59 protein-coding genes (1 of these 59 running past the window's edge) are annotated in these 56,207 nt (G+C 70.4%); 21 read left to right on the top strand and 38 right to left on the bottom strand.

All coding sequences use genetic code 11. From position 1 onward, the window contains the following. From rimI to E1288_RS49125, 4 genes are all read right to left on the bottom strand, one after another. Positions 1-389 carry the 5' portion of a ribosomal protein S18-alanine N-acetyltransferase gene (gene rimI, locus E1288_RS31500; protein WP_132491708.1) on the bottom strand. The gene continues 103 nt to the left of window position 1, outside the view, so 389 of the gene's 492 nt are visible here — the first part of the coding sequence; it begins with the start codon at positions 387-389; the stop codon falls past the left edge of the window. Further along, positions 386-1,042 carry a tRNA (adenosine(37)-N6)-threonylcarbamoyltransferase complex dimerization subunit type 1 TsaB gene (gene tsaB, locus E1288_RS31495; RefSeq protein WP_132491706.1) on the bottom strand — a complete coding sequence of 219 codons (657 nt, stop codon included), beginning with the start codon at positions 1,040-1,042 and terminating at the stop codon, positions 386-388. The genes rimI and tsaB overlap by 4 nt, the downstream gene beginning before the upstream one ends. Before the next feature lie 162 nt (positions 1,043-1,204). Beyond that, positions 1,205-3,829, bottom strand: a complete 2,625-nt coding sequence (locus E1288_RS31490) for a DUF6493 family protein (protein ID WP_132491704.1) — start codon at positions 3,827-3,829, stop codon at positions 1,205-1,207. Next, a complete protein-coding gene (locus E1288_RS49125) occupies positions 3,826-4,452 on the bottom strand; it encodes a hypothetical protein (RefSeq protein WP_235883928.1) in 627 nt (208 codons plus the stop codon). The genes E1288_RS31490 and E1288_RS49125 overlap by 4 nt, the downstream gene beginning before the upstream one ends. Before the next feature lie 79 nt (positions 4,453-4,531). On the opposite strand from E1288_RS49125, the gene E1288_RS31480 reads away from it, so the two are divergent. Beyond that, the gene (locus E1288_RS31480) at positions 4,532-4,837 is read left to right on the top strand and encodes a hypothetical protein (protein WP_132491702.1); all 306 of its coding nucleotides are present in this window, start codon (positions 4,532-4,534) and stop codon (positions 4,835-4,837) included. Positions 4,838-4,894: 57 nt separating this feature from the next. Here E1288_RS31480 and allB read toward each other — a convergent pair whose 3' ends face one another. Next, a complete protein-coding gene (gene allB, locus E1288_RS31475) occupies positions 4,895-6,262 on the bottom strand; it encodes an allantoinase AllB (RefSeq protein WP_132491700.1) in 1,368 nt (455 codons plus the stop codon). A 526-nt stretch (positions 6,263-6,788) separates the two neighbouring features. Between allB and E1288_RS31470 the strand changes: the two genes are divergently transcribed. The 4 genes from E1288_RS31470 to E1288_RS31455 all read left to right on the top strand — a co-directional run bounded on the left by E1288_RS31470 (position 6,789) and on the right by E1288_RS31455 (position 11,243). Next, positions 6,789-8,093 (top strand): MFS transporter, encoded by a 1,305-nt coding sequence (locus E1288_RS31470; RefSeq protein ID WP_132491698.1) that lies wholly within the window; start codon positions 6,789-6,791, stop codon positions 8,091-8,093. Positions 8,094-8,318: 225 nt separating this feature from the next. Further along, complete coding sequence (locus E1288_RS31465) at positions 8,319-9,458, top strand: aspartate racemase/maleate isomerase family protein (protein ID WP_132491696.1); 1,140 nt, start codon at positions 8,319-8,321, stop codon at positions 9,456-9,458. Between the two features lie 85 nt (positions 9,459-9,543). Continuing rightward, entirely contained in the window at positions 9,544-10,452 is a 909-nt protein-coding gene (locus E1288_RS31460) for a polysaccharide deacetylase family protein (RefSeq protein WP_132491694.1), read from the top strand. Between the two features lie 134 nt (positions 10,453-10,586). Then, a complete protein-coding gene (locus E1288_RS31455; protein WP_235883927.1) occupies positions 10,587-11,243 on the top strand; it encodes a GntR family transcriptional regulator in 657 nt (218 codons plus the stop codon). Between the two features lie 195 nt (positions 11,244-11,438). Here the strand turns inward: E1288_RS31455 and E1288_RS31450 are convergent, their stop codons facing one another. The 4 genes from E1288_RS31450 to E1288_RS31435 all read right to left on the bottom strand — a co-directional run bounded on the left by E1288_RS31450 (position 11,439) and on the right by E1288_RS31435 (position 16,558). After that, on the bottom strand, positions 11,439-12,566 hold the full coding sequence (locus E1288_RS31450) for a glycerate kinase (RefSeq protein WP_132491692.1): 1,128 nt from the start codon (positions 12,564-12,566) through the stop codon (positions 11,439-11,441). A 265-nt stretch (positions 12,567-12,831) separates the two neighbouring features. After that, on the bottom strand, positions 12,832-14,535 hold the full coding sequence (gcl, locus tag E1288_RS31445; RefSeq protein WP_132491690.1) for a glyoxylate carboligase: 1,704 nt from the start codon (positions 14,533-14,535) through the stop codon (positions 12,832-12,834). A 266-nt stretch (positions 14,536-14,801) separates the two neighbouring features. After that, positions 14,802-15,764: a 2-hydroxy-3-oxopropionate reductase gene (locus tag E1288_RS31440; RefSeq protein ID WP_268951933.1), complete on the bottom strand. Its 963-nt coding sequence runs from the start codon at positions 15,762-15,764 to the stop codon at positions 14,802-14,804. Continuing rightward, on the bottom strand, positions 15,761-16,558 hold the full coding sequence (locus E1288_RS31435; RefSeq protein WP_132491686.1) for a hydroxypyruvate isomerase family protein: 798 nt from the start codon (positions 16,556-16,558) through the stop codon (positions 15,761-15,763). The genes E1288_RS31440 and E1288_RS31435 overlap by 4 nt, the downstream gene beginning before the upstream one ends. Before the next feature lie 207 nt (positions 16,559-16,765). Between E1288_RS31435 and E1288_RS31430 the strand changes: the two genes are divergently transcribed. The 9 genes from E1288_RS31430 to E1288_RS31390 all read left to right on the top strand — a co-directional run bounded on the left by E1288_RS31430 (position 16,766) and on the right by E1288_RS31390 (position 24,033). Continuing rightward, the gene (locus E1288_RS31430) at positions 16,766-17,023 is read left to right on the top strand and encodes a thiamine-binding protein (RefSeq protein ID WP_132491684.1); all 258 of its coding nucleotides are present in this window, start codon (positions 16,766-16,768) and stop codon (positions 17,021-17,023) included. Next, positions 17,001-17,399, top strand: a complete 399-nt coding sequence (locus E1288_RS31425) for a helix-turn-helix domain-containing protein (protein ID WP_235883926.1) — start codon at positions 17,001-17,003, stop codon at positions 17,397-17,399. Before E1288_RS31430 ends, E1288_RS31425 begins: the two co-directional genes overlap by 23 nt. Before the next feature lie 359 nt (positions 17,400-17,758). Further along, positions 17,759-18,268 carry a 2-oxo-4-hydroxy-4-carboxy-5-ureidoimidazoline decarboxylase gene (gene uraD, locus E1288_RS31420; RefSeq protein ID WP_132491682.1) on the top strand — a complete coding sequence of 170 codons (510 nt, stop codon included), beginning with the start codon at positions 17,759-17,761 and terminating at the stop codon, positions 18,266-18,268. Further along, positions 18,265-18,633, top strand: coding sequence for a hydroxyisourate hydrolase (gene uraH / locus E1288_RS31415; RefSeq protein WP_132491680.1), 369 nt, complete (start codon positions 18,265-18,267; stop codon positions 18,631-18,633). The genes uraD and uraH overlap by 4 nt, the downstream gene beginning before the upstream one ends. A gap of 7 nt (positions 18,634-18,640) precedes the next feature. Further along, entirely contained in the window at positions 18,641-19,531 is an 891-nt protein-coding gene (gene pucL / locus E1288_RS31410; protein ID WP_132491678.1) for a factor-independent urate hydroxylase, read from the top strand. A 280-nt stretch (positions 19,532-19,811) separates the two neighbouring features. After that, positions 19,812-21,317, top strand: coding sequence for a nucleobase:cation symporter-2 family protein (locus E1288_RS31405; protein WP_165968352.1), 1,506 nt, complete (start codon positions 19,812-19,814; stop codon positions 21,315-21,317). Positions 21,318-21,654: 337 nt separating this feature from the next. Beyond that, positions 21,655-22,716 carry a S8 family serine peptidase gene (locus E1288_RS31400; RefSeq protein WP_207954664.1) on the top strand — a complete coding sequence of 354 codons (1,062 nt, stop codon included), beginning with the start codon at positions 21,655-21,657 and terminating at the stop codon, positions 22,714-22,716. 181 nt (positions 22,717-22,897) lie between these two features. After that, the gene (locus tag E1288_RS31395; RefSeq protein ID WP_132491676.1) at positions 22,898-23,098 is read left to right on the top strand and encodes a hypothetical protein; all 201 of its coding nucleotides are present in this window, start codon (positions 22,898-22,900) and stop codon (positions 23,096-23,098) included. Between the two features lie 23 nt (positions 23,099-23,121). Next, positions 23,122-24,033, top strand: coding sequence for a serine/threonine-protein kinase (locus E1288_RS31390; RefSeq protein WP_132491674.1), 912 nt, complete (start codon positions 23,122-23,124; stop codon positions 24,031-24,033). 1 nt (position 24,034) lies between these two features. On the opposite strand, the gene E1288_RS31385 is transcribed toward E1288_RS31390, so the two are convergent. Beyond that, positions 24,035-25,435 carry an MFS transporter gene (locus E1288_RS31385; protein WP_207954663.1) on the bottom strand — a complete coding sequence of 467 codons (1,401 nt, stop codon included), beginning with the start codon at positions 25,433-25,435 and terminating at the stop codon, positions 24,035-24,037. A gap of 125 nt (positions 25,436-25,560) precedes the next feature. On the opposite strand from E1288_RS31385, the gene E1288_RS31380 reads away from it, so the two are divergent. After that, positions 25,561-25,875: an ArsR/SmtB family transcription factor gene (locus E1288_RS31380; protein WP_132491672.1), complete on the top strand. Its 315-nt coding sequence runs from the start codon at positions 25,561-25,563 to the stop codon at positions 25,873-25,875. 1 nt (position 25,876) lies between these two features. Here E1288_RS31380 and E1288_RS31375 read toward each other — a convergent pair whose 3' ends face one another. After that, positions 25,877-26,752 carry an SDR family NAD(P)-dependent oxidoreductase gene (locus E1288_RS31375; protein WP_132491670.1) on the bottom strand — a complete coding sequence of 292 codons (876 nt, stop codon included), beginning with the start codon at positions 26,750-26,752 and terminating at the stop codon, positions 25,877-25,879. A 74-nt stretch (positions 26,753-26,826) separates the two neighbouring features. Here E1288_RS31375 and E1288_RS31370 point away from each other — a divergent pair, with 74 nt between their 5' ends. After that, a complete protein-coding gene (locus E1288_RS31370) occupies positions 26,827-27,429 on the top strand; it encodes a TetR family transcriptional regulator (RefSeq protein ID WP_235883925.1) in 603 nt (200 codons plus the stop codon). A 7-nt stretch (positions 27,430-27,436) separates the two neighbouring features. Here E1288_RS31370 and E1288_RS31365 read toward each other — a convergent pair whose 3' ends face one another. Beyond that, positions 27,437-27,763: a hypothetical protein gene (locus E1288_RS31365; protein WP_132491668.1), complete on the bottom strand. Its 327-nt coding sequence runs from the start codon at positions 27,761-27,763 to the stop codon at positions 27,437-27,439. A gap of 150 nt (positions 27,764-27,913) precedes the next feature. Between E1288_RS31365 and E1288_RS31360 the strand changes: the two genes are divergently transcribed. Beyond that, positions 27,914-28,309 (top strand): nuclear transport factor 2 family protein, encoded by a 396-nt coding sequence (locus tag E1288_RS31360; RefSeq protein ID WP_132491666.1) that lies wholly within the window; start codon positions 27,914-27,916, stop codon positions 28,307-28,309. Positions 28,310-28,365: 56 nt separating this feature from the next. On the opposite strand, the gene E1288_RS31355 is transcribed toward E1288_RS31360, so the two are convergent. From E1288_RS31355 to aceB, 3 genes are all read right to left on the bottom strand, one after another. Continuing rightward, positions 28,366-29,469, bottom strand: coding sequence for an alcohol dehydrogenase catalytic domain-containing protein (locus E1288_RS31355; RefSeq protein ID WP_132491664.1), 1,104 nt, complete (start codon positions 29,467-29,469; stop codon positions 28,366-28,368). A gap of 344 nt (positions 29,470-29,813) precedes the next feature. Next, on the bottom strand, positions 29,814-31,067 hold the full coding sequence (locus tag E1288_RS31350; protein WP_132491662.1) for a DUF6986 family protein: 1,254 nt from the start codon (positions 31,065-31,067) through the stop codon (positions 29,814-29,816). Between the two features lie 138 nt (positions 31,068-31,205). Next, positions 31,206-32,798: a malate synthase A gene (aceB, locus tag E1288_RS31345; protein WP_132491660.1), complete on the bottom strand. Its 1,593-nt coding sequence runs from the start codon at positions 32,796-32,798 to the stop codon at positions 31,206-31,208. 240 nt (positions 32,799-33,038) lie between these two features. On the opposite strand from aceB, the gene E1288_RS31340 reads away from it, so the two are divergent. Then, on the top strand, positions 33,039-33,818 hold the full coding sequence (locus E1288_RS31340; RefSeq protein ID WP_132491658.1) for an IclR family transcriptional regulator: 780 nt from the start codon (positions 33,039-33,041) through the stop codon (positions 33,816-33,818). A gap of 110 nt (positions 33,819-33,928) precedes the next feature. On the opposite strand, the gene E1288_RS31335 is transcribed toward E1288_RS31340, so the two are convergent. The 6 genes from E1288_RS31335 to glmS all read right to left on the bottom strand — a co-directional run bounded on the left by E1288_RS31335 (position 33,929) and on the right by glmS (position 41,342). Next, positions 33,929-34,531 (bottom strand): DedA family protein, encoded by a 603-nt coding sequence (locus E1288_RS31335; RefSeq protein WP_132491656.1) that lies wholly within the window; start codon positions 34,529-34,531, stop codon positions 33,929-33,931. Next, positions 34,528-35,007 carry a tRNA (adenosine(37)-N6)-threonylcarbamoyltransferase complex ATPase subunit type 1 TsaE gene (tsaE, locus tag E1288_RS31330; protein WP_235883924.1) on the bottom strand — a complete coding sequence of 160 codons (480 nt, stop codon included), beginning with the start codon at positions 35,005-35,007 and terminating at the stop codon, positions 34,528-34,530. The genes E1288_RS31335 and tsaE overlap by 4 nt, the downstream gene beginning before the upstream one ends. Then, positions 35,004-36,098 (bottom strand): alpha/beta fold hydrolase, encoded by a 1,095-nt coding sequence (locus E1288_RS31325; protein ID WP_132491654.1) that lies wholly within the window; start codon positions 36,096-36,098, stop codon positions 35,004-35,006. The genes tsaE and E1288_RS31325 overlap by 4 nt, the downstream gene beginning before the upstream one ends. After that, entirely contained in the window at positions 36,095-37,288 is a 1,194-nt protein-coding gene (gene alr, locus E1288_RS31320) for an alanine racemase (RefSeq protein ID WP_132491652.1), read from the bottom strand. Before alr ends, E1288_RS31325 begins: the two co-directional genes overlap by 4 nt. A 326-nt stretch (positions 37,289-37,614) precedes the next feature. Further along, positions 37,615-39,132: an NAD(P)H-hydrate dehydratase gene (locus E1288_RS31315; RefSeq protein WP_132491650.1), complete on the bottom strand. Its 1,518-nt coding sequence runs from the start codon at positions 39,130-39,132 to the stop codon at positions 37,615-37,617. Positions 39,133-39,479: 347 nt separating this feature from the next. After that, positions 39,480-41,342, bottom strand: coding sequence for a glutamine--fructose-6-phosphate transaminase (isomerizing) (glmS, locus tag E1288_RS31310; protein ID WP_132491648.1), 1,863 nt, complete (start codon positions 41,340-41,342; stop codon positions 39,480-39,482). Between the two features lie 116 nt (positions 41,343-41,458). On the opposite strand from glmS, the gene E1288_RS31305 reads away from it, so the two are divergent. Then, entirely contained in the window at positions 41,459-42,295 is an 837-nt protein-coding gene (locus E1288_RS31305) for a dienelactone hydrolase family protein (protein WP_165968351.1), read from the top strand. Position 42,296: 1 nt separating this feature from the next. Here E1288_RS31305 and E1288_RS31300 read toward each other — a convergent pair whose 3' ends face one another. From E1288_RS31300 to E1288_RS31230, 17 genes are all read right to left on the bottom strand, one after another. Further along, positions 42,297-43,106 (bottom strand): hypothetical protein, encoded by an 810-nt coding sequence (locus tag E1288_RS31300; protein WP_165968350.1) that lies wholly within the window; start codon positions 43,104-43,106, stop codon positions 42,297-42,299. A gap of 220 nt (positions 43,107-43,326) precedes the next feature. Then, on the bottom strand, positions 43,327-43,749 hold the full coding sequence (locus E1288_RS31290) for a hypothetical protein (protein WP_132491642.1): 423 nt from the start codon (positions 43,747-43,749) through the stop codon (positions 43,327-43,329). Positions 43,750-43,754: 5 nt separating this feature from the next. Further along, complete coding sequence (locus E1288_RS31285) at positions 43,755-46,472, bottom strand: hypothetical protein (protein ID WP_132491640.1); 2,718 nt, start codon at positions 46,470-46,472, stop codon at positions 43,755-43,757. Then, on the bottom strand, positions 46,472-46,777 hold the full coding sequence (locus E1288_RS31280; protein ID WP_093265582.1) for a hypothetical protein: 306 nt from the start codon (positions 46,775-46,777) through the stop codon (positions 46,472-46,474). The genes E1288_RS31285 and E1288_RS31280 overlap by 1 nt, the downstream gene beginning before the upstream one ends. Positions 46,778-46,922: 145 nt before the next feature. Next, a complete protein-coding gene (locus E1288_RS31275; RefSeq protein ID WP_132491638.1) occupies positions 46,923-47,141 on the bottom strand; it encodes a hypothetical protein in 219 nt (72 codons plus the stop codon). Positions 47,142-47,169: 28 nt separating this feature from the next. Then, positions 47,170-47,397, bottom strand: a complete 228-nt coding sequence (locus E1288_RS47295) for a hypothetical protein (RefSeq protein ID WP_165968344.1) — start codon at positions 47,395-47,397, stop codon at positions 47,170-47,172. A gap of 388 nt (positions 47,398-47,785) precedes the next feature. Further along, a complete protein-coding gene (locus E1288_RS47290) occupies positions 47,786-47,929 on the bottom strand; it encodes a hypothetical protein (protein ID WP_165968349.1) in 144 nt (47 codons plus the stop codon). A gap of 9 nt (positions 47,930-47,938) precedes the next feature. Beyond that, the gene (locus E1288_RS47285) at positions 47,939-48,094 is read right to left on the bottom strand and encodes a hypothetical protein (protein ID WP_165968348.1); all 156 of its coding nucleotides are present in this window, start codon (positions 48,092-48,094) and stop codon (positions 47,939-47,941) included. Positions 48,095-48,145: 51 nt separating this feature from the next. Then, on the bottom strand, positions 48,146-49,480 hold the full coding sequence (gene glmM, locus E1288_RS31270) for a phosphoglucosamine mutase (protein ID WP_132491722.1): 1,335 nt from the start codon (positions 49,478-49,480) through the stop codon (positions 48,146-48,148). Positions 49,481-49,826: 346 nt separating this feature from the next. Further along, entirely contained in the window at positions 49,827-50,345 is a 519-nt protein-coding gene (rpsI, locus tag E1288_RS31265) for a 30S ribosomal protein S9 (protein ID WP_132491636.1), read from the bottom strand. After that, positions 50,342-50,788 (bottom strand): 50S ribosomal protein L13, encoded by a 447-nt coding sequence (rplM, locus tag E1288_RS31260; protein WP_132491634.1) that lies wholly within the window; start codon positions 50,786-50,788, stop codon positions 50,342-50,344. The genes rpsI and rplM overlap by 4 nt, the downstream gene beginning before the upstream one ends. Positions 50,789-51,155: 367 nt before the next feature. After that, positions 51,156-51,446 carry a WXG100 family type VII secretion target gene (locus E1288_RS31255; protein WP_132491632.1) on the bottom strand — a complete coding sequence of 97 codons (291 nt, stop codon included), beginning with the start codon at positions 51,444-51,446 and terminating at the stop codon, positions 51,156-51,158. Positions 51,447-51,507: 61 nt separating this feature from the next. Further along, complete coding sequence (locus E1288_RS31250; RefSeq protein ID WP_132491630.1) at positions 51,508-51,819, bottom strand: WXG100 family type VII secretion target; 312 nt, start codon at positions 51,817-51,819, stop codon at positions 51,508-51,510. Positions 51,820-51,957: 138 nt separating this feature from the next. Continuing rightward, positions 51,958-52,272, bottom strand: coding sequence for a hypothetical protein (locus tag E1288_RS31245; protein WP_165968347.1), 315 nt, complete (start codon positions 52,270-52,272; stop codon positions 51,958-51,960). 94 nt (positions 52,273-52,366) lie between these two features. Beyond that, on the bottom strand, positions 52,367-54,178 hold the full coding sequence (locus E1288_RS31240) for a type VII secretion-associated protein (RefSeq protein ID WP_165968346.1): 1,812 nt from the start codon (positions 54,176-54,178) through the stop codon (positions 52,367-52,369). 207 nt (positions 54,179-54,385) lie between these two features. Continuing rightward, positions 54,386-54,574 carry a DUF397 domain-containing protein gene (locus E1288_RS31235; protein ID WP_328592512.1) on the bottom strand — a complete coding sequence of 63 codons (189 nt, stop codon included), beginning with the start codon at positions 54,572-54,574 and terminating at the stop codon, positions 54,386-54,388. 9 nt (positions 54,575-54,583) lie between these two features. Next, a complete protein-coding gene (locus E1288_RS31230; protein ID WP_165968345.1) occupies positions 54,584-55,426 on the bottom strand; it encodes a helix-turn-helix domain-containing protein in 843 nt (280 codons plus the stop codon). Between the two features lie 113 nt (positions 55,427-55,539). On the opposite strand from E1288_RS31230, the gene E1288_RS31225 reads away from it, so the two are divergent. After that, positions 55,540-55,755 (top strand): zinc finger protein, encoded by a 216-nt coding sequence (locus E1288_RS31225; RefSeq protein ID WP_132491622.1) that lies wholly within the window; start codon positions 55,540-55,542, stop codon positions 55,753-55,755. 77 nt (positions 55,756-55,832) lie between these two features. Continuing rightward, entirely contained in the window at positions 55,833-56,114 is a 282-nt protein-coding gene (locus E1288_RS31220; protein ID WP_132491620.1) for a hypothetical protein, read from the top strand. Positions 56,115-56,207: the final 93 nt, after the last annotated feature.

The raw sequence follows: 56,207 nt of genomic DNA, 5'->3' as shown, positions 1-56,207 counted from the left end.
TGGTTCTCGTACATCGCGATCGCGGCGTCGTTGTCGGTGCGCACTTCCAGGAACGTCGTCGCCTGCTTCTCGTCGGCCCTGTCCAGCAGCGCGCGCAGCAGCGCCTTGCCCACGCCGCGGCCCTGGTGCGCCGGGTCGACGCCGATGGTGTGCACCTCGGCCTCGGCGTGCGGGGCGCGGCCGACGACGGCGAGCCCGGCGTAGCCGATCAGGCGTTCGTCGAGGTAGGCGCCGACGTAGTAGTGGCCCTGGTCGAGCTCCGCGGCGAAGGCGGGCCAGGACCACGGGTCGTCGCCGGGGAAGAGCACCTGCTCCAGCTCCGCGCAGCGCTTCAGGTCGCTTCGGCGCAGCTTCAGCACCTGCGGCGCGGTGGTGGCGCGGTCGGTCACTTGCCACCCCTGGTCAACACGGACTTCCGCTTGCCCGGCTCTGCGGCGTCCGGCCGCCGCAGGTAGAGCGGCACCAGCGGCGCCGGTTCCCCCTGCAGCGCGGCGCGCGCCGCCGCGACCAGCCCGACCGGCGTCGGGTAGCGCGGCTCGACGACGGCGATGCCCAGCGCCTCGGCCATTTCCCCGGCCGCCGCGGCGAAGCCGTCGGTCGGGACGTCCGCCGGGCGCTGGACGTGCGGCCCGTCGATCCGGGCCCGGGCGGCGTCGTAGGCGGCCCAGTAGACCTCCTTGCGGCGCGCGTCGGTGGCGACCAGCAGGGGGCCTTCGGCGGTGGCCTGCGCGGCGATCGCGTCGAGGCTGCAGACCGGGTGCACGGGGCGGCCGCAGGCCTGGCCGAGCGCCGCGGCGGTGGCCATGCCGACGCGGAGGCCGGTGAACGGGCCCGGCCCGGCGCCGACGACGATCGCGTCGGCGTCGCCGAGTTCGCGTCCGGCCTCGGTCATGACGTCCAGCAGCTGCGGCATGAGGAGTTCGCCGTGCGCACGCGGGTTGACCGTGACGCGCTCGGCGAGGGCGCGCGGCGGACCGTCGTCCAGGGCGACAAGCCCCGCCGTGACCGCGGGGGTCGAGGTGTCCAGCGCAATGACGAGCACGATTACTCAGCGTACGTCAGCCCTGGTCACCGGGGTTACGCGGGGAGCACCGGAGCGGCACCGGCCGGGCGGGCCGTTTCGGCTGTTCATGGGTCGTGCGTGTTTTGGAGTGCTATGGCGGACCAAAGTACTCACGAGCATTGGCCAGGCGAAACAGTGCCATCAGGTGGCGCTCAGCGCCTGGTGCAGCCTGCGGGCCTCCTTGGCGAAGCGGCTCGAACCACCTCGTGCCGCGGCCGCCGCCAGACCTGGCAGCGGGCCACCGGGGCGGACCTGTTCGACCAGCTCCACTCCGAGGGCGAGCAGGTCCGCGAGCGCCGTTCGGGGGCGTGCCCCATCGACCGGCAACAGGCCCTCGATCAGCACCGCGACCACTCCCCACCCAAATTCCACGAGACCGGCTCGCGTCGCGTCGCGCACCGCCTGCACCACACGCCCCAGCACGACCTCGTCGCGCGCCACCAGCTCCACCACTGCATGCGCAACCTCCGCGCCGCGCAGCCCGTCCCGGGCAGTCAGGGTGATCAGCGCGTCCACCACGCCCGCGCGGTCCGCCGGCTCCCGGGCACCGAGCGCGTAGGCCAGCACCGTGGTCATCCCCTCGCCGATCGGGCCGTAGGCGTCGACCAGGCGGCCCAGCACCGTCGTGCTCCCCCGAGCGCCGTCCGCGAAAGCCGCCACCTGGTGCGCTGCGCTGAGATCCCGGTGTGCGGGCACGAGATCCGGGGCGGCGTTCTGCTCGCGGAGGACGGCCGAATACCGGCCGGTCGCCGTGCTGTCGAAGGACTTGCGGACCGGATCCGCCGAGTCCGGGAACGCGACGGTGACGCGCGTGTGGTCTTCGAAGTGCATGCCGCGCCAGTCGTACTTCTTGACCGGCACCACCGCGCGCCGGATCTCGGGCCTGCCGAGCCCGCCTTCGTCGATCCACCGCGCGACCTGCGCGCCCGCCGCCCCGAGCCCCCGCACCCGGTCGGCGATCGCGGCATCCCGGGGCAACCGGAGCATCGCCACGACCAAGTCGTGCTCCCACGGCTCGAAACCCTGCTCCGCCGCCCGCTCCAGCCGCTCCGCCAGCGCTTCGGGCGCGATCAGCCCGGACGCGTCGGTCGGCGTGGACATCAGGAACGGCCGGGGCGCGTACGCGAGCCCGAGCGTGATCTCGTGCAGGCGGCGCAGCGACACGGTGCCGTAGTCCACGCCCCGCGTCACGAGTTCCTCCCAGTCCGCCTCCCCCGGGATCTCGTCGACGCGCGGGATCGGGCTGGTGACATCGCCCTGGCAGTCGCCCGTCGCGGCGCGCAGGACCGCGGTGAACTCGCCGCCCTCCGACGGCGAACCGATCCAATTGCGCTGTTGGCCCCAGTCCGGCAGTCCTGGCGCGTACCACGGGCTTTGCGCCTGCAGCGGGGCGAACGCGCGGCACAGGGCCGCCCGGTCGGTGAACGCGAACTCGACCATCGCGGCGAGGATCCGCTCCCGCTCGGACGGATCTCCTTCGTGCGCATGCTGCGCGAAGGCCGTGACCAGTTCGTCCACCGACGCGATGGGCGGCGGCATCTCGGGGCGCGATGCGGCAACCGGAACCGGCGCGGGTTCCGGCGCGGCCTCCGACGCCCCGAACACCTCGGCCGCACGCGCCCGGAGGTCCTGCGGCAACGCCGCCGCGGCTTCGGCGAGTTCTTCGCGCACGTCCGCATCGAGCTCGTCGGAGTGCTTGAGCACCAGTTTGAGCGCGCGTTCCTGGATGTCGGCCGATTCGTGGCCGAACGCGCCGCCGAGCACCGCCAGCGCATCGGCCCGACCGCGCCGGATCGCCTTGTCCAGCCACGAGAGCTGGGCCCGGACGAGCTTCTTCTCCGGGCGGAAGAACATCGCCCGGCTGACGTCGAGCAGGACGTCGACTTCCAGCCGGTTCGCCTCGTCCAAGCGCTGGAGTTCCCGTTGCGCCATCCCGGCGACCGTCGAGTGGCTGTCGGGCACCAGCGCCGCGTAGTCGCCACCGCGCGGCGCGAGCTCGTCGAGGTCCGGGGAGAGCTTTTCGTGCAAAGCGATCAGGGCCACGACGTCCGCTTGCTTGCCACCGCACTGCAGGCGCGCCAGCAGCCCGTCCAGCAGCACCAGCCGATCGACCTCACCGGCGGCGGCGAGTTCCGCCAGCGCGCTCGGCCAGCTGTCCTGCACCCAGGAGCTCGCGAGCCGCCGCGCCACACCGTCCACTTCGAACAGTCGTGGAATCAGCGCCAGGAAACGCTGATCTCCGCGTATCTCGTCGACGATCGTCGTGGCATCGCGCCCGATCATCTCCGGCCAGTGGTACACGAATCCGTCGCTGTCGGGCAGGGCGTCCCCGGCAATGGCGGTGATGAGATGCCAGTCGTGGCTCGATATCCGCCCGCGCGGGCGGAGCCGTTGCGCGAGCTTCTCGGCGAGCTGCGGCAGCCACGGCACGTCCCGCCGGCGCAGCAGGGCCAGGACGTGGTCGAACGCCGCAGCGCCGTAGGGCCTCAGCACGCGGTTGTGGTCCGGCCGCATCGGCCGGTCGAGGCTGTTGCGGGACAGCCACGGCACGAGCGTCGACATCGGCAGCACGGCCGCGCCGGCAACCGCGAGCATGGCCGGGTACTGCTGCGCCGTGTAGAAGTCCTCCTGCCGCATCGAGCGTTCGAAGTCCATCAGCGGTTTGGCAAGCGCGCGGCTTTCCGCCGGACCGATCTCCCGGAGCGCCCCCGCCAGGACTTCCAGGTCGCCTTGCTCGATGAGTTCCTTCAGGTCGTCCCAGTTCATCCCCGTGCTCCGTTCCGCGCCACGTCCACGGCGAGCGCGTGCTTGCACTTTCCCTGGTACCGCCGAATTCCGCCCACCACCGGCAGGTGCAGCCGCCGTCCCGCACTCGGTGCGCGTGGTCTCCGACGACCACCGTCGCGGTGTCGCCGTCGATGTGCACCGCGCCCGCCTCGACGAGCGCTCTCGCGTTGCGCAGACGGGGATTCATCGCTTCCGCGCCCGTCGCGTCGTAGGGCAGTTCGCGGTGGATCGTTGATGTCCACATTGGTCGTTCCGCGGTCGTGCACCTCGCCGTCCAGGCCGCCGGAGAGGACGTCCAGCCGCGCGTAGACGCCGCAGCACCGGGAGAAGGACTCGAAGCGCAACCGGTCGCCGTTGCAGGTGACGACCGGATCGCGGAAGGCCGGTCGGCCGGTGAGCTCCGGGTACCGGGATCGCGCGACCCGGGCGATCGCCTGGAGCCCGCCGGCGGCGGGCGCGGCATCGGTGAGGAACCCGGTGAAGAACCGGGGATTTCCCGCCGGGCCGGCCAGCGCGGTCCCGCCCGCGGTCTCCAACCCGAGCCGGCCGCCGTCGAGCACCGAGGGCCGCCGGTAGGTCAGCGAGTGCGCCGCATCGCTCATGGCGGCGAAGGGTAACCATGATCACCGACAGGGCGCGGGAGAATGGTTCAGATCCCCGGGTCCCATGAGGAAGGTTGAGATGTTCGGCAAACGCGAAGCGCACCTGTTGGTGCTCAACGATCTCGACGAGGCGCGGGAAGCGGTGCGGCGCGCCGTCCACGACGCGAGCCCCGAGGAACTGCCCGGCCTGCAGCGGGCGCTGCGGATCCTGGACGAGGCCGGTGACGGCGAGCCGCAGGAGATCCGCTGGGCCCGTCAGGTGCTGGCCGACGCGGGCATCGACCCGAGCACCCACGAGATCGCGGCGGTCCGGGAAGTCCGCCGGAAGCTGCCGGGCCTGTCCCTGGCCAGCGCCGCCGACCTGGTCCGCCGGCTCAAGGGCTGACACGGTTCGGGGGCCGTGAACCCGGCAGCGGATTCACGGCCCCCGGAGCGGAACTCGCTACGAGCCCTGGCGGGTGAGCAGATTGCCTTGCGGCGCGGTCATCTCCACGCCCGGGCCGACGATCTGCGTGCCGCGCAGCCAGGTTTCGCGCACCACGCCCGACAGCGGGCGCCCGTGGTACGGCGAAACCGGGTTGCGGTGGTGCAGCTTGCCCACATCGACGACGAACGCGTCGTCCGGCGCGAACACGCAGAGGTCCGCGTCGTTGCCGACCGCGATGGCCCCCTTGCCGCGCACCCCGGCGAGGTCGGCGGGCTTCCGGGACATCCACTGCACGACGTCGGCGAGGCTGTGGCCGCGCACCCGCGCCTGCGTCCACACCGCCGAAAGGCCCAGCTGGAGGCTGGAAACGCCGCCCCAGGCCACGCCGAAGTCACCGATGTCGAAGCGCTTGAGCTCCGGCGTGCACGGCGAGTGGTCGCTGACCACGCAGTCGATGATCCCGTCGGCCAGCCCCTGCCACAGCAGTTCCCGGTTGCGGGCCTCGCGGATCGGCGGGCAGCACTTGAACTGGGTGGCGCCGTCGGGGACCTCCTCGGCGCTGAAGCTCAGGTAGTGCGGGCAGGTCTCGACCGTGACCTTGACGCCGTCGGCGCGCGCGGAGGCGATCATCGGCAGCGCGTCCGACGACGACAGGTGCAGGATGTGCACCCGCGCGCCGATGCGCCGAGCCAGCTCGATGACCTGCGCGATCGCGACGTTCTCGGCGCCGCGCGGGCGGGAGTTCAGGAAGTCGCCGTAGGTCTCGCCGTGCGCCGTGGGGGCGTGCTCGATGGCGTCGGAGTCCTCGGCGTGCACGATCATCAGCCCGTCGTAGCGGGTCAGCTCGCGCAGCGCCTCGTCGAGCTCGGTCGGGTTCAGCGGCGGGAACTCGTCGACCCCGGAGTGCAGCAGGAAGCACTTGAAGCCGAACACGCCGGCCTCGTGCAGCCCGCGCAGCTCGGCGAGGTTGCCATGCACGGCGCCGCCCCAGAAGCCCACGTCGATGTAGGCCTTCTCGCGCGCGGTCTTGCGCTTGACCTCCAGCGCGCCGGTGTCGATCGTCGGCGGCAGGCTGTTCAGTGGCATGTCGAGGATGGTCGTGACGCCGCCGGCCGCCGCGGCGCGGGTGGCGGTGTCGAAGCCCTCCCACTCGGTGCGGCCCGGGTCGTTGACGTGCACGTGGGTGTCGACCAGCCCGGGCAGCAGGACCTCGTCGGCGGCGAGCTCGATGGTGCGGGCGGCTTCGAGCGGGGCGTCCAGCGGCTCGACGGCGGCGATGCGGCCGTCGCGGACGCCGACGCTGCCGGACGTCTCACCGTTCGGGCCGATGAGCCGTCGCGCGCGGAACACGACGTCGAACGCTCCGTTGGCTGCTTCGGGCAACGCGGTTACCTCCTCCTGGCAGTGGTTCAACAAAGTGTTGAACCATGGTGCGGTTCCGGTCAAGGGGATGGAGCGAACGGACCGTTCGCCACTTCTACCGGGGTGAACGGGCCGTCGACCCGGACCTGACCCGCGGTGCGCCGCTCGCGATTCCCATGGTGCGAGCGCCGGGCCGATGCGGCGCGCCGGTCGGTTCGGCGGCACCGTTCGCGAGAAGCACGCCGATCGGCCAGGAGAACGGCGCGGCGCCCGCTGGGCGCGAGCGTTCGCCGCGTTGAACCATGGCTTTCCGTATCGCGAAGTATACTTATCGTTTTCTGGAAAGTTAACGGTACGCGCCGCGCGGTCGTCAAGGGGCGACGCCGGAGCATCGATTCAGCGCGGCCTCCCCGGACGGACCTGAAACTATTTCTTCACGCCGGTCACCGATTCGTATTTTCCCAGGCATTGACATGGGTCCCGGCACGATGTTTGGTATACCGCATCCCAAATCGCCCGGCTCCTCCTCGTCGTTTGGAGACCAGACGTGACACAGACATCGGGAACCCTCACGGACACCGGGACCAGACCGACCCGGGTCCGCTGGAAGATCTTCCTGCTGCTCCTGGCGATCGTGACCATCAACTACGTCGACCGCGGCTCCATCTCGGTGGCGCTGCCGCTGATCAAGAAGGAGTTCGGGCTCTCCGACGAGCTCACCGGCATCCTGCTGGCCGCCTTCTTCTGGACCTACGCCCTGATGCAGCTGCCCAGCGGCTGGCTGATCGACCGCTTCGGCCCGCGCCGGATGGTCGGCAGCTCGTGCATCGCCTGGGGCGCGGCCACCGCGCTCACCGCGACCGCCCCCGGCCCGGGCGCGCTGCTTGGGATGCGAGCCCTGCTCGGCGCCACCGAAGCGCCGGTGATGCCGGCCGGCGGCAAGCTCAACGCCATCTGGATGCCGCTGCGGGAACGCGGCCGCGGCGCGGTCATCCTCGACGCCGGTGCGCCGTTGGGCGCGGGCGTCGGCGGCATCGCGATCTCCTGGCTGATCGCGACGACCGGCGGCTGGCGGCCCGCGTTCATCGTCGCCGGCGCGGTCACCGTGCTGATGGGCGTGTGGGCCTGGTGGTACCTCCGGGACCACCCGCGCAGCCACCCGGGCGTGAACGACGCCGAGGCCACCGACATCGAGACCTCGCACGCCGCCGAGGACCGCGCCGCGGGCGCCGTCGGCGGTCGGCGCCCCCTGCGCCGCTACCTGAAGTTCCGGTCGTTCTGGGCGATGTGCGCCGCGTGGCTGGGCTTCAACGGCGTGTTCTACGGCCTGCTGACCTGGGGGCCGCTGTACCTGTCGGAGTCCAAGGGCTTCGACATCAAGACGATCGGCTGGTCCACCTTCGTCATCTTCGGCGCCGGTTTCGTGGGCGAGCTGATCGGTGGCTGGCTAGCCGACGCCTGGCGGGCCCGCGGCCGCAACGGCAACGTCGTGATGCGCACGCTGCTCGGCGTCGCCGGCGTGGCGGTCGTGCTCGGACTGCTCGGCGTGACGCTGGTGCCCGGCCCGATCGCGGCCGTGACGCTGCTGTCGATCGTGCTGTTCTTCCTGCGCTGGGTCGGCCTCATGTGGAGCGTGCCGTCGCTGCTCGGCGGCCGGGAGAACGCCGGTGCGCTCGGCGGCGCGATGAACCTCAGCGGCAACATCGCGGGCATCCTCACCCCGATGCTGGTGGGCTTCATCGTCGGCGCGACCGGCAGCTACACCTGGGCACTGCTCTACTTCGTCGGCGCGGGATTGATCATGACCGCCGCGGTGCTCACCCTCGACTACACCAAGCGCCTCCCCGCATGACTGCGGTCTCCGGACTCGGCTTGCGCAGCGGTGCAGGTAGCGGAACCTCAGAAGCCTTCTCGACTCCGGGATCCCCGACTTACGTATGACCAATACGCGGCATCGGGGCTGTCCTCGCGAGAAGCCTCCTGAGAACCCGCGGCGGTGCAAGTCGAGCAGGTGGGCTAAGCGGCTGCGCCGCTTGAAAGACAAGACCAAGTCCAAAGCAGTGCTGAAAGGAATGACATGCCACGCATCGGAATGCTGACGCCGTCGTCCAACACCGTGCTGGAACCCGTCACCTACCGGCTGCTGTCCGGCGTCGAGGACGTGAGCGTCCACTTCAGCAGGTTGCCGGTCACCGCGATCTCACTGTCCGACAAGGAGAACAGCCAGTTCTCGCTGGAGCGGATGTCGGCCGCCGCCGAGCTGCTCCGGGACGCCGCCGTGGACGTGGTGGTGTGGAACGGGACCGCGGGCTCGTGGCTCGGGCTCGACTACGACCGGCAGGTCAGCGCCGCGATCTCGGCGGCGTGCGGGGTGCCGGCCACCACGTCGACCCTGGCGCTGCTGGACTCCTTCCGCGCCTTCGGCGTCACACGGCTCGGCCTGGTCACGCCGTACACCGGCGACGTCACCGCGAAGATCGCCGAAACCTACGCCGCGGAAGGCATCGAGGTCGTCAACGACGAGCGGCTCGACATCACCGACAACTTCAGCTTCGGCAACGTCCCCGAACAGCGGTTGGCCTCGATGATCGAAGCAGCCGCCGACGATGTGCACGCCGTGTCGCTGGTGTGCACGAACCTTCGCGGCGCGTTCGTCGCGGCCGAACTGGAGGCGAAGGCCGGAATCCCGGTGCTGGACAGCGTTTCCGCGACGCTGTGGAAGGCGCTGGACGTGCTCGGCGCCGCTGTCCCGATCGACCGCGGCAGCGTGCTGCTTTCGGGCTCGACGCGTGCGGCGCTGAAGCGGATCTGCGCCTCGCTGCGGGAGGCGACCGGCGCCGACCGGACGACGATGCGGCTCGACCTGCCGTCCCAGCGGCTCGGCGTCGACCTCGCCGCGGCGGAGGACACCGGGCCCGGGGTGCGCACGATCCAGCACGACCCGGGCCTGGACCAGCGGAAGCTGAACACCGTGCAGTGGCTGGAAGAACACCGCCGCACGCTGGTGCAGCCGCACTTCCGGGCGGACCCGCAGCCGCCGCAGGCGCTGATCGAGACCTACGGCGTGCAGGCCCAGATGCTCGCGCCGGTCGAGGTCGATGGCGCCATGGCGGGCTGGCTGTCGGTGCACAGCCTCACGGAGCGCGACTGGCGCCCGGCGGACGTCCAGGCCACCGAGACCGCGGCAGCCGAGGTCAGGGCCCTGCTGACGCCGTGAGCCGCCCCGCCTCGTGAGTGGCAATGGCCGCCCTGGCGGCCACCAGCACTCACGACCCGAACCGAACGATTGCGAGGAAAGGCAAATGAGCAAGGACATCCAGATCTGCCTCGGGGTGGACGTCGACGCCGTCGCCGGGTGGCTCGGCTCCTACGGCGGCGAGGACTCGCCCAACGACATCCAGCGCGGCGTGTTCGCCGGCGAGGTCGGCACGCCCCGGATGCTGAAGCTCTTCGAGCGCTACGAGATCCCCACGACCTGGTTCATCCCCGGTCACTCCATCGAGACCTTCCCGGACCAGGTGCGGGCGGTGGTCGACGCCGGGCACGAGATCGGCGCGCACGGCTACTCGCACGAGAACCCCGTGCAGATGACCGAACAGCAGGAACGCGACGTGCTGCTGAAGTGCATCGAGCTGGTGGAGAAGGCCAGCGGCCGCCGCCCGCGCGGCTACGTCGCGCCGTGGTGGGAGATGTCCGAGTACACCGCCGCGCTGCTGATGGAGAACGGCTTCAGCTACGACCACAGCCAGAACTACAACGACTTCCACCCGTTCTACGCGCGGGTCGGCGACTCCTGGACGAAGATCGACTTCGCCGGTCCCGCCGAATCGTGGATGAAGCCGCTGCAGCACGGCCACGAGGTGGACCTGGTGGAGTTCTGCGGCAACTGGTACGTCGACGACCTGCCGCCGATGCTGTTCAACAAGCACGCGGCGAACTCGCACGGCTTCGTCAGCCCGCGCGACGTCGAGCAGCTGTGGCGGGACCAGTTCGAGTGGGTGTACCGCGAGTTCGACTACGGCGTCTTCCCGGTCACCCTGCACCCGGACGTCTCCGGGCGGCCTCAGGTGCTGCTGATGCTGGAACGGCTCATCGACTACTGGCGTTCCCTGGACGGGGTCCGCTTCGTCACCTTCGAAGAGGCCGCGGCCGACTTCCGCAACCGCTACCCGTTCGCCGAACCCGGCCGGCCGTCCCCCGCCGGCCCGTGACGGGTGGGGCGCAGTTCAATTGAAACTGCGCCCCACCACTCCGGCGGGTTGGCAGTTTCAATTGAAACTGCGGATCTCGTCCGGGGATGCGACTGACTACGCTTTGGGGCGAGTGTTGAGGGGAAGGAGCGGACGTGGCCCAGCCGGTCCCGTTGGGTTCCCGCGACCGGCCGCTGCGCGACCAGGTCTGCGAGGAGATCCGCAACCGCATCATCGACGGCCGGTTCGCGCCGGGCGACCGGATCGTCGAGCGCGAGCTCGCCGCGGAGCTGGCTGTTTCGCGGGTGCCGGTGCGCGAAGCGCTGCGCACGCTGCGGGTCGAGGGGTTCGTCGAAGACGTCGCGCGGCGCGGCGTCATCGTGCGACGCCTAGAGCGCCGCGACGTCGAGGAGCTCTTCGACGTGCGCGAAGCGCTGGAGAGCCTGGCGTGCCGGCTGGCGGCTAGCAAGGCCGACGCGCGCGGCCTGCGGGCGCTGCAGCGGCACCTCGCCCGGGCGGACAAGGCGTTGCAGGGCGGCGACCTGCAGGCGGTGGGCAAGGCGAACGGGGACTTCCACGACGAGATCGTGCGGCTGGCGGACCACCACCTGCTGGCGGGCATGCTGGACCCGCTCCAGGGCCGCCTGCACTGGCTATTCCGGCAGGTCGACGACCCCGAAGAGCTGTGCCTGGAGCACACGAACCTCTACGAGGCGATCGCCTCCGGCGACCCGGCCCGGGCGTCGGCCGAAGCGATCCGCCACATCCACCACAACAGGGACACGGCCCTCCGCCTCCTCTTCGACGCCTGACGCCGAGCCAGGGGCCGTGCTCCGCCGAGGACCGAAGTCCTCCCAATTTTAGGCAAAATCGGGAGGTTCTCAACGCTGCGGTGCGGCGACGGCGGTTCCCAATTTTAGGCAAAATCGGAAACCTCACCTGGCACGGTGCCGGGTGGGGTTTCCGATTTTAGGCAAAATTGGGGGCGTTCTGCCGCGGGGCCGTTCCTACAGGTGGTTCTGGGCGAGGCGTTCGCCGAGGTCGACCAGGAGCGTCGCCGCTTCGCGGATGCAGCGCTGCGGGTCCGGCTCGATGTCGGTCAGCGCGTACGCCGCTTCGACGCCCGCTTCGCGGAGGCGCTCCGGCGTCAGGTCGCAGCGTCCCGCGATCGCCACCACCGGCACGCCCGCTTCGCGGGCTCGGGCGGCGACTCCGGCCGGGCCCTTGCCGTGCAGGGTCTGCTCGTCGATGGCGCCCTCGCCGATGATCACCAGGCCCGCGCCCTCGAGCTGCCGGTCGAAGTCGATCAGCTCCAGGATCACGTCCACGCCCGGCCGCATCCGCGCGCCCAGCACCGCGAGCGCGCCGTAGCCGACGCCGCCGGCCGCCCCGGCACCCGGCTGCTCGGCGACGTCGCGGCCGCCCGCGGCCAGTACCGCGCGCGACCAGTTGCCCAGCGCCTCGTCCAGGAAGCGGACCTGTTCCGGGTCCGCGCCCTTCTGCGGCCCGTACACGTGCGCCGCACCGCGCTCGCCGAGCAGCGGGTTGTCCACATCGGACGCGAGGATGAATTCGGTTTCGGCCAGCCGGGGGTCCAGGCCAGAAAGGTCCACTGTGGCCACTCGGCTCAGTGGTCCACCGCCTGGGGGCAACGGGTTATCCGCAGCGTCCAAGACCCGCGCCCCCAGGACGGTGAGCATTCCGGCGCCGCCGTCGGTGCTCGCACTGCCACCAACGCCGAGCACCACGGTCCGCGCTCCCGCGTCCAAAGCCATCAGGATCGCCTCGCCGGTGCCCTCACTGGAGGCCGCCAGCGGGGCGAGCTCTTCCGGGTCGAGCAGTGCCAGCCCCGAAGCCGAGGCCAGCTCGACCACGGCGGTGTCGCCGCTGATCGCGATCTCGGTGTCCACCGGCTCGCCGACCGGGCCCGCGACCCGCACCGGAATCGGCGCGTATCCGCTGGCCAGCGCGGCCTGCACGGTGCCGTCCCCGCCGTCGGCCACCGGCGCCAAGCGCACCTGCGCGTCGGGTCGGGCCCGGCGCAGCCCGGCGGCCACCGCCTCGGCGACTTGCGGCGCCGTCAGCGAGCCCTTGAACTTGTCCGGCGCGATGAGGACGGGTCCTGGCACAACCAACTCCGATCGCTAGGGCGGCATCCTCCGCCGGGACGCCCGGCACGAACCCGGCGGAGGACACCAAGGGGTCTTACGGATATTCCACCCGAGGACCCCGTCCGTGGGAAATGCGGGGCACGCTCGCCGACCACGCCACCGCGCGTCGCCGGCGAGCGCACCTCGCGCAGGGCCGCCCTGAAGCCCCGCCTGGGGTGCGGGAGTGTGTGACAGGACCAACCGACACGGTTCCCGTACGCGTCGGCCAGCCTCCGCACCCCGAGGACCATTACGCGTTGGGCACCGGCTCCGGCTCGATCATGGCGTCGATGCGGATGCCCCGGGCCGTGTTGGCCTCCCGCTCGATCATCACCTCGACCAGGACCGGGCGGCTGGTGGCGACAGCCTCCTTGCGGGCCCACTCGATGGTCTCGACCAGGTCACCGGGCTCGAACACCCGGCGGCCGGAGCAGCCGTAGGCCTCCATGATCTTGACGTTGTCGGTGCCGTACTCGTCGTAGTGGATGTCCACCTCGGTCTTCATGCCGAACGCGTCGCCCTCGGCCTGGCGGATCAGGCCCAGGTACTCGTTGTTCAGCATGATGATCACGAACGGGACGTTGTACTGGGCGGCCACCGCCAGCTCCTCGACCAGGAACTGGAAGCCGTAGTCACCGACCACCGCGACGACCTCGGCGTCCGGCTCGGCGGACTTCACGCCGATCGCCGCCGGGATCTCCCAGCCGAGCGGACCGGCCTGGCCGCACACCTGGTAGTGCCGCGGCAGGTGCGCGGTCTGGAACTGCCCGCCCCAGATCTGGTACAGGCCGATCGCGGTGACGAAGTACGCCTCCGGCGGGAAGATCTGGTTGATCTCCCGGTACACCCGCGGCGCCTTGATCGGCACGGTGTCGTAGTCGTCCGGCCGGGTAAGGGTCTGCTTGAGCACGCCGACCCGGGAGACCCACTCGGAGTAGTCCTTCTTGGCGTTGCGCTTGCGCGCGGCCTCGATCAGCGCGTCCAGGAACAGCCGGGTGTCCGAGACGATGCCCAGGTCCGGCCCGAAGACCTTGCCGATCTGGGTGGGCTCGATGTCGACGTGGATGAACTTGCGCTCACCGCGGTAGGTGTCCAGGGCACCGGTGTGCCGGTCGCCGAAGCGGGCGCCCAGCGCCAGCACCAGGTCGGCCTCCAGGAACGACTGGTTGCCGTAGCGCTGGCTGGTCTGGATACCGGTCATGCCGGCGAACAGCTCGTGGTCCTCCGGGAAGGATCCCTTGCCCATCAGCGTGATCTGCACCGGGACGCCGAGCAGCTCGGCCAGTTCGCGGACCTGCTCGTGGGCGTCCCCGAGGATGACACCGCCACCGGCGAGGATCAGCGGCCGGTCGGCCTCCAGCAGCAGGTCCAGGGCGCGCTCGACCCGCGGCAGGTGCGGCTCGACGGCCGGGATCGGCAGCGGGGCGTCCAGCGCCGGGTCCCACTCGATCTCCTGCTTCTGCACGTCCAGCGGCAGGTCGATCAGCACCGGGCCGGGGCGGCCGGACCGCGCGACGCGGAACGCCTCGCGGAAGATCCACGGCGCCTGCGCGGCCTCCTTGACCTGCACCGCCCACTTCGTCACGGGCTTGGCGATGTCGACGATGTCGACCGCCTGGAACGCCTCCTGGTGCAGCTTGGTGGACACCGCCTGGCCGGTGATGCACAGGATCGGGATCGAGTCCGCCTGCGCGGTGTAGAGGCCGGTGATCATGTTGGTGCCAGCCGGGCCGGAGGTGCCGATGGCGACCCCGACGTTGCCGTTGGTGCGTGCCCAGCCGTCGGCCATGTGGGTCGCGCCCTCTTCGTGGCGGACGATCAGGTGCTTGATGCCGCTGTCCTCCATCGCCGCGTACAGCGGGAGGATCGCCGCACCGGGGCAACCGAAGGTGATGTCGACGCCCTCGGACTTCAGCACGTCGACGACGGCCTGCATGACAGGAACTTTGGGCATGGTGTAAGACTTCCTCTCGGGTGCCGCGCTTTCGACGCGCACCTTGTTGGGAACGGGTCAGTGGTTTTGGTTGCTTGGCGGCGCTGGAACCGCTGACCCGTGACCGTCTTGCTTCGAGATCGCCCGGCCGGGCGAGTTCTTCCGCAATTTCAATGGAAATCGAACCTCTGATTTCCATTGAAATTGCGGACCTGAGGAGTGGGGTGGCGGTGTCGCGCGGGCCGTGGCCGCAGGAGACGAGGAACTACCCGCGCGACACCGCGGTCTCAGTCGCGACCGTTGAGCTGCGTGATCTGCTTGAGCAGACCGGAGTGGTCGAGCTTGCCGTCGCCCTGCGCGACGGCCGCGGCGACGAGCTGACTCACCAGCGAACCGATCGGGATCGACAGGCCCGCGTCGCGCGCGGCGGCCTGCACGATGCCCATGTCCTTGTGGTGCAGTTCGAGCCGGAAGCCCGGGGCGAACTCGCGGTTGCGCATCTTCGCGCCCTTGGCGTCGAGCACGGTGCTACCGGCGAGCCCGCCGCCGAGCACCTTCAGCCCCGCCTCGGTGTCGACGCCGTGCGCCTCTAGGAACACCAGGGCCTCGGCTACCAGCCCGATGTTGCCCGCGACGATGAGCTGGTTGGCCGCCTTCACGGTCTGCCCGGCTCCGGCGGGTCCAACGTGGACGATCGTGGTGCCGACCGCGCCCAGCGCGGCTTCGGCCGCGGCGAAGGCGTCCGCCTCGCCGCCGACCATGATCGACAGCGTGCCGTCGATCGCCTTCGGCTCGCCGCCACTGACCGGCGCGTCGATCGCCTGCACGCCCTTCTCGGCGGCGGCTTCGGCGACGCGGCGCGACACGTCGGGGCGGATCGTGCTGCAGTCGATGAGCAGTGCGCCCTGCTTGGCGTTGGCCAGCACGCCGTCCTCGCCGAGCACGACGGCCTCGACGTCCGGCGAGTCCGGCAGCATGGTGAAGATGATCTCGGCGTCGCGGACGGCCTCGGCCACGCTCCCCGCCGCCTTGCCCCCGTCGGCGACCAGCTGGTCGATCTTGGCCTGGCTGCGGTTGTAGCCGGTGACCTCGTGGCCGGCCTTGACCAGGTTGGCCGCCATCGGGCCGCCCATGATGCCCAGCCCGATGAATCCGACCTTGCTCATGGTTGTGGTACCTCCGTGGTTGTCGCCGCTCGTGAGCGCGCTGGTTCCGGTAAGAACCGGAAACGATCGTTCACGAGCGCTCAGCGCTTGATCCAGCCGAAGCTGTCGGCGCTGGCGCCGCTCGGCTTGTACTCCAGTCCGATGTGGCCGGTGTAGCCCGCCGCGCCGAGCTTGTCGAAGTAGTGCTCGAAGTCGATCTCGCCGGTGCCCGGCTCGTTGCGGCCCGGCGCGTCGGCGATCTGCACGTGCCCGATGGCGTTCGCGTGCTGGTCGATCACCGCGTTCGAGTCGTCGCCGTTGACCGTCAGGTGGTAGAGGTCGAACAGCAGCCGCAGGTTGTCGACGCCTTGGGCGTGCACGCGGTCGATCACCGCGAGCGCGTCGGCGGCGGTCTTCAGCGGGTACGCGGGCGTGCCGCTGACCGGCTCGATCAGCACCACACCGCCGATGCGCTCGGTGCCCTTCGCCGCGCGCACCAGGCTCTCGACGGCCACGTCGTCCTGCGCCGCCGCCTCGACCCCGTCGATCCGGTTGCCGTACAGGGCGTTGAAGGCCCGGCAGCCCAGCCGCTCGCCGATGCCGACCGCGACGTCGACGTTGTCGGCGAATTCGCCGGCGCGGTCCGGGTTCGACAGCACGCCGCGATCCCCCGCGGGCATGTCACCGGCGAAGAAGTTCAGGCCCACCAGCGAAACCCCGGCGTCGGAGATCGCCTGGACGAACCGGTCCACCTCGCGGTCGGTGGGCACCGCGACCGGGAACGGCCACCAGAACTCCACCTTGTCGAATCCGGCGGCCTTCGCAGCGGCGGGACGGTCCAGCACGTCCAGTTCGGTGAACAGGATCGAGAGGTTGACGTCGTAGCGGTTCGGATTCATCGGCACCCCCTCGGGAGAAGTTTCGTTATGCGGAAGTCTTATTTCGTACAACGATAGATTAGCGACAAGGGAGTCGGCGGTCAACGCCCCACCTCGGGTTACCCACCGGTCACCCACAGCCGCCCCACCAGCGCAGAAGCCGCGGAGAGCCAGTCCTGCGCGGCGGTCCCACCTGGGCGGATACGGTTCAACCGGGAGGTCACACCAATGATCTTGCGAGCTGAGTTCACGACCGAGCCCTTCGAAGGGGAGGGCGAGCCGCCGGCCCACGCCGTGGCCGCCCGAGACTGCCTGCTCGCCGCCGGGCTGGAGCCCGAATTCGGCCCGCTGGGCACCTCGATCAGCGGCGAGCGCGAGCAGCTGCTGCCCGCGCTCGCCGCCGTGATGGAAACCGTGCTGAGCACCGGTGCGAACCGGATCACCCTGCAGGTGACCGTCGGCGATGCCGACGACGACCGGGTTTAGGCTGGTCGGCGTGCATCCGCTCGCCAACGCGATCGCTCCGCTGCTGGAGCACATCGGCGGCACCGCCGTGCCCGCAGACGAGCGCGAACCCGGCGACATCGTCCTGTACTGGGAGGGCGCGCCGGTGGTCGCGGTCCGACTGCCCGGTCAGGAGCTGACCAGCGCCCTCGACCGGATGATCCGGGACGTCGAGGGCGAGCTCGGCGGGCGCCTGCCGGACCTGCCGCGCCCGGCCAAGCAGCGCGCCGTCCGGCTGCTGGAGGAGCGCGGCGCGTTCACCCTGCGCAAGTCCGTCGAGACGGTGGCCAAGGCGCTCGGCGTCAGCCGCTTCACGGTCTACAACTACCTCAACCGCGAGCAGGCCAACCGGAGCTGACCGGGCAGCACCTCGAAGCGCCCCGTTCCCGCTAGTCACCCCCGTGCGCACTTCTTGCTGCCAGGGCGACACGAAGTGCACACGGGCCACAGCGGCTCCCGAACCAACCCCTCCGCCGAGGCATCGGCGCACTCCTCCACGCGCCGGGCGGTTCGCCCGGACTTGTGCCAACCGCACAACGCGCGACCAGGATTTTTCAACAAAGTGTTGACACTTGGCTGAGCACAGTCGTAGCTTTTGCCGCACCGGAGCTCGTGACCGGCAACCGCAGCACAGCCCAGGCATGCTCGGACTCTCGTCCGCCGCCTCCGCCAATCCCGAAAACCTCTTCGGGGCCGCACATCCTGTGAGAGTTTGCGATGTCAACAACCACCGAAACGGACCGGCTGAACGGCCTACCCCGAGCGGAACTCGTCCAGCAGCTCCTCGCCTGCCTGGACGTTCCCCGCTGGGCCGCCGACATCGCCGACCGGCGCCCGTTCGCCGACGTGGACGCCGTCTACCAGGCCGCCGACGCCGCCGCGCCGGAGCTGACCCCCGAGGAGATCGACGGCGCGCTCGCCGCACACCCCCGAATCGGCGAGCGCGCCACCGGCGAGAACACCTCGGCCAAGTTCTCCCGCAACGAGCAGTCCGGGGTCGACGGCGGCGACGCCGAGCTGGCCCGCGCTCTGCGCGAGGGCAACGAGGCGTACGAACAGCGGTTCGGGCGCGTGTACCTGGTCTGCGCCGCCGGTCGCAGCGGCGCGGAGCTGCTGGAGATCCTGCACTCGCGGCTGGACAACGAGCCCGGAGCAGAGCTGCGGATCGTCGCCGACGAACTCCGCAAGATCGCACGTCTGAGATTGGCAAAGGTGATCGAAGGATGAGTGCCGTCACCACCCACGTGCTCGACGCCGCGCGGGGCGCCCCCGCCGCCGGGGTCGCGATCCGGCTGGAGGCCGCCAAGGGTTCCGAAGACCCGCTCGCGGGGTCGAGCATCGATACTGCCTGGACCGCGCTGGCGGAAGGGCGGACCGACGACGACGGCCGGATCAAGGACCTGGGCCCGGACCGGCTGGAGGCCGGGGACTACCGGCTCACCTTCGAGACCGGCGAGTACTTCGACCGCCTGGGTGTCGCGACCTTCTACCCGCAGGTGCAGATCACCTTCCGGATCGCCGACCCCGCTCAGCACTACCACGTCCCGCTGCTGCTGAGCCCGTTCGCCTATTCCACCTACCGAGGGAGCTGATCACCGCATGGGCATCGTCATGGGCCCCAACCAGTACGGCAAGGCCGAGGTCCGCATCGTCTCGGTGAACCGGGACAACGCGCGGCACACCATCAAGGACCTCAACGTCAGCTCCTCGCTGCGCGGCGATCTCGACTCCGCCCACCTCACGGGCGACAACGGCAACGTACTGCCGACCGACACGCAGAAGAACACGGTCTACGCCTTCGCCAAGGAAGCGCCGATCGGCGAGATCGAGGACTTCGCGCTGCGGCTCGGCCGGCACTTCGTCGGCACGGCCGACGGCATCACCGGCGCGCGCATCCTCATCGACGAGTACAGCTGGGAGCGGATCCCGGTCGGCGGCACCGGCCACGACCACTCCTTCGCCCGCTCCACCGACGAGAAGCGCACCACGGCGGTCACCATCGACGGCGACCAGGCGCACGTGGTGTCCGGGCTGAAGGACCTGATCGTCCTCAAGTCCACCGGCTCGGAGTTCTGGGGCTACCCCAAGGACAAGTACACGACGCTGGCCGAGACCAACGACCGGATCCTGGCCACCGCGGTGACCGCCCGCTGGCGCTACCTCCACACCGACGTGGACTGGGGCAAGAGCTTCGAGTCGATCCGGGCGACGATGCTGGAGGCCTTCGCCACCACGCACAGCCTGGCGCTGCAGCAGAGCCTGTACGAGATGGGCAAGGCCGCGATGGAGAAGCACCCGGAGGTGGCCGAGGTCCGGCTGTCGCTGCCGAACAAGCACCACTTCCTGGTCGACCTCGAGTACTGCGGGCTGGAGAACAACAACGAGGTGTTCTTCGCTGCGGACCGGCCGTACGGCCTGATCGAAGGCGTCGTCACCCGCGACGACGTGGAGGAAGCACCGCAGGCTTGGTACAGCCTGCCGCAGTTCTGATCGTTCACCGCAGTTCTCGCAGTTTTCGACCGCCGGGCCTCCCCCACGCGCGAGGAGAACCGGCAATCGAGGATCACCGTTGATCCTGCAGTTGGGGCCACCGGAGATTCCCTGGTGGCCCCTTCTGCTACCCGAACTTCGGGCGCCCGGCAGTCGCCCGAGAAACCATCGGTCCATTGTGGATCGAAGGTTGATTTCCCGGCAATGAAGAGAAACAGCGAACAAACCCGGCGCTGATAGTGACTTGATCTGACCAGCCCCTGCGGCCCAGGAGTCCCCTATGGCCCTCTTCAAGACCCGTCGCAACCGCGGCACCAGAAACGGAAAACCCACCGATGTCCACCCGGTGGACGAGGTAATGCCGCCGGCGCGCCTGCTGGCGTTCGGCATCCAGCACATCGCCGCGATGTACGCCGGCGTGGTGGCGCCGCCGCTGATCATCGGCGAGGCCATGGGCCTGGCGCCGCTGGAGATGACCCTGCTGATCGGCGCGAGCCTGTTCACCGCGGGTCTGGCCACCATGTTGCAGTCGCTGGGCGTGTGGAAGATCGGTGCCCGGCTGCCGTTCGTCAACGGCGTCACGTTCGGCTCCGTCGCGCCGATGCTGGCCATCGTCGCGCAGCAGGGCCAGGGAAATCCGCTGTCGGTGATCTACGGCTCGGTGCTGATCGCCGGCGTGCTGGCCTTCGTGATCGCCCCCTACTTCTCCCGGCTGGTGCGGTTCTTCCCGCCGGTGGTCAACGGCACCGTGATCACGCTCATCGGCCTGTCCCTGATGCCGGTGGGCATCAAGTGGATCGCGGGCAACAACGCCGAGGCACCCGACTACGCGGCACCGGAAAAGATCGCGCTCGGCGCGGTGACGTTCGCGCTGGTGCTGCTGTTCAACCGCTTCCTCAAGGGCTTCTGGAACCGGATCGCGCTGCTGCTCGGCCTGGTGGCCGGCACCCTGATCGCCTGGCCGGTCGGGCTGATCGACACCGAGACCTTCGAGTCGGCGCCGCTGTTCAACTTCCCGACCCCGTTCGCGCTGGGCACTCCGACGTTCAACATCACCGCGACCATCTCGATCTGCATCGTGATGCTGGTGGCGATGATGGAGACCACCGCGGACATGATCGCCCTCGGCGAGATCGTGGACCGGCCCGCGGACGAGAAGACCATCGCGGCCGGCCTGCGCGCCGACGGCGCAGGCAGCGCGATCAGCGCCGTCTTCGGCGGCTTCACCTGCAGCGCCTTCGCGCAGAACATCGGCCTGGTGGCGCTGACCCGGGTCCGCAGCCGGTACGTGGTCGCCACCGCCGGTGGTGTGCTGGTGCTGCTGGGCCTGTTCCCGGTGGTCGGCGCGGTCGTCTCGCTGGTCCCGCAGCCGGTGCTGGGCGGCGCCGCGCTGGTGCTGTTCGGTTCGGTGACCACCAGCGGCATCCGGACGCTCGGCAAGTCCGACCTGGGCGACCCGTTCAACTCGCTGATCGTCGCGGGGTCGCTGGGCATCGGCATGGTCCCGGTCGTCGCGCCGCACTTCTACGAGCACTTCCCGGCCGCGCTGCGCACCGTGCTCGACTCCGGCATCAGCACCGGCTGCATCGCGGCCCTGCTGCTGAACCTGCTGTTCAACGCCTGGCGGAAGCAGCCCGCGGAGGCGGAGCCGACGGTGGGCGGTGACACGGTCGCGGTGGTCGGCACGGCCCCGGGGGAGTACCACCGCGACGAGGCCGACGCCGGTCACCTGGACGCCGTTCCGGAGCCGCGGGCGTCCGCGCAGGAATCCGAATCCACCAGGTAACAACCACCCGCCGAAGGGCGCCTTTTGCCGGTCACACCGGCAAAAGGCGCCCTTCGCACGCGGACGATCACCTCGTCCCGGTCGACTGAACCCCGCGCAGTGGCATCCCCGGTTCCGCCGCTGGTCAAGGGGATTTCCCAATTTTAGGCAAAATCGGAACTCCCCCCTCTCCGTGCGGAACCGGAAATCCGGCGCGGGGAAGGCATTTCCGGCGTCGGCGTTGGGCCGAGCGTCCGAACTTGGCGCGGCGAACGGCCGCTTCTGCCCCGTCCCGCGCACCGGCTCCCCGCGAGGCTCGTTGATCCGGCGAAATTCCTGCCGAAGTTGGGAGATCTCGATGCGGATGCGGGCCCTGATCACCGCCGGATTGGTCGGTTTATCGGTCCTCGCGACCCAGGCGGCCGCGAGCGGGCAGTCCGCGGTGGACCCGCTCGGCGAGAAGCAGTGGGGACTCGCCCAGCTGCGGGCCCCCGAGGCGTGGGCCACCAGCACCGGCGCGGGCCAGGTCATCGCCGTGGTGGACACCGGCGTCGACCTCGGCCACCCCGACCTGGCGCCGAAGCTGGTGCCGGGCGCGACCTTCGCCGGCTGCGGCGACCGGCCGGCGCCGTGCGGCAACGGCGACTGGCTGGGCGTGGACGGCGTGGGCCAGCCGACCGACGTGCACGGCACCCACGTCGCGGGCATCGCCGCGGCGGTCGCCGGGAACGGCATCGGGATCGCCGGCGTCGCGCCGGACGCGCGGATCATGCCGATCAAGGCGCTGGAGAACGGTTCCGGCACGTTCGCCGACATCGGCGCGGGCGTCCGCTACGCCGCCGACCACGGCGCGAACGTCGTGAACCTCAGCCTCGGCGCGCAGCCCGGCACGCAGGTCCTGACGCTGCTCGGGCTGGCCAACGAGACGAAGGACGCCATCGCCTACGCCCGCGAGAAGGGCGTGGTCGTGGTCGCCTCGGCGGGCAACGAAACCGCTCCGCTGTGCGACACCCCGGCCTGGGAGTCCGGCGCGCTGTGCGTCGCCGCGACGGACGCCAACGAGCTCCACTCGACGTACTCCAACCTCGCCCTCAAGCTGGACACGAGGGCCGTGTCGGCGCCGGGCGGCGCGTCCAAGCAGGGCTGCGACGACGACGTCTGGTCGACGGTGCCGCGCGGTGCCGGTTCGGCGAAGTGCGGGCAGGCCGACTACGACTCCTTCGCCGGAACCTCCATGGCGGCCCCGCAGGTCGCGGGTGTCGCGGCGCTGCTCGGCGCGCAGGACCGCAATGCCGACGGCATCGAGAAGGCGCTGATGACCACCGCCCGCACGCCGCTGGTGGGGCTGCGCGGGGTCTTCAACCCGGTTTACGGCTACGGCGTCGTCGATGCCGCCGCGGCGGTCCAGCAGCCGCTGTGACCAGGCGATGACCGCTCGTCGGCGGCGATGGTAATACCACTGGCCACCGCCGCCGACGAGTCCGCCATTGGGCCGAATCCGCGAAAGGTGCAAAATTCCTCGACCGCGCCCCCGAATCCAGGAACAATGATCACAGGACCGCGCGACCGCGCGGCCACCGATCGATCCGGGAGCTGGGCCGATGGACCTTTCGAAGCTGTTCAAGATGGTGTCGCCGGCGAAGCACCATTCGCACGGGCACTCCAGCAGCGGCGGGCACCGCCGCAGGCATTCGAGCAGCGGTGGGCACCGCCGCCGGTACGACAGCAGCAGCGGGCACCGCCGTCGCCGCCACTCGAGCAGCAGCGGCCACGGCCACTACCGCCGTCGCAGCCACAGCTGACGCCGCGCAATCGGCTCGGTTCGGTGCTGATCGATTCGTTGAGCTCCTACTACTACGGCGAACCCGACCAGGACTGGGGACCGCCGGGACCGCCGCTCGCGCCGGGTGACGTGCTCGCCCCCGGCTACCGGGTCGTCGGGCACCTGCGCCGCGGCAGCCGGCTGGACGTCTACGACGTGTGGAGCGAGGAGCGGTCCTGCCGCTGCATCGCCAAGACCGTCCGGCCGGAGCGCGCCGCGGACGAGCGCGCGATCGGCTGGCTGCGCAACGAAGGCGTGCTGCTGACCCAGTTCACGCATCCGCACCTGGTGCGCGGCTACGAGATCGCGCAGGCCGACGAGCCGGCGCGGCCGGTGGTGATCACCGAGACGCTGCCGGGGCACACGCTGGGCTTCCTGATCGAGGAGCTCGGGCGGCTGCGGCCGGTCGACACCGCGGTGCTGGGCATCCAGCTGTGCTCGGTGCTCGGCTATCTGCACCGCCGCGGCTGGGTGCACATCGACGTGAAGCCGTCGAACGTGGTCGAGGTCGGCGGCCGGGCGGTGCTGCTCGACCTCAGCCTCGCCTGCCGGATCGGCGAGCACAGCTCGGCCGGGACGTTCGACTACCTCTCCCCGGAGCAGGCGGCCGGCGGCGAGATGACGCCGGCGGCGGACACCTGGGGCCTCGGCATCACGTTGTACGAGGCCCTTTCGGGCACCACACCGTGGGCCGAGGTGTCCTCCAGCGGGCGCAACGATGACGGCACCCGCTACTACCCGCAGCGGCACAACACTGCCGCGCCGCTGCGCACCCACCGACGCCTGCCCGCGGCGCTGTCCCGCACCGTCGACGCCTGCCTCGACCCGGACCCGAAGTCCCGTCCGACGGTGGGCGAGGTCGCGGACCGCCTGATCGCCTGGTCCGGCATGAACCCGGAGACCATCGACACCTGAGCTACCGGATCTCCTTGCGCGGCAAGGCGAACGCGAGCAGCACCCCGAGTACCATCCCCACCGCCGCGAGCAGCACCGCGAGCCGCCCGCCGCCCGCCAGCACGGCGGTCTCGGCGCTGTGCCCGGAGTAGGCGACGGCGGTCAGCGCGGCGATGCCGATGGCGTTGCCCAGGTTCAGCGTCGTCGAAGCCATGCCGGACGCGACGCCCTGTTCCCCTGCGGCGACGCCGGATCCGGCCGCGATCCACATCGCGGTCCAGGTGATCCCCTGCCCGACGCCGGAGACCAGAAGCCCGGGAACCGCGACGAGGTAGCCCGCACCGTCCTGGAAGCCGACGGCCAGGATCGCCGTCCCGACCACTCCGATGACGCCGCCCGCCACGAGCGTGGCACGGGTGCCGAACCGGGTGGCGGCGCGCTCGCCGAGCTGCGTTCCGGCGGCGATCGCCAGTGCCGGCAGCAGGAAGCCGAGCCCGGTCTGCAGCGCGCTGAATCCGTGCACCTGCTGGAAGAGGATCGTGAGGAAGTACGGCAGCGCACCGAACGTGCCCATGTAGACGAACGTAGCGCTGACACCGACGACGAGGCTCCGGTTGCGCAGCAGGCGCGGCGGCATCAGCGGATCCGCGCTGCGCACCTCGATGAACGCGAACGCGACGAGCAGCACCACCGCGAGCGCCGCAGCCACGACTACATCCGTTGCGCCCCAACCGACTTCGGCTCCCTGCACGAGCGCGTACACGAGCAGCGTGGCGCCGCCGGTGACCGTCAGCGCGCCCGGCACGTCGAAGCGCCGCCCGCGTTGCGCGGCCGCATCGCGCGGAATGACGACCAGCGCGGCGACCGCGACCAGCCCGGCCAACGGCACGTTCACGTAGAAAACCGCCGGCCAGCCGAAGAACTCGGTCAGGATGCCGCCCAGCAGGGCGCCCACGGTGAGCCCGCTGGCGCCCGCCCCGCCCCACACCGCGAGCGCCCGGTTCCGCCGCGGCCCCTCCTCGAACAGCGTGTTGATCAGCGAGAGCGTCGACGGCAGCAGCATCGCGCCGCCGATGCCCTGCACCATGCGCGCGGCGATGATCAGCCCGGGGCCGGTCGCCAGCCCGCCGGCCAGCGACGAGGCCGCGTAGACAGCGAGGGCCGCGACGAACATCCGGCGGCGGCCGAACAGGTCGGCCGCCCGGCCGCCGAGCAGCAGGAAGCCCCCCGCGAACACCGCGTAGGCGCCGACCACCCACTGCTGGGTCTGGTTCGGGAAGCCCAGTTCGGCGCCGATCTCCGGGAGCGCGACGAACACGATGTTCAGGTCCAGCGAGAAGATCAGCTGCGCCAGGGCCAGTAGCGCCAGGCTCCACCCCAGGCTGCGACCGGTGTCGGGCGGCGATGTCGAGAGCGCGGACATGTCGGCCCTTCCATTCGATTGATCTTGATTGACTGTACGCACACTAGTGAACAGTTCACATATGCGTCAACAATCGAACGGAAGTCTGTTCACGTCTACGCGTACTTTTGCGTAGACTCGACGAGGTGATCGACACGCATCCGGACCGCGACCAGATCCAGCTGCAGGACGTGCTCTCCGCGCTGGCCAACCCGCTGCGGATGACCATCGTCCGCGCGCTCGCCACCGGCGGCGAGCAGAGCTGCGGAAGCATCGTCGAAGGCGTGTCGAAGTCGACCCTGACCAGGCATTGGCGGGTGCTGCGGGACAGCGGCGTGATCTGGCAGCAGCCGTCCGGCCGGGAGAACCTGCTGTCGCTGCGCCACGACGACCTCGAAGCCAGGTTCCCCGGCCTGCTCGACACGATCCTGGCGGCGGCCGACCGCGAAGACGGCCGCTGAATCAACCCTCGATCCGGCCGAGCTCCCGGCACAGCGCCCAGATCGCGTCCCGGTTGCGCCGGTCGCGGACGCTCGCCGGCCACGGGGCGCGTTCGGCCTTGCTGTTGAAGTAGACGCCGTGCACTTCGGCGAGGCCCGGATCGGACGCCAGGCGAATGCTGGAAGCGGCCGCTTTCTCCACAGCCGCACCGCCGTAGATGACCGGCATGAGGATCCTCAGCAGCGGCACCACCGGCCGCGCCGCCAACGGATACGCGCTCGTCGTCAGGTTCTTGTTCATGGACGTGTAGGCGTGTCCGGGATACGCGACGTTGATCGTGATCCCCGACTCCCGCAGGCGCTCGGCGAAGGCGCAGCTCATCGCCATCAGCGCGAGCTTGGTCTGGTTGTAGAACGCGAGCCCCACGTAGGACTTCTCGCCCTGCAGGTTGTCCAGGTCGATCCGGCCGCGCGGCACCCCGCCGGCGATGTTGACGACCCGCCCGCGACCGGCGCGCCGAAGCTCGGGCAGCAGGAGATGGGTGAGCACGAACGGGGCCAGGACGTTGGCCGCGAACGCCATCTCGACGCCGTCCGCGGTCAGCTCCCGGCTTTCCTTGGCAACCCCGGCATTGTTGATCAGCACGTGCAGGCCGCCGTCGCGAGCCCTCACCTGCTCCGCCAGGCGGCGCAGGTCGTCCCGCCTGGTCACGTCGGCTATCAGCGCCTCGACGCCGGGATTGCCGGTGTCGCGCCGGAGCTCCGCAGCCGCCGCTTCGGCTCGATCCGCGTTGCGCCCCACCAGGATCACGTCGGCCCCCAGCCGCGCGAGGCCGCGCGCCGTCTCCTTGCCGATCCCACCCGTGCTACCGGTCACGAGCACCGTCTTGCCGCTCATCGTCGCCACTTCTCGCCTCCCATGTCACCGAATGTCTAGTTTGACATCTGATGACATAAAGTAGACTAGGGTGCGTGAACAGCGCGAGTGGCACCGATGGGCTGCGGGCGCGGGCGCGGCGTGCGGTCCGCACGGAGCTCGCCGAGCTGGCCTTGGAGATGTTCGTCGAGCACGGCTTCGACGAGACGACCGTGGACGAGATAGCCCGGGCCGCTGGGCTGACGAAGCGCAGCTTCTTCCGGTACTTCCCGTCGAAGGAGGACGCCGTCTTCGGCGGGATCGACGCGCTCGGCGAACAGGTCGTCGAAGACCTGCGCGCCCAGCCCGCCGACCAGCCGCCGTGGGCATGCCTGCACCACGTGCTGCGCCGCTGGGCGGAGAAGATCCATTCCTCGCAGCGCGACGCGACCAGCCTCCGGCTGATCGAAACGACGCAGTCGCTGCGAGCCCGGCTGCACCAGAAGCGGGAGCAGTGGCGCCAGGACGTCGCCGATGTCCTGCGCGAACGCTCCGGACTCGACGCGTTCACCGCGGATCTGCTGACCAACGCGGCGACGGCGGCCCTCGACACCGCGTCCCGGGAGTGGCTGCGCGGCGACGAGGACCGGATGAAGTCGATCGACCGGGCCTTCGAGCAGCTGGCGCCGGCTTTCGCCGCCGGAGCCCCGAAGGCCTGACCGCGGGTCAGCGCTTGCGGCGGAAGGCGATCGCGAAGGAGACGATGACGGCGGCGAGCGCCAGCTGGCCGCCCCAGACGATCTTGTTCACGTTGACGGCCGGGTGCCAGGCGACCTTGCCGTCGGCGGAGACCGAGAACGCGCCGACCGGGCGGGCATCCACGCCGATGCCGACGCCGTCGTCGTGACCGTGGCGACCGCCGCCGGTGCGGACGTGAGCGACCGGCAGCAGGGTGGTGTCGCCCTGCCGCACGGGTTCACCGAAGACCTGGCGCTTGCCCAGCCGCTCGGCCAACGTCTCCAGGATGTCCCCCCGGGCGGACTGCTCTTCCATGATCTGCTCCTCGCGACGCTGTCGGACCGGACCGACGCTAGCCGGTGCCGCGGCGCCGTGCCGTGCAGTTCTCCCATTACCCGCGGGGTAATCGACGCGATGCGGGATCGCCGCGAGACTCGTGGCAGTTCCGATCCGAGGAGAGACGCGATGACCTTCAGGAAAACCGTCGACGACTTCCTGCAGACCCTGGCCGGCGGCGACCCCGACGCCATCGCCGCGCTGTTCGCCGAGACCGTCGACTGGAAGATCGTCGGATCGCCTGCGGTGCCGTGGATCCGGCACTGCACGACGCGCGCCGACGTCGCCGATTTCTTCCGCACGATGCTGGGCGGTTTCGTCCCCAGGGAAACCGAGGCGCGCATCGGCCACATCCTCGTCGACGGGCCGCACGCGGTGGTGCTCGGCGAGGTGTCGCAGGTCATCAGGGCCAACGGCCGGGCCTTCACCACCCCGTTCGCCCTGCACCTGACCGGCGAGGACGGCCTGATCACCCGCTACCACATCTACGAGGACAGCCTCACCGTCGCCGAAGCCGCCGCGTAGCGGCCACTCGTACGGGAGCGTGCGAACGGCCCGGCAAAGGCCCCAGCCGAAACGGATCAGAAGCGGATGACCTGGCGCATGGCCCGCCCGGCGGCGAGCTCGTCCATCGCGTGGTTGATGTCGTCCAGGTCGATGGTCCCCGACACCAGCTGGTCGACGGGCAGCTTCCCGGCCCGCCACAGGTCCGCGTACTCCGGGATGTCCTGCGCGGGCAGGCCGGAACCGAGGAACGAGCCGATGATCGTGCGGGTCTCGCTCACCAGCGCCAATGGCGAGATGCTGCTCCGCGCCTCCGGCGAGGCCAGGCCGACCGAGACCGTCCGCCCGGCGGGCGCGGTCACCGAAACCGCCGTCTCGAACGCCTTCGCGTTGCCGCTCGCCTCCACGACCACCGAGGTCTTGTGCCCGGATTCGACGGCCTCCTCCGGCGTCAACGCCTTCGTCGCGCCGAGTTCGAGGCCGCGAGACCGCTTGCCCGCCAAGGGATCCACGACGGTCACGCTGCCCGCGCCACAGGCCAGCGCAACCAGCACCGCCGCCATGCCGACCCCGCCGACGCCCACCACCGTGACGTCTTCGCCGGGCTCGATGCGGGCGGCGTTCTTCACCGCGCCACCGCCGGTGAGCACCGCGCAGCCGAGCAGCGCGCCGATCTCCGGCGGCACGTCGTCGGCGACCGGCACGACGGAGTGGCGGTCGACCACGGCGTGCGTGGCGAACCCGGAAACGCCGCAGTGGTGGTGCACCTCGCGGCCGTCCCACTTCAGGCGGCGAGCGCCGGAGAGCAGCGTGCCCGCACCGTTCGCGGCCCAGCCCGGCGAGCACAGCGCCCGCCCACCCGCTCGGCACGCGTCGCATTCCTCGCACCGCGGCACGAAGTACAGGACGACGCGCTGCCCGACGGCGAGATCGGTGACGCCGGCGCCGACCTCGGCGACCCGGCCGCAGGCCTCGTGCCCGAGCAGCATCGGCACCGGGCGCACCCGGTTTCCGTCCACAACGGACAGATCGGAGTGGCAGACCCCGGCGGCCTCCAGCTGCACGAGCAACTCGCCCGGCCCGGGCGAGTCGAGGTCGAGTTCGGTGACGGCGAGCGGCCGCGACCGCTCCCACGGCCCAGGCCGACCGCATTCCTGCAGCACCGCACCCCTGATCTCCATCGCCACGCTCCTCCAAGCCGCCGGATCCGTGCCCATCCGCTCACACCGAACACCGACTTTCAACCCCTGCCCACGGCGCCGGTCAGACCCCCGCGGGAATGGTGACGAAGAACGGCAACGACTGGCGGCGCGGCTCGGTGCAGCACTGGGATGGCCGGGCGTGGAACGAGGTTCCGCTCCCGGAGCTGGGCTCCTACTGGACGTTGTGCGGGATCAGCGGTACCGCGCCCGAACGACCTGTGGTCGCAGCCCCGACGAAGGCGGGGACGCGCGGCCGTACGCCGCGACCTACGGCGGCTGACGCGATGAGGGCCGCCGGTGCCGGGGGCCGGCGGCCTACCGGCCTAGAGGCGGCCGAGCTTGCGGATCTCCGGTTCCGCCAGTCCCGTCATCTCCTTGACCTCGTCCGCGTCGGTGGCGCCGTTGTCCAGCGCCCGCACGAAGGACGCCGCCAGCGCTCGCGCCGTCGCCGGCTCGTCCAGCACCGCGCTGCCGCTGGCCGACACGTACGCCGACAGCCGCGCCGCCTCCGCCGGAGCCGAGTCGCGGAACGCCGCGAACACCGCCGCGTAGCGGGTCACCAGCTGCGCCGGGTGCAGGTCCCAGCCCTGGTAGAAGCCGTGCTCCAGGGACCGGCGGGTGAGCTCGTAGTGGGTGCGCCAGCCGTGGTGCACCTGGTCGCCGACCGGCAGCACGTTCGTCGAGCCGTCGGACAGGAACACCCCGGTGCCCGCGGCGGACACCTGCATCGCGTGCCGCGCGAAGTCGCAGGCGCGGTGCGCGAGGTGCTGGTGCGCGGCGGTCAGCCCGCAGCTGGCCGTGTAGTCGTAGGTGCCGAAGTGCAGCCCGGTGACCCGGCCAGCGCCCGCCCGCAGGAATAGCGGCAGCGCGAAGCGACCGTGCGAGTCCACGATGGACTGCGTGGTCTCCACCTGGATCTCGAAGCGCAGCGACTTCTCCGGCATGCCCAGCTGCTGCTCGAAGAGCTCCAGCAGCTCGACGAAGACCTCGACCTGCGAGACGTCGACGACCTTCGGGAAGGTGAGCACGAATCCGGCGGGCAGGCTGCCCCACTGCTGCAGCAACGCGGTGAGGAAGACGTCCAGCGTGCGCACCGAGCGGGCGCGCAGCTCCGGGGTGTCGAAGGACTTCACCCGCAGGCCGAAGTTCGCCGGCTCCACGCCGTCGCGCAACCACCCGGCGACCACCCCGGCGGTCCGCTCGGCGTCGGCGTCCTCGACGTCGTCGCCGGGCCGCCCGTAGCCGTCCTCGAAGTCGATGCGCAGGTCCTCGACCGGCGAGTTCTGCAGCTTCGCCCGCACCCGCGGGTGCACGGCCCGGGCGATCTGCTCGTCCAGGCCTAGGATCTCGACGAGGTCCTCGGGCCGGGCGGCGTCCCGGTCGAGCGCGGCCAGCGCCTCCCGTCCCCACTGCCGCACCGTGTCGGCGTCGACCTTGCTCGCCGGCACGTAGCAGGTGTGCACCGGCTGCCGGGCCGCGCTCGCGCCCGGGTACGTGCGGGCGATGTGCTCGTCCACCTCGGACAGGCGGGCGAGCCGCTTCGCGATCTCGGTGGATTCCAGCGAGGTTCTGGCCACTTGCGCTCCCTTCGTCCGGCAGCCGGGAGGCGTCCCCGGCTGCCCAGTTCGGCTACGGCGACGGGGTCGTGAGTGCTTTTGGCTGCTGCAGCAACCAAAAGCACTCACGACCCCAGGCTCACCGCGGCCTTTCCGTACTCAGTCGATCTCTTCGTAGGCAGGCAGCGTCAGGAAGTCGACGAACTCGTCAGCCACCGCCACCTGCTCGAACAGCTCGACGGCCCGGCCCAGGTTGTCGACCGGGAAGCCGTCTTCGGACCGCAGCTGCTTCTCGGTGTCGGCCAGCACCTCGCGGACCAGGTCCGCGGTGACCTGCTCGCCACCGGCCAGCACCACGCTGTTGTGCAGCCACTGCCAGATCTGCGAACGCGAGATCTCGGCGGTAGCGGCGTCCTCCATCAGGTTGTGGATCGCCGCCGCGCCGTTGCCGCCCAGCCACGACACGATGTAGCGGACGCCGACGTCGACCGCGGCGCGCAGGCCCTCGATGGTCTTCTCACCGGGGGTGTCGGCCACCGACAGCAGCTGGTCGGCGGTCACCGAGACCTCGTCGCGGGTGCGGTCGATCTGGTTGGGCTTGTCGCCCAGCACCGCGTCGAACTCCTCGAAGCAGATCGGCACCAGGCCGGGGTGAGCGACCCAGGAGCCGTCGAAGCCGTCGCCGGCCTCGCGCTTCTTGTCGTCGTGCACCTTGCCCATCGCGGCCTCGTTGGTGGCCGGGTCCTTGGTGGGGATGAACGCGGCCATGCCGCCGATCGCGAACGCGCCGCGCTTGTGGCAGGTGCGCACCAGCAGCTCGGTGTAGGCGCGCATGAACGGCGCGGTCATGGTCACCGAGTTGCGGTCCGGGAGGATGTACTTGTCCGAGTCGCGGAAGGTCTTGATCACGCTGAACAGGTAGTCCCAGCGGCCCGCGTTGAGGCCGGCGGAGTGGTCGCGCAGCTCGTAGAGGATCTCCTCCATCTCGAACGCGGCCGGGTAGGTCTCGATCAGCACCGTGGCGCGCACCGTGCCGTGCGGGACGCCGAGCTCCTGCTGGGCGTGGGTGAACACGTCGTTCCACAGCCGAGCCTCGAGGTGGCTCTCCATCTTCGGCAGGTAGAAGTACGGTCCGCTGCCGCGGCTGATCAGTTCCTTGGCGTTGTGGAAGAAGTGCAGGCCGAAGTCGACGAACGCGGCGACCACCGGCTTGCCGTCGACCAGGATGTGCTTCTCGTCGAAGTGCCAGCCGCGGGGGCGCACCAGCGGAACGGCGTGCTTGACGTCGTCGCGCAGCTTGTAGTGCTTGCCCTCGGGCGTGGTCAGCTCGATCTGCTTGCGGACCAGGTCGTAGAGGTTGACCTGGCCGGAGACCACGTTGCGCCAGTGCGGGGTGTTGGCGTCCTCGAGGTCGGCGAGCCAGACGCGCGCGCCGGAGTTCAGCGCGTTGATGGCCATCTTGCGGTCGGTCGGGCCGGTGATCTCGACGCGACGGTCGGCGATGTCGGCCGGCGGCGCGGCCACCTGCCAGTCGCCTTCGCGGATGTGCCGGGTCTCCGCCAGGAAGTCCAGCCGGCCCTTGGCGGTGGCCTCGGCGCGGCGCTCCTTGCGGCGGGCGAGCAGCTCGTCGCGGCGGGCGCCGAAGGCGCGCTGCAGACCGGCGACGAACTCGAGCGCTTCCTCGGTCAGGATCTCGTCCCCGCGCTCGACGGCACCGCCGAGCACCTGCACTCCTGCTGGGGTTTCGGACATGGGAAGTCCACCTCTTTCTGCTGCCGGGTTCCAGACGGTGGCTTGTTGGCTCACCTTGCCGCGTGGCGGACTGTCGCGCACCCGACGAGGCGCGCGGCGGCCGTTCCGCTAGCGGTACGCCCGTTATGTTTTCTGCATCGTGGATGTTAGTTTCCATATAGCGTTCGAAGCAACATGAGCTGGCGCACCCGCCACGGACTAGACTCTGCTCAGCCAGCACAGTGGAAAGGGAGTTCTGCGATGACCACTGGCCCGCAGCGGGCGACTCAGGGCGGAGGGGTGCAGTCGGTCGAACGCACCTTCGAGCTCCTGGAACTGATGGCCGACGCCGGCGGTGAAGTCGCACTGTCCGAGCTCGCCGAGAAGTCCGGCCTGCCGCTCCCGACGATCCACCGCATCATCCGCACGCTGGTGAGCAACGGTTACGCCCGCCAGCAGCCCTCGCGCCGCTACGCGCTCGGCCCCCGGCTGATCCGGCTCGGCGAGACCGCCAGCCGCGCGCTCGGCTCCTGGGCCCGCCCGTACCTCGCCGAGCTCACCGAGGCCACCGGCGAGACGTCCAACATGGCGGTGCTCGACGGCGAGCAGATCGTCTACGTCGCGCAGGTCCCCTCGCAGCACTCCATGCGGATGTTCACCGAGGTCGGCCGCCGGGTCGACGCGCACGCCACGGCCGTCGGCAAGGCCGTCATGGCCACCATGCCGCCGGAGACGGTGACGCAACTGCTCTCCCGCACGACGATGCACCCGCAGACCGAGCGCACCATCATCACGGTCGAGGCGATGCAGGAGGAGCTGGGCCGCATCCGCCAGCAGGGCTACGCGCTGGACGACGGCGAGCAGGAAGTCGGCGTGCGCTGCTACGCCGTCGCCGTGCCGGGAGCGCCGGCGGGCGCGGCGATCTCGATCTCCGGTCCGGAGGGCCGGATGACGCGGATCTCGACGGACGAGGTCATCCCGCTGATGAAACGCCTGGCCAACGACCTGTCGGCCGAGCTCAGCGTCAGCAACACGGCCTGATCCGCCGCAATTTCAATGGAAATCGAAGGTCCGATTTCCATTGAAATTGCGTCACTCGAGGTTCCGGGCTGATTGGCCAACGGGCGCGAGGAGGCCGACCAGGTCTTGCGTCACGAGACCTGGCGGAGCTGCTTGCGGCGGCGGAGCCACCACACCGCCAGCACCAGCACGGCGGCGATGCCGAGCAGCGGCAGCCCCAGCAGGCCCACCGTCGCCTGCACCTGCTCGTAGGCCTCGCCCGACCAGGCGCCGAGCAGCACCAGCGTCGTCGCCCAGGCCGCCGCCACCGGCACGTTGCAGATCGTGAACCGCAGGTGGGTGACCTTGGCGTGCCCCGCCAGCCGGGGCACCAGCGTGCGCACCACGGCGAAGCACTGCGACGCCGCCACCGTCACCTCCGCGCGTCCGTCCAAAGCGGACTCCGCGCGCGCGAACCGCTGCTCGCCGAAGCGCTTGACCAGCTGCCGCCGCAGCAAACCGTCCCGGCGGCCGCGGAAGTACCCGTGCTGGCAGCCCAAAGCCGTCGCGCCGAAGGCACAGATCGCGGCCAGCCACACCTCGACGACGCCCTGCCCGGCGAGCCAGCCGAGCGCCAGCACGGTGCCCGACCCCGGCAGGAAAACCCCGATCAGCAGGCCGGATTCGGCGAACAGCAGCACCGCGACGACGACGAGCGCGAGCGGGCCGGGAATCCCGGCCAGGAAATCCGTCATCGAGCGGCGAGCTCGCCCAGCCGCGGTTCCCAGGATTCGCCGTGCGGCTCAAGGGTGATCTCGCGGACGTCGTCGTCCCGGCGGCGGATCCGCAGCAGCAGGTACGCATCGGCGAGCCGCTCCGCGAGGCCCTCGCCCCACTCGACGACCACCGCGGCATCCGTCAGATCCGTGTCCAGGTCGAGGTCGTCGATCTCGTCCAACCCGCCCAGCCGGTAGGCGTCGACGTGCACCAGCGCCGGGCCGGCGCCGGACTCCGGCCGGTGCACCCGCGCGATCACGAACGTCGGCGAGGTCACCGAGCCGATGACGCCCATGCCCGCGGCGATCCCCCGCGCCAGCACGGTCTTCCCGGCACCCAGCGGCCCGTCCAGCAGCACGAGGTCGCCGGCGCGCAGCACGGCTCCCAGCCGGCGGCCGAACTCCAACGTGTCGGACTCCGCCGGCAGCTCGACGGTCTGCAGTGCAGGGCTCAACTCCCGGTCACCTCTCCGCTTCCTCCTCCAACGGCCCGCCGGATCAGCGCGATCAACTCCTCGGTGACCAACTCCGGTCGCTCCAGCATCACCGGGTGCCCGGCGCCCTCGACGCGCACCAGCGTCGCGCCCGGCAGTTCCGCGGCGAGCACCTCGGCGTGCGGCGAGAACGGCGTGACCCGGTCGGCGTCGCCGGTGAGCACCAGCACCTCGCAGGTCCGCAGCGCCGCCAGCGCCTTCTTGCGGTCGTGCAGGTTGATCGTCTCCAGGAAGTCGGTCACCACCTCGACGGTGGTCGCGCCGATCATCTCGGCCATCAGGTCCACGATCTTCGGCGAGATGTCGCGATCCCCGAAGGACAGGTTGCGCACCAGCGTCCAGGTCAGCTTGTCGCCGAGCCGCCGGGTGCGCTCCACCAGGTCCGGCTGGAAGTCCGCGAGCAGCGCGAGCCCGCGCGGCACCGGGTTGGCGCGGTGCAGCCACGGACGGGGCAGCCCGGACGCGCCGATCGCGCCGGCGGAGGTGCCGATCAGGGCGACCGCGCGGACCCGGTCGCGGAACAGCTCGGGGCGCTGCTCGGCGAGCGCCATGATCGACATGCCGCCCATCGAGTGCCCGACGAGCACGATCGGACCCCGGCTCGCCGCCGAGCGCAGCACCGCGTCAAGGTCCCTGCCGAGCTGGTCGATCGTGCTGTTGCGCTTGGCGGAGTGGCCGGAACGGCCATGGCTACGGTGGTCGAACAGCACCAGCCGGACCCGCGGCTCGGTGAGCTCGGGCAGGTCGCGGCGCTGGAAGTGCCAGCAGCGGGAGTCGAGCGCGAAGCCGTGCACGAGCACCACGGTCAGCTCCGCCTCGCCGCCGTCGGCGGGCCCGATCTCCTGCACCGACAGCGGAACCCCGTCGTCGGCGGCCACAGTGGACTGCCGGTCCGGACGGAGCCTGCCGAGCGGCTCGTCGGCGTGGGGGTCGTCGGCCTTGCGCTGCGCGGCGATCCGCGAGCTGCGCGCGGCGACGCCGACCGCGGCGCCGGTGATCGCGGCGCCCAGCACCCCGCTCGTCCAGGCCAGCGCCTGCCAGACCGGCTTCACGGCAGCTCCTGTCGTGAGTGGTCGTTCCGGTAAGAACCGGAATCAACGCTCACGAGCGCGTCGACGACGGTGCGCGTGACCCGCGGCCGGTACATGCCGGTGACGATCTCGTAGTGGATCGTGCCGATCGTGTCGGCCCACTCGGCGGCCGTCGGCTCGCCCCGGTCGCCGGGCCCGAACAGCAGCACCTCGGCACCGTCCGCGACCTGGTCGTCGCCGAGGTCCACCACCAGCTGGTCCATGCACACCCGGCCGACCACCGGCCGCCGCTTCCCGGCCAGCCACACCGACATCCGGCCCGACAGGGTGCGCGGCACGCCGTCGGCGTAGCCGACCGGCACCAGCGCGACGTTCGTCGGGCGCTCGGCCGTCCACTGCTGCCCGTAGGAGACGCTCTCGCCCGACGCGATGCGCTTGGTCGACACCACCGAGGAGCGGAAGGTCATGGCCGGGCGCAGGTCGTGATCCCCGTGCTGCGGGACGGGATCCAGGCCATAGACCGCGATGCCCGGCCGGACCAGCTCGAAGTGCAGGTCGGGGCGGGCCAGCACGGCCGCCGAGTTCGCCAGGTGCCGGATCGGGTTCAGCCCCGCCGAGCGCGCCTGCTCGTAGGCCAGCCCGAAGCGCTCGGCCTGGCGGTCGATCGAGGGGTGGTCGAGCTCGTCGGCGCACGCCAGGTGCGACCACACCGCCACGACCTCGACGTGCCCGTCCGCCTCGGCCTTCGCCGCGTCCTCCACCAGCGCGGGCCACAGCTCGGCCGGGCAGCCGTTGCGGCACAGCCCGGTGTCGATCTTGAGGTGCACGCGGGCGACGCGGCCCTGCTGCTCGGCCGCGGCGGCGATCCGGCGCAGGCTTTCCTGCGAGGAAGCGGAGAGCTCGATGTCCGCGGCGATGGCCGGGCCGAAGTCGTCGTCCTCGACGTAGAGCCAGCACAGCACCGGGGCGGTGATGCCGCCGGCGCGCAGCTGCAGGGCTTCTCCGATGGAGGCGACGCCGATCCGGTCCGCGCCCGATTCGAGGGCGGCGGCGGCGACCGTCAGGGCGCCGTGACCGTAGCCGTCGGACTTCACGATGGCCATCGTGCGGGCACCCGAATCGCGGGCACGCGCCGAGAGCACCCTTACGTTGTGGCGGATCGCGTCGACGTCGATGCGCAGGTCGGCGCGGTACGCGGGCTGGTCACTCATGGCAGGCACATGGTCGCACACCACCCCGGTGCCCCTCCCGAGGTACCAGGCCTCCGACCGTCCCCGACCGGCCACCTCGCGCCGCCGCAGAACCCACCCGGCCGAACATGAACATCCGATGCACCCATACTTCCACGATACGAAAGACAGTTCTCGGGGTGCCCGATTTTGCCTAAAATCGGACAGGGCTCAAACCGAGATCGGGTTCCCAATTTTAGGCAAAATCGGAAACCACCGAGGCCCTCCCCGCGCCCGTCCCGAGCCGCGAACCTGGCGCATCTCCACACACCGGCACGATGCTTCCGCCCGGAGGCGCGCTCAGCGGCTCAGGACAGCGCCGCTTCGCGGACCGTTCGGATCGCCGTGGGCACCGCCGCGAGCAGCGCCGAGGCCCCGATCGGGGCGCCGACCTCCCCGGGGTTCCGGGCAGGGGCGCCGTGGGCGGCGAGGTCCGCCGCGAGGGCGTGGACGTGCGCCGCGTAGCCGCAGGCGAGCCACGGCTCCACGCCGCTGGCCAGGAGCGCGCCGATCAACCCGGTGAGCACGTCGCCGGAACCCGCCGTCGCCGGCCAGGCGTGCCGCGAGTCGTTGACGAGCACCCGGCCGTCCGGCGCGGCGACGATGGTGGTGTTGCCCTTGAGCAGCACCACCGCGTCGAAGCGCGCGGCGACCTCCCGCGCCGCGGCGACCCGGTCCTCGCCGGGTTCCCCGCCCGCCAGCCGCGCGAACTCGCCCGCGTGCGGCGTCAGCACCAGCGGCGCATCCGGGTCGCGCGCGTCCCACAGCGTGCTGTCGCTGGCGAACAGCGTGATCGAGTCGGCGTCCGCGCACACCGGCCGCCCGGAATCCAGGACGTGCCGCAGCACGTCGCGGCCGCTGGCCCCGGTGCCGATCCCCGGCCCCACCGCCCACGCCTGCACACGCCCGGCGTCGCTGACAGAACCCGTCGCCACCACCTCTGGCCAGTGCGTGCGCACCACGTCCGCGGCGGGACCGGCGTAGCGCACCATGCCCGCGGTCGCCTGCACGGCCGCCCCGCTGGCCAGCACCGCCGCGCCGGGGTAGGTCGCCGACCCGGCGGCGACCCCGACCACGCCCTGGCTGTACTTGTCGTCGGCCGGGCCCGGGACCGGCCAGCCCGCGCCGATCTCGGCGTCCTGCAGCAGGTAGAGCTCGGGATCGGGCAGGTCGTCGGCCAGTCCGATGTCGATCACCTCGACGTCCCCGGAGTGCACCGCGCCGGCGCCCAGCACGTGGCAGGGCTTGCGCCCGCCGAAGGTCACCGTGACGTCGGCCAGCACCGCCGGGCCGTCGACCGCGCCGGTGACCGGATCGACGCCGCTGGGCAGGTCGACCGCGACGATCGGCACGTCGACCCGGCGCACCAGCTCCGCCGCCACCGACCGCAGCGGACCGCGCGCGGACAGGCCGACGATCCCGTCGATCACCACGTCCGCGCGCTCCACCGCATCCGCGGACTCCGCCCCGATCCCCGCGGTGTCCGGGCTCGCACCCTCCGCCGGGACCGCGCGGCCGCCGGCCCGCCGCAGCGCGGCGAGGCCCGCGGCGTGCGCCCGCTCCGGGGCGAGGAGCACCGCCGTGACGCCAACCCCGCGGCGCCGGAGGAACGCCCCGGCCCACAGCGCGTCGCCGCCGTTGTTGCCCGCGCCCACGAGCAGCGTGACGTGGCGACCGGCGACGCCGCCGGTGAACTCGGTGAGGACCCGCGCGGTGTGGACCGAGACGGCGTACGCGGCGCGGCGCATCACCGCGGGCTCCGGTGTCCTGGTGAAAAGCCGCTGCTCGGCGGCGCGGATCTGATCGGGCGTCCACACTCCGTGCATCGCGTCCTCCTCATCGCGGTCGACGATGCCGCACAGTCTGCCCGGTCGCCCCGGCGATCCACGCCATCCCATCCGGGCATTTCGCCAACCGGTCCCGCGAGCGCTTTCGGCCCGACAGCCCCGGAACCGATCACCAGCCCATCGATCACGCTTTCAGGTACCGGTGAAGGACCCCCGACCGGCCAGGAGGTCGCGCGAAACAGCACCTCGGAGCACGGGGGGTGACGGCGATTTCGCGCGAAATCGCCGCTCCCCACGCCTGCCGGACGCTGATTTCGCGCGAAATCGCCGCGTGCCGACCTACCCCGCGCTCGGAGTCGAGCGGAGGCACCCTTCGGCCGAAAGAATCACTCGACGGTGACGGACTTGGCCAGGTTCCGGGGCTTGTCGACGTCGTAGCCGCGGGCCCGGGCGATCTCCGCCGCCAGCACCTGCAGCGGCACCGTCGACACCAGCGGCTGCAGCAGCGTCGGCACCGCCGGGATGGTGACCAGCTCGTCCGCGAACGGCCGGACCTCGTCGTCGCCCTCCTCGGCGATCACGATGGTCCGGGCGCCGCGCGCCTGGATCTCGCGGATGTTGGAGACCAGCTTGGAGTGCAGCAGCGCCCGCCCCTTCGGCGACGGCATCACCACGACCACCGGCAGGCCCTCCTCGATCAGCGCGATCGGCCCGTGCTTGAGCTCACCCGCCGCGAAGCCCTCCGCGTGCATGTACGCGAGCTCCTTGAGCTTGAGCGCGCCCTCCAGCGCCACCGGGTAGCCGACGTGCCGCCCCAGGAACAGCACCGCCTTCGCGTCGGCGAGCTCCCGGCCCAGCTCCCGCACCTGCTCCACCGTGGACAGCGTGCGGCGCACCGCGTCGGGCATCGCCGACAGCTCCGCGAACTCCCGCGCCACCTCGTCGGAGTACTTCGTGCCGCGCGCCTGCGCCAGGGCCAGCCCGACCAGGTAGTTCGCCGCCACCTGCGCCAGGAACGTCTTGGTCGCCGCGACACCGATCTCCGGCCCGGCGTGGGTGTAGAGCACCGCGTCCGACTCGCGCGGGATCTGCGCGCCGTTGGTGTTGCAGATCGCCAGCACCCGCGCCCGCTGGGTGCGCGCGTGCCGCACCGCCTCCAGCGTGTCGGCGGTCTCGCCGGACTGGGAGATCGCCACCACCAGCGTGTCCCGCCCCAGCACCGGGTCGCGGTAGCGGAACTCGCTGGCCAGCTCGACCTCGACGGGCACCCGGCACCAGTGCTCGATGGCGTACTTGGCGAGCAGTCCGGAGTGGTAGGCGGTGCCGCAGGCGACCACGAAGACCTTGTCGATGTCCCGCAGGTCCTGCTCGGTGAGGCGCAGCTCGTCGAGCACGATGCCGCCACCGGAGAAGTGCCCGCGCAGCGTGTTCTCCAGCGCCTCGGGCTGCTCCTCGATCTCCTTGAGCATGAAGTAGTCGTGGCCGCCCTTCTCGGCGGCCGACAGGTCCCAGTCCACGGTGAACGGCTTGGCCTCGACGTCCGCGGCGGAGAAGTCGGTCACCCGGTAGCCGTCGCGGGTGATGGTGACCACCTGGTCCTGGCCGAGCTCCACGGCGTCGCGGGTGTGCTCGATGAACGCGGCAACGTCGGAGGCGAGGAAGTGCTCGCCCTCGCCGACCCCGACGACCAGCGGCGACGACCGGCGGGCGGCCACGATCTTGCCGGGCTCGGCGGCGTGCGTGACGACCAGGGTGAAGGCACCCTCCAGGCGCCGGGCGACCGCGCACACGCTGGCGGTCAGGTCACCGGCGGTCGGGCCGTCGTCGTAGGCGGCGGCGACCAGGTGCGCCGTGGTCTCGGTGTCCGTGTCGCTGGCCATCTCGATGCCCGCCGCTTCCAGCTCGGCGCGCAGCGCGGCGAAGTTCTCGATGATGCCGTTGTGCACCACCGCGACTTGGCCGCTGGCGTCGCGGTGCGGGTGGGCGTTGCGGTCGGTCGGCGCGCCGTGCGTCGCCCACCTGGTGTGTCCCATGCCGCTGTGACCTGCGAACTTGCTGCCGTCGACCTCGGCGAGGCGCTTCTCCAGGTTCGACAGCGCGCCCGCGGCGCGCTCCACCGCGAGGCCGCCCTCGCCGTCGAGCAGCGCAACCCCGGCCGAGTCGTAACCCCGGTACTCGAGTCGCCGGAGTCCGCCGAGGACGACCTCGAGCGCCTGGCGATGTCCTACGTAACCAACGATGCCGCACACTCGGCCCAGCGTAGCTACTCCACATGGTCTGAACCTGTTCGCGTCAGCCGGAACGGCGAACCCCTCCCGTGGCGGCTACCGCGCGCGCATGAGCAGGTCCGCTACGGTTGCTGACCATGGCGCGCACTGCCAAGAAGGCCCCTTCCGCGAAGAACGCGTTCGAAGAGCTGTCACGCCGCGGACCGCACGACGTCCTGCACGGTGATCTAGCCCTCGTCGGGCTGCCCGGCATCGTCTGCACGCCGCGTACCGGACTCGGCCTGCCGGCGGTCGCGTTCGGGCACGGCTGGCTCCAGCCGCCCCGCCGGTACCTCGGCCTGCTCCGGCACCTCGCGTCGTGGGGCATCGTGGTCGCCGCGCCCGGCTCGCAGCGCGGCGCGTTCGCATCGCACCGGCTGTTCGCCGGGGACCTGCGGACCGCGCTGGACATCTGCGTCGGCGTCCGGCTCGGCGAGGGCGAGATCAGCGTCGACGAGAAGCGGCTCGGGGTCGCCGGGCATGCCATGGGCGGCGGCTGCGCGGTGCTCGCGGCGGCCGACGACCCGCGGATCCGCTCGGTCGCGACGCTGGCCGCCGCCGAGACCATGCCGTCGGCGTTCGAGACCGCGAGCCGTGTCGAGGTGCCCGGCCTGCACATCGCCGCGGGCCAGGACCTGCTGGCGCCGCCGGTGGCCAACGCCGAGCCGATCGCCCGGGCCTGGGGCGGCCCGGTGCAGCTGCGGACGGTGAAGAAGGCCAGCCACCTCGGCTTCACCGAGGGACGGCACTGGACCCAGCTGCTGCTGCACGGCAAGCCCGAGTACGCGACGCAGCGCGTCACGAAGGCCCTGCTCACCGCGTTCTTCCTCCGCACGCTGGCCGGCGACCGGCGCGGCGAGGCGCTGCTGACCGCCGACATCGGCGGCAGCCGCATCGATCACGAGCACAGCCGCGGCGACCTCGCCGCGGCGTGACTCACAGGTTCGGCGCGACCTCTTCGGCGACCTTCTTCACGGCTGCTTCCGCCTCCTCGATCGGCATCCGGCCGTCCTCCAGGCCGTAGGACTTGTCGGTCCCGTCGTAGCTGAGGCTCACGATCTTGGTGCCCTTGCGGAAGACCAGCTCCGCCGCGGCCAACTCCCCGTCCCCGACCAGGTAACCGGCGTCCCACGGGCCGGAAACCTCGGTGACCCGCGTCGCCCCCGGGGACACGTTCTGCCGCTCGTAGTCGTAGTTCGACTCGGCTTCCTCGGTCGGATCGGAGTAGTCGGCGTAGTCGGAGACGTTGATGTCCAGGTAGCGCTCGTTGGTGCCGTCCTTGCCCTTCGTCGGCCGCCACATGCAGGTGAAGCTGGTTTCGCCGACGGCGCCGCTGACGAAGTTCGTGGTGTGCAGGTCGCGCAGCGTCTTCTCGCTCAGCAGGTCGCATTCGGGGACCATCGGCTCGCCGCTCGGTGCCTGCCCGGCCGGCTCGGTAACGTGCTGGTGCTTGAAGTAGAAGTAGCCGCCGGCGACGAGCCCGATCAGGAGCATCGGGATGGAGACCAGGATGACGGCCAGGATGCAGCCGACGCGGCTCTTCTTCTTCGGCGGCGGCGGAACCGGGTAACCGGGCGGCGGTAAGGGCTGTCCCGGCGGCGGAAACGGTTGCCCCGCCTGGGGAACGGGCTGTCCCGGCGGCGGAACGGGCTGCCCGGCCTGCGGAGCAGGCTGCCCCTGCGGAGCCGGCGGCTGCTGGGACTGGTACTGCGGCTGCCCCGACTGGTCGGGCTGTTGCGGATTCACGCCGAAAGAATAGGCGACCACCCGAAGCGATCGCCCGAACACGCCACCGTCTAGTTTGGACGAATTCGCCATGGCCTCAACAGGGCAGGCGGAAATCGTTGATGCGCAAGGGCTTCCACGGAAAACCTCGCTGCTCGGCTGGGCGAAGTCCGATCTCGACCCAGCCCGGCTCGAGACGAAGCGAAGCCCGGGCCGCACCGGCCCGGGCTTCGCTTCGGCGCTACCTCAACCAGCTCTGGTTCTCGTAGTCGTCGTCATCGTCGAACGCCGCCCGCCGGCGCGGTGCCGGCTTCGGCGCCACCGGAGGCGGCGGTGGCGGTGCGGGAGGCGGCGTGTGCCGGGCGGCCGACTGCTGCTCCTCCTCGAACTCGTCGTCGCCCCCGAGGCTGATCTCGTTGCTCTGCTCGTTCCGCTTGCCCGCCCAGTCGTTCCGCGGCTTGTCCTCCTCCGGCGGCTGGGCGTTGGCGGCCTTCTCGACGAGCTCCTGCTTGCGCTCGTCCGCGGCCGCCTTGATCTCCTCGTTCTTCTGCGCCGACGCGGCTTCCGCGGCGCGGACCGCATCCATGCTGTCCTCGACGCCGTAGCGGTGCCGCGCGACCAGGGTCGCGATCTCGTCCGCGACCTGCTGGTTGATCAGAACCATCACGCTCACCTATCCCGGTCTTCGCCGAGGACCGACCGGAACCGCATTCCGGAGGCATCGACCCCGTCGTCGAAGAGCTGGCCCTGGGTGCGCCACGGGCTGTCGTTGGTCCGCTCCTGATCGCCGCCCTGCTGAGCGCCGTGGCCGCCGCCCATCGCGCCCATGCCGCCCATCATCCCGCCGCCCATGGCGGCGCTCTGGTTGCCCCCCTGGCCGCTCTGCGGTCCGGACTGGCCCTGCCCGGCACCGCCCGGGTCGCTCAGCGACGACAGGCCGGTGGCACCCTGCGGGCTGCCGCCGGCGGAGTCGCCCGCGGACGACGACAGCGAGGCGAGGCCGGTCGATCCGTGCTGGTCGGAGCCGCCGGGCATGCCTGGCTGGTCCTGGCCGCCGAAGAGCTGGCCGGAGGCGCTGCCGAACGAGTTCTGCACCCCTTCGCCCAGGCTACTGAACGAGCTCATGCCGGCCGACTGCGGCGCGGTGGACGCCGGGGCGCCCGCCGACGCGGCCTCGGTGGCCGCCGGAACACCGGCACCGGTGTCGAACGCGGGCATGGTACCCACACCGCCGCCGAAGGCGGGCGCGCCGAAGCCCGGATCCGCTGCGGGCATGGTGCCCACACCGGTGTCGTAGGCGGGCATGGTGCCGAATCCGGCGTCGGGAGCGGGCATCGGAGCCCCGAGATCCGGCGCGGGCATCGGTGCACCCATGTCCGGTGCGGGCATCGGTCCGCCGCCCATGTCCGGTGCGGGCATCGTCCGCACGTTCTCCGGGGTTCCCGTGCCTGCGTCGGGCGCGGGCATGCCGGTCTCCGGCGGGCGGAGCCCGCCCGCGTCGGCGGGCATGGTCCCGATGCGCTCGGCGTCGATCGGCGACTTCGGGTCGCTGCCGAAGTCGATCGTCTGGTTCAGCGGCGGCTGCCCGCCGCCGTTGTCGATGTTGACCTTGACCTGGCCATCAGGCGTCCGCTCCAAGGTGATGGTGCGGTCGCCCTCCTTGATCACGGCCTTGCCGTCCTCGCCCGCCTTCACCTGGGTCGGGCCTTCGCCACCGGGCGGCCCACCGATCGGCGGCTGCCCCGGCGCCCCACCCGGCGCGGGCATCGTCTGCACGCCGTCGGCCGCGCCCCCGCCGGGAGCGCCGCCCGCCGGGCCGAAGTCGACCTCGTAGGTCTTCGGCTTGCCGTCCGGGCCGATCAGCTCGACCTGCGTCTTGCCGTCGGGGCCGGGCTTCTGCACGGTGACCGCGTCGTCGCCCTCGCCGAGGGTCACCTTCTCCTGCTCGCCCTGCTCGCCGGCGCCGCCGCCCATTCCCGGCATCTCCGGCGGCTTCGGCATCTCCGGCTGTTCCGGCATCTCCGGCGCCCCACCGCCGCCACCACCGGTGCCGGCACCGCCGCCGCCACCGCCGGTGCCCGAGCCACCGCCGCCGGTTCCGTTGCCACCGCCGCCGGTGCCGTTACCGCCCTTGTCGTTGCCGCCGCCGTCGCCATCGCCGTCGAGACCCTTGAAGGGGTCGTCGCTGACCTTGGCGGCCTCCAGCATCTTGTCGTACGAGGCCTGGACGGCGTCCTGAGTGGACTTGCTCTGGTCCTTGAAGGACTGGTACTTCTGCTCCATCTCGGGCTTGAACGACTCGTCGAGCCACTTCTTGGCGTCGTCGATCAGGCCCTGGCGGATCTGGTCGCAGGCGTCCTTGGCCCCGAAGAACTGGCCGATCATCCCGCCGATCGGGCCACCCAGGATCAGGCCGATCGCCTGGTCCTTGATCATCGACCAGGCGCCGGAGAAGATGTCGTCGATCCCGATGTCCTTGAGGTCCTCGAGATTGATGTCGCCGCGCGCCTTGCGGATCTCGTCCTTGGTGTCGTCGGGGTCCTTGCCCGCGCACTTGATCTCTTTGCCCAGCTCCAGCACGAACTTCGCGTACTCGCGCACGGTCTGCTGGATGCCGTCGACGGCCGGGGTGATGGCGCCGGCCATGTTCTCGGTCTCGTTGGTGACCGTCGTGCCCGCCTGGCTGTACTTGCCGACCTTGGCCTCGGCCGATTCAGCGGCCTTCCCCTGCCAGGTCTGCCTGGTGCCCTGGAACGACTGGCCCATCGAGTCGTTCTGGTCCAGCAGCGCCTGCTGCACGCCGCCCAGCCGCTCGGCGTCCTCCCGGAACGCGCCGAAGTCGATCTCGCGGAGCTGGTCGTACTGCTCGACCACATCGGCCTGGAAGTCCGCACCCTTGCCGGCCCAGTCCTTGTACAGCGGCAGGAACTTCTCGAAGAAGTCCAGCCCCATCTTGCCGTCGTCGAGCAGTTCGTCGGAGGTGCCGACGGAACCGCCGCCTTCGAGCTTCTTCTTGGCGTCGTCGAACTTGCCCTTGCGCTCCTCCGCGGCCTTGGCCTTCTCCTGCAGCGCGGAGAAACCGCCGTCGGTGATCTTCTCGAAAAGCGCGCCACCGACCGGGTTGACGATGCTCATCGCGGTGTCGGCGATGCCGCCCGCGTTGTCGACCAGCCAGCTGCCTGCGTCGGCGACGGTCTCACCGACCCATTCGCCCGCGTCCTGCACGGCCCCGCCGACCGCTTCCCCGACCTCCGAGCCGATCTTCGCGCCGGCCACGGCGCCCGCCGGGCCCGCCACCAGGCCGGTGACGCCGCCCTGGATGCCGCCGACGACGGAACCGAACTCCTCGCCGAAGCTGCTTTCCTCTTCCTTCTTCTCGTCCGCCATCAGGCCTGCACCTTCCCGACCTCGTTGGCACCGGATTCGTCGCTGGCCTGGTATTCCTTCGCGGTCGACGAGAAGTCTTCGGACAGCTTCGAGCCGTGCTCGCCGAACGACTCGATGTTCTTCCCCAGTTTGTCCAACGCGTCCTTGTAGGCCTTGCCGGCCTCGTGGAACTTCTTGCCGAACTTCTCCGCGGTCAGCTTCGTATCGGTGGCCTTCTTGGCCTGCTCCTTGAGTGACCCGGCACCGTCGGAGAACGCATTGGCCGCCTTCGAGATGTCGGTCCCCGAGGTCTGCGCCCCACTCATCGTGCCCCCTTCACCGGACCTGTCGCGCACGTCGCACCAGGGGTGCGACGGCACGTGTGCCTCACCGGTTCCTCATCTTGACAGGTTCCCCTGGGCGAAACGGCAGATCCGGCGAGGTGCTTGCATCCGCGAAGCGAGAAGTCGATCACTGCGGCGGATACGGCCCCTGCGGCGGCTGACCGAAACCCTGTTGCGGCGGGAACTGCTGCTGCGGCGGCTGCATCGGCTGCGGGGCGAAGCCCTGCTGCGGGAACGGCGCGGGCCGCTGCGCGCTGCTGCCGCTCTTCAGGATCAGCATCGCCGTCAGCGCACCAGCGCCGCCGCCGAAGATCAGGCTGCCCACCAGTGAGATCACCAGATGCAACGTTCCTCCTCTTCGCGCCGTCGCGGATTCACTGCTGGTAGGGGCCCTGCGGCGGCTGCCCGAAGCCCTGTTGCGGCGGGAACTGCTGCTGCATCGGCGGCTGGGGTTGCTGCGGGGGCTGGGGCTGCTGCGGCGGGAACTGCGGCATCGGCTGCTGCGCCGGACCCTTGCTCTTCATGATCAGCGCGACGACCGCGCCGCCACCGGCACCGAAGATCACGCTCAGCACGATCACGATCAGGATCTCGAAGATCACTACGGCCTCCAATCGTCCGGCTCGAACCTATCGGAGCGCACCGCGTCGGCGGGCGGGCAGCGGGAAGTTCAACGCCGCCTGGACAGCACCACCAGGAGCACGACGACGCACGCAACCCCGGCCAGACCACCCACCAGGGCGAGACTCGTCCATTCGAACCCGATCGACAGACCTGTGGTCATCGCACCGCATGGTGCCATGCCACGCGGGTCGGCGTGGCGGGATCAGGCGATGATCAAAACGGTCAACGTCGCCGGAACAGCACCACCAAGAGCACCATGAGGCCGATGGCCGCCAGGAGGCCGAGCAGCAGAACGACGAGCCGCAGATCGATGGAGATCACAACACCGAATGATCCCGGATCACGCCGCGCGGGCTCAACCGGCGGTCAGTAGTGGCCCCCGCCCTCGAAGATCAACGGCAGGCCCCAGCCCTGCGCCAGCACGACGGCGAACACGAATGCGCCCAGGACCATGAGCACCAGGGGTACCACCAGGACGATCAGCAGGTCACCGAAGAGTTGTCCGCGCATGGCTCACGCTCAGCTCCGCCTGCGGTTGATGAACCACGACCTGCTCTCGTGCGCGGCGTTGACGGCTTTCATGCCGGCTAGCGCGAGCGCGGAGAAGATCACGATACCGACGACGAGCCCGACAGCGACCAGCCCGACAACCATGGCGACAACGATGGCACCCATGTGAGCAGGGTCTCACAGATCACGTCGCCGCGAGAGATCAAAATCACAAGATCACCGGATTGAGGCAACAAGTTCGGCCAAACGCTCGGCCACCGCCTGCGCTCGGTCCTCGCTCTGCGCCTCGACCATCACCCGAACCAGCTGCTCGGTGCCCGACGGGCGCAGCAGGATGCGGCCGGTTTCGCCGAGCTCCGCCTCGGCCGCCGCCACCGCCGACGCGACGTCGGCCGCCGCGCACACCGCGGCCTTGTCGGCCACCCGCACGTTGATCAGCACCTGCGGCAACCGCCGCATGACCTTGGCCAACGACGCCAGCGGAGTGCCGGTGGCCGCCATCCGGCCCATCAGCCGCAGCGCGGTGAGCAGGCCGTCGCCGGTCGTGGCGTGGCCGGGCAGCACGACGTGGCCGGACTGCTCGCCGCCGAGCGCGAACCCGCCGGCCCGCAGTTCTTCCAGCACGTACCGGTCGCCGACGGCCGTGGTGCGCAGCGCCACGCCCTGCTCGCGCATCGCCAGGTGCAGGCCGAGGTTGCTCATCACGGTCGCGACCAGCGTGTTCTCGGTCAACTCGCCGGCCTCGTGCATGGCCACCGCGAGGACCGCCATGATCTGGTCGCCGTCCACCGCGGCGCCTGTGGCGTCCACCGCGAGGCAGCGGTCGGCGTCACCGTCGTGCGCGATGCCCAGGTCCGCGCCGTGTTCGAGCACCGCCGCCTGCAGCACCTCGAGGTGGGTGGAGCCGACGCCGTCGTTGATGTTGATGCCGTCGGGCTCGGCGCTGATCGCGATCACCTCGGCGCCCGCCCGGCGGTACGCCTCCGGCGCCGCGACCGAAGCCGCGCCGTTGGCGCAGTCCACGACGACCTTCAGCCCACCGAGCGGCTGCGGAGCAGCGGTCAGCAGGTGATCGACGTAACGCCGCACCGCGTCGGGGACATCGCGGACGCGGCCGACCTGGGCCCCGGTGGGCCGGTCGACCTGCTCGTTCAGGCGCGCCTCGATCTCGTCCTCGACGGCGTCCGGGAGCTTGTTCCCGCCGGCCGCGAACAGCTTGATCCCGTTGTCCGGCATCGGGTTGTGCGAGGCGGAGATCATCACGCCGAGGTCCGCGCCCAACTCGGCGACCAGGTGCGCGACGGCCGGGGTGGGCAGCACGCCGACCCGCAGCACATCGGCTCCGGCCGAGGTCAGGCCCGCCGTGACCGCCGCCTCCAGCATCTCGCCGCTGGCGCGGGGGTCGCGGCCCACCAGCGCCACCCGGCGTTGCGAATCGTCCCGGTCGTAGAGCACGCGTGCCGCCGCAGCGGCCACCGACATCGCCAGCTCCGGCGTCAGATCGGCGTTGGCCAACCCGCGCACCCCGTCGGTGCCGAACAACCGAGCCATCAGCAGCACGTCCTCCTCGTGTGACGCGGAAAACTCCGCGGGGCGCGAGACCGGACGCGCCACGTCGAGTTCTTGTCCTTGCAGCGGCGAAGCCGCTTAGCCCACGCAATCAGGTGACCACCAGCGGGTTCTCAGACTGTGCCCACCCCATTGGGGCTCTCGGGGAGGACCTGCTCCGACGCGGGCTTACACGAATCGGAGATCCCGGACCGAGGGGCGTCTGAGGTTCCGCTACGGGACCACCTACGCAGATCGAGTTTGAAACCGGCCTTCGGTGCATACGACTGCGGGAGCAGTCTCGTCCACAACGGACGAGGCTGCTCCCGCAGATCGGATGAAATTCGCGTCAGCGCTTGCTGTACTGCGGCGCCTTGCGGGCCTTCTTGAGACCGTACTTCTTGCGCTCCTTCTCCCGCGCGTCACGGGTGAGCATGCCGGCCTTCTTCAGCGCCGGGCGGTCTTCGGCCTCGTAGGCGACCAGCGCACGGGCGATCGCCATGCGCAGCGCACCGGCCTGGCCCGACGGGCCGCCACCGCGCAGGGTGGCCAGCACGTCGAAGCTCTCCACGCGCTCGACGGTGACCAGCGGCTCCTTGATCAGCTGCTGGTGCACCTTGTTCGGGAAGTACTGCTCAAGGGTCTTGCCGTTGAGCTTGAAGCCACCGGTGCCCGGCACCAGCCGGACCCGGACGACGGCTTCCTTGCGGCGACCCACGGTCTGCACCGGGCGGCCGGTCGGCACCGGGATCGGGGCCGGGGCGACCGCTTCTTCTTCGCCGGTCTCTTCGACGGCGACCTCGGCGACCTCGGCGGTCTCCTCGGGAACCGGGGTCACGTTCTCTTCCTGCTGAAGTTCGTCAGTCACTTCTCGACCTTCGCGTTGATCTCGAACGGCTGCGGGTTCTGGGCCTGGTGCGGGTGCTCCGCGCCGGCGTAGACCTTGAGCTTCTTGCCCATCGCGCGGCCGAGCTTGTTCTTCGGCAACATGCCCTTGATCGCCTTTTCGAGCAGCCGCTCGGGGTGCTTCTCGAGCACCTCACCGAAGGACTGCTTACGCAGACCACCGGGGTAACCGCTGTGCCGGTAGTGGAACGCCTGGGTGCGCTTGTTACCGGTCAGGGCCACCTTCTCGGCATTGACGATGACGACGAAGTCACCGGTGTCGATGTGCGGCGCGTAGGTCGGCTTGTGCTTGCCGCGCAGCAGCGTCGCGGCCTGAGTTGCCAACCGGCCGAGCACCACATCCTCGGCGTCGATCACATGCCAGGCGCGGGTCACCTCGCCGGGCTTCGGGCTGTACGTGCGCACGGATCTACCTCGTCGTCGTTCGCGTCGGAATCGTCAGTGCGGAGCCCGTCTCGATCACGCCGGTCGGTCCCGCAGGAACTCCCCTGGGAACCGGCACGTCCGCCAGTACCGCCGCCGGGACCGTGACCCGCTGAGGGCCCGATCCGCTGGCGCGAACTGCAGCCGCGCACCGCACAACAAAGAATGAGGGTACTTGGTGGCTTCTGGCCCGGTCAAAACGGGTCCTCGATACTTGCTCGGAGGTTTCTGACCTGGCAGATCGCCGCTATCAGGATAGCGAACGCCGGGCGCGGTACCCACGCGGCCCCGGACAGCGTTGCGGCCCCGGCGTTCGCCGGGGCCGCAGCTCGCTCTTCAGCAGGTGGGATCAGCCACCGAAGCGACCGGCGTTCTTCTTCTCACCGGCCTGGAAGGACTCGTTGGCGGCACCAACGGCCATGCCCATCTTCGCGGCGGTCTCCTGCATGCGGGCCGCTTCCTCGTCCCAGGACTTCTGGGCTTCCTGGTAGGCGGCCACAGCCTCGCCCTCCCAGGTGGAGACCAGCTTCTGGATCTTGCCCTCGAGGTCGTCCAGCTCGCCCTGGATCTTCTGCGCGGCGGCCTGCAGGTCGTCGGAGGCCTGCTGCAGCTCGGCGAAGTTGACTGCAATCTCGCTCATTGCTTATCCCCTCAAATGCCTATGGTGAAGATTTCGGAAGATGCGAAGGTCGAAGTCCGGCTCAGCCGTCGAGCAGGCTCGTGATCTTGGAGATCTCCTGGGCCTGCTCCTCCTGGACCTGCGCGTAGTCGGCACCGGAGCTCTGCACGTTCTGGCCCAGCTCGTCCAGCTTCTGCAGGATCTTCTTGCCGCTCTCCTCGTAGGAGTCCATCAGCTTGCGGAAGACATCCGCGGCCGCGCCCTTCCAGTTCGCGACCGGCCCCTCCAGCTGGCCGCTCAGCTGCGAGAGCGCCTGCTCGACCGCGTTGCGAGCCTCGTCGATGTCGACCGACGCCTGCTGAATCGCCTCGGTGTCCGCACCAATTCCAGCCATGTTCGGGTGACCCCCTTCAAACTCGTCATCAAGTCCTGATGAACCTGCGACGCAGACATTGCCATGTTCGGTTCCATGTTGTCCTGGATTTCTCCGGAACCCGTTGCTGATGTAAACGCCGAACGGGGAACCCGCAGGTCATCGCATGATTCGCGCTTGCGAAAAGTCGAGATCACTACCGTCGGAAGGCGTTTGCTCTTGCGATTTCCCGGTCGCCGACTCGTTCTCGGCGGTGTCCGGGCGCACATTGGACTCGGTTTCGGCGAGCCCTTCGACTTCCAATCCCATCCGGGCGCGGTAGGCGATCGCCGCGGCCCGACGGCCCGATTCGGCACCCGCCGGCTTCGATCCCGCGAGTTCCCTTGTGTGCCTTTGGAAATCCTGCGCGCGGTGGTTCGCTTCGCCGCGGGCTCGCCGGCCGCGGCCCACCGCATCCGCGAGTTCGGACCGCAACCTCCGGACGGAATCCGCTGGATCTGCCATGGCAATGCCTCCCTGTCCGACGGCCGCGCGAAAACCATTCCGCCGCGGCGAATTCACCGCCGGTTCAACGCACCTTGAGCGACCCGACGACCTGCTGGCAGGCGCGCAGCACGTCATCCTTGCCGACCTCGCCGTACTTGCAGCCGATGCTGACCCGGAATTGTCCTTGGTGCACCACGTACCACTCGACCGTCGCGGCCTGCAATTTCTGCCGGTAGTAGACCACGTCCCGGCCCGCGAAACTGGTGGATGCGTTGAACAGGGAGAATTGCGCGCCTTTCGCCACGTTCTGCTGGTACTCGCTGAGCAGCTGCTGGACCGCCCGGTTCCGATCGGCGTCGGTGTCGAAGTTGAGCTTGCCCTCCTCGACCGCGATCAGCGAGTCCTGCTCATCGCTCTGCGGGCCGATCATGGTCTGCCACTTCTTCGCGTCGCCGCCGATCTGCTTCCAGTCGCTGGGATAGGCGAATTCGTAGTCGTACTGCGCGATCAACCGGGGCGGCACCTCCGGTCCGGCCTGCGGCTGACCGGTGCTGGTCAGGACCAGGGTCAGGACCACGCCCGCGGCCACCACGGCCGCCGCGCCGGCGCCGATCAGCCACGGCAGCTTGTTGTTCTTCCCGCGGCTGCGCTGGTGCGCGACCGGCATCGTCTGATCGCTGCCGCCGATGACGACGGTCCGGGCCCCGCTGAGCGAGTCGCCCGCGGTCACGCCGGGGCCCGTCTGGGGCGGGACCACCGGGAGCGGATGCGATCGCACCGTCGAGGTGCCCGCCCAGGCGCCGGCGGGCGCCAGCCCACCGCTGCGGTCCGGGTCGAGCCGGACCGCGCGCAACGCGCCGCGCGCCACGACCGTCTCGGGCTGGTCCAATGTGGTCGGAACGACTCCGGTGCGCTCGTGGATCAGCCGAGCCACCATCGGGATCCGGCTCGAACCGCCCACCAGGAACACCCCGGCCAGCTGCTGCCGGGCGACCTTGCCCTCGCGCAGCGTGGTCAGCACCAGGTCGGCGGACTTGGCCAGCGGCGCGGCGATCAGCGCCTCCAGGTCGACGCGGGTGACGTGCGCGTCGGAGAACGGCGGCGGCATCGGCACGTCGGTGTAGGCGTGCCGGGACAGGGTTTCCTTGGCGCCGCGGACGTCCTGCCGCACCACCCGGCGCCGGCGGCGGTCGGGCATCTCGCGGCCCTCGACGAGCTGGCGCCAGGCTTCGGGATCGGTGCCGGAGACGAGCCGGCCGATGTGGTCCAGCAGCGCCTGGTCGATGTCGGCGCCGCCGAAGTTCGGTTCGCCGCGGGTGGCGAGCACCTGGAACGACGAGCCCTGTTTTCGCACGACGCTGGCGTCCACGGTGCCGCCGCCGAGGTCGAGCACCGCCAGCGCGCCGCCGTCGGGGAGCCCGTGCCCGGCGGAGTGGAACACCGCCGCCGCGACCGGTTCCGGCACCATGACGAGTTCCTTGCCCAGGCCGGCGGCGGCCTGGCGCAGCGCCGCGGTGCGCATCGAGCCCCAGTCCGCGGGGTGGGTCAGCACCAGCAGGTCGACGGCCGCGCCGCCGGCGAAGCGGCGGGCCTCGCCGACCGCGCGCTGCAGCACGGCGCGGATCACGTCGGCGACCTTCAGCACGCTGCTGCCGAGCAGCAGCTCGCCCTCGTCGATGCGGCGCTTCGGGTGCGGCTCGAAGCGGGCCGGGTCGACCGCGGCCTGGCGTTCGGCCTCGTGCCCGACGAACAGCGTGCCGTCGGCCGCGGCGAACACCGCGGACGGCACCAGCGGCTGCCCGTCGATGACGACCACCTGCGGTTCGGCACCGCCGACTGACACCACCGTGCATGTGCTCGAGGTGCCGAAGTCGATCGAGACGTGCAGGGACACCCAGAACTCCTTCACCGTCGCCGAAGCGCCTTTTCCGGCGACGTCTGTCGTCCGACCGCCGATCCGGCGCGCCGACTCCCCCCGAGCACCCTAGAGGTTAAGGGTGCGAGCGCACCAACAGTCTGCCCCTGACCGGGCGTTCAGCGCGAGCACCCGTCACGGATCGTTGCCATCCGAAGGCGCCGCAGGAGCTCCTCGCCCAACCGATCAGCCGCGACGCAATCCTGCGATGAAGTCCTGCCACTGCCGACGACGGAACACCAAGGTGCCGCCGTCTCGATCTTTCGTATCCCGAACCCCGACCAACCCGGCGGCCAGTGCGATCTCGACGCAGTTCTGCGCCCCGTTGCTGCGGCTGGACTTCCGCCAGGTCATCCCGTCCGAGCCACGCAACACGATCAACTCCTAGCCAAGCGCTTCGATCTCTCGGTTGATCAAGGACAAGGTGTCCCGGTCGCTCAGAGCTGCGACCCGCAACCGGTCGAAGACCAGGCTATATGCGCGGGTGTGCTGGGGTCGAGACAAGTAGTCGGAGCTCGTCAGACTCTCGATGTAGGCGATGCTGGAGTTGGCGTGCTCGAGGTGGAGCAGCGTGAACGCGATGCCCAAACCCGCGTGCGCACCGCTTTCCAGTGGGATGACCTGGACAGTGACGTGATCGAGTTCGGCCAGCGAGCGGAGTTGTTCCAGCTGGGCACGATGAACGTCTCGGCCACCCACGCGCCGACGAATGGCTTCTTCACCCAACACCACCCAGAGCATCGGGGACCTGTCGCTGAAGAACCTCGCGGAACGACGTTCACGCGACTCGGCCATCTCGTCCACGTCCATAGACGGCACAACGACTGACGCCGAAAGCAGTTCGCGGGCATATTCGCGTGTCTGCAGCACTCCCGGGATCGAGTCTCCGAAGAAGAGCTTGATCTCCGAAGCGTTCGCCTCGAGGTTGACGTACTTCTTTGCCCAGTCAGGAACACGAGCAGGTGGAATCTTGCGCCGAGCTTCCTTCGCCAGGGCCAGAACTCTGTCGGTCGACTTCGTAGCGGCACCGTAGAGCGCAACGAGCGCATGGGCGTCCTTATCGGACAGCTTGCTCTCACCGGTCTCGATCTTGCTGATCTTGTTCCGATACCAACCAAGAGCTGCCGCAGCTTCATCCGCAGACAACCCGTGACTCTCGCGGAGCTCCCGCAACTCGGCGCCGAGCACGAGCCGCTGCACGAGCGGACCGGGGTCGTTGCTGGTCATGCGCATCAGTGTGCCTTCCCTCCATTCGGCGAACATCATGACATCTACTAGGAACTCAACTAGGAATCCCAGTACCGTTCCCAACATGGAGATCAGAGTTGATCGGAGGCCTGATGGCTGACTACTTGACCTACGTCTGGCGCCCGGTCACGGGAGGCCGCCACGCTTTCCCAATCGCAGCGACGAAATCGCCTGCGGGCGTGCCGGTGGTGGCGTTCTGCGGAGCGGAAGCGGACGCAGCAGAGCTGCACGATCGCTCCGAAGTGGACTGGATCCGAGAGGACACCTGCATGGACTGCTGGCGGCGGATCACCGCCGGGTGGTCGTGAGTGGCTATGGCCGCTAGAGCAGCCACAACCACTCACGACCACTGACCAGCGAAAACATCAACAACAGGGAGAAAGCCATGTTCTGGATCCAGCTCAGCACGTTCGTCCTGTTCAACCTGCTGATCCTCGCCATGCTCACCACCCAGATCCCCGCCCGGGCCATCGCCTTCACCACAGGCCAGCACGCCGGAGGCGGCGAAGGCGCCTACACGGTCTGGCACCTCATAGCCGACATCGAAGCCGAAACCCGCGAAGCGGCAGACGAGCACAGGCCGGAACACGAACATCCCCGCATACCACCGGAATTCCCCACCACCGACCCCGATGAGCCCACCGGGCGCCACCACCTGCGCCCGTAACCGCTCGTGAGTGCTTTGGAGCGCTATAGCAGTCCAAACCACTCACGACACCCCGAGCAGGGCCGGTGCGGTGACCTCCCCCAACCCCCACCC

This window comes from Saccharopolyspora elongata (genome assembly GCF_004348985.1).
GTDB classification, from domain to species: domain Bacteria; phylum Actinomycetota; class Actinomycetes; order Mycobacteriales; family Pseudonocardiaceae; genus Saccharopolyspora; species Saccharopolyspora elongata.
This window is presented reverse-complemented; position numbering and strand designations above follow the sequence as displayed.

Coding starts and splice junctions, on each gene's coding strand:
- E1288_RS31490 (WP_132491704.1), bottom strand. CDS start 3,829: ATGAACTGGGACGACCTGAAGGAACTCATCGAGCAAGGCGACCTGGAA.
- E1288_RS49125 (WP_235883928.1), bottom strand. CDS start 4,452: ATGAGCGATGCGGCGCACTCGCTGACCTACCGGCGGCCCTCGGTGCTC.
- E1288_RS31480 (WP_132491702.1), top strand. CDS start 4,532: ATGTTCGGCAAACGCGAAGCGCACCTGTTGGTGCTCAACGATCTCGAC.
- E1288_RS31465 (WP_132491696.1), top strand. CDS start 8,319: ATGCCACGCATCGGAATGCTGACGCCGTCGTCCAACACCGTGCTGGAA.
- E1288_RS31460 (WP_132491694.1), top strand. CDS start 9,544: ATGAGCAAGGACATCCAGATCTGCCTCGGGGTGGACGTCGACGCCGTC.
- gcl (WP_132491690.1), bottom strand. CDS start 14,535: ATGCCCAAAGTTCCTGTCATGCAGGCCGTCGTCGACGTGCTGAAGTCC.
- E1288_RS31435 (WP_132491686.1), bottom strand. CDS start 16,558: ATGAATCCGAACCGCTACGACGTCAACCTCTCGATCCTGTTCACCGAA.
- E1288_RS31430 (WP_132491684.1), top strand. CDS start 16,766: ATGATCTTGCGAGCTGAGTTCACGACCGAGCCCTTCGAAGGGGAGGGC.
- E1288_RS31425 (WP_235883926.1), top strand. CDS start 17,001: ATGCCGACGACGACCGGGTTTAGGCTGGTCGGCGTGCATCCGCTCGCC.
- uraD (WP_132491682.1), top strand. CDS start 17,759: ATGTCAACAACCACCGAAACGGACCGGCTGAACGGCCTACCCCGAGCG.
- uraH (WP_132491680.1), top strand. CDS start 18,265: ATGAGTGCCGTCACCACCCACGTGCTCGACGCCGCGCGGGGCGCCCCC.
- pucL (WP_132491678.1), top strand. CDS start 18,641: ATGGGCATCGTCATGGGCCCCAACCAGTACGGCAAGGCCGAGGTCCGC.
- E1288_RS31405 (WP_165968352.1), top strand. CDS start 19,812: ATGGCCCTCTTCAAGACCCGTCGCAACCGCGGCACCAGAAACGGAAAA.
- E1288_RS31400 (WP_207954664.1), top strand. CDS start 21,655: ATGCGGATGCGGGCCCTGATCACCGCCGGATTGGTCGGTTTATCGGTC.
- E1288_RS31395 (WP_132491676.1), top strand. CDS start 22,898: ATGGACCTTTCGAAGCTGTTCAAGATGGTGTCGCCGGCGAAGCACCAT.
- E1288_RS31385 (WP_207954663.1), bottom strand. CDS start 25,435: ATGTCCGCGCTCTCGACATCGCCGCCCGACACCGGTCGCAGCCTGGGG.
- E1288_RS31375 (WP_132491670.1), bottom strand. CDS start 26,752: ATGAGCGGCAAGACGGTGCTCGTGACCGGTAGCACGGGTGGGATCGGC.
- E1288_RS31365 (WP_132491668.1), bottom strand. CDS start 27,763: ATGGAAGAGCAGTCCGCCCGGGGGGACATCCTGGAGACGTTGGCCGAG.
- E1288_RS31360 (WP_132491666.1), top strand. CDS start 27,914: ATGACCTTCAGGAAAACCGTCGACGACTTCCTGCAGACCCTGGCCGGC.
- E1288_RS31355 (WP_132491664.1), bottom strand. CDS start 29,469: ATGGAGATCAGGGGTGCGGTGCTGCAGGAATGCGGTCGGCCTGGGCCG.
- aceB (WP_132491660.1), bottom strand. CDS start 32,798: ATGTCCGAAACCCCAGCAGGAGTGCAGGTGCTCGGCGGTGCCGTCGAG.
- E1288_RS31340 (WP_132491658.1), top strand. CDS start 33,039: ATGACCACTGGCCCGCAGCGGGCGACTCAGGGCGGAGGGGTGCAGTCG.
- E1288_RS31335 (WP_132491656.1), bottom strand. CDS start 34,531: ATGACGGATTTCCTGGCCGGGATTCCCGGCCCGCTCGCGCTCGTCGTC.
- alr (WP_132491652.1), bottom strand. CDS start 37,288: ATGAGTGACCAGCCCGCGTACCGCGCCGACCTGCGCATCGACGTCGAC.
- E1288_RS31315 (WP_132491650.1), bottom strand. CDS start 39,132: ATGCACGGAGTGTGGACGCCCGATCAGATCCGCGCCGCCGAGCAGCGG.
- E1288_RS31305 (WP_165968351.1), top strand. CDS start 41,459: ATGGCGCGCACTGCCAAGAAGGCCCCTTCCGCGAAGAACGCGTTCGAA.
- E1288_RS31290 (WP_132491642.1), bottom strand. CDS start 43,749: ATGGTTCTGATCAACCAGCAGGTCGCGGACGAGATCGCGACCCTGGTC.
- E1288_RS31285 (WP_132491640.1), bottom strand. CDS start 46,472: ATGGCGGACGAGAAGAAGGAAGAGGAAAGCAGCTTCGGCGAGGAGTTC.
- E1288_RS31280 (WP_093265582.1), bottom strand. CDS start 46,777: ATGAGTGGGGCGCAGACCTCGGGGACCGACATCTCGAAGGCGGCCAAT.
- E1288_RS47290 (WP_165968349.1), bottom strand. CDS start 47,929: ATGCGCGGACAACTCTTCGGTGACCTGCTGATCGTCCTGGTGGTACCC.
- E1288_RS47285 (WP_165968348.1), bottom strand. CDS start 48,094: ATGGGTGCCATCGTTGTCGCCATGGTTGTCGGGCTGGTCGCTGTCGGG.
- glmM (WP_132491722.1), bottom strand. CDS start 49,480: ATGGCTCGGTTGTTCGGCACCGACGGGGTGCGCGGGTTGGCCAACGCC.
- E1288_RS31255 (WP_132491632.1), bottom strand. CDS start 51,446: ATGAGCGAGATTGCAGTCAACTTCGCCGAGCTGCAGCAGGCCTCCGAC.
- E1288_RS31250 (WP_132491630.1), bottom strand. CDS start 51,819: ATGGCTGGAATTGGTGCGGACACCGAGGCGATTCAGCAGGCGTCGGTC.
- E1288_RS31230 (WP_165968345.1), bottom strand. CDS start 55,426: ATGACCAGCAACGACCCCGGTCCGCTCGTGCAGCGGCTCGTGCTCGGC.
- E1288_RS31225 (WP_132491622.1), top strand. CDS start 55,540: ATGGCTGACTACTTGACCTACGTCTGGCGCCCGGTCACGGGAGGCCGC.
- E1288_RS31220 (WP_132491620.1), top strand. CDS start 55,833: ATGTTCTGGATCCAGCTCAGCACGTTCGTCCTGTTCAACCTGCTGATC.